Below are 55,076 nucleotides of genomic sequence, written 5' to 3'. Positions count from 1 at the left end.
GAGCGGCCGCCGCGGGCGGCCGCGAGGAGCGCGTGCGAGGGAGTCGCTGGGGGCCGAAGTGGAGCGAGGCCGGCAGCGACGAGGCTGGGGAGGCGCGAGGCCGCGGTTGCGGTACGGGTCGAGAATCGGTTGGGGCTTCGACGGCCTTCGTCGCCGACCAGCCACCGATAATCGATAGATAAGCGACCGTCTCGTCAGGGCGCGTTCACGCCGGGTCCCGGTAGTCTCGGTCCTCGTCGGCGTGCGCGCGGACCCACAGCTCCCCGATCCGCGAGAGGCTCGTCCGGTAGGACTTCCCGTGCTCCTCGCGCTCGATGTACCCCTTCCCGCCGGGGCCGAGCCGGTCGACGTTGTAGATCACCTTCGAGCGGAACGACTCCGTGTACTCCTCGTTGAGCTCGGCCGCGAGCGTCTCCGCCAGCTCCGAGACCGACTCGAACTCGCCGTGCTCGCCGAGCGTGAACAGCACCAGCTCCTCGAACGGCTTGACGTTCTGGAAGGAGGCGACCGGCAGCTCGATCACGTGGCGGTCGCCGATGCGCTTTGCGCCGATGGTGGTGCCGCGCTCGTCGAACTCCGCGAGGAGATCGGTGGTGCTCGCCAGGCGGTCGGCGACGCGGTCGGGGTCGACGCCCGCCTCCGTCGGCGCCTCGCTCCCGGCGTCAAGGTCCCGCAGGAGCTCCCGCGTCTCGCGCAGCTCCTCCGCCAGCTCGGTCTCTAAGTACTTCTCGGGGGCCGTGTAGTAGGTGTGGATGCGGTCGCGGTCCGCCTGCCGCTCGACCATGATCGAGTGCGCGGCGGTCGCGAACGCGAACGAGACCGGCCGAGGCATCGAACAGAGGTTCACCCACACCTCGCGGTCGCCGGCGGGCGGGTCGTCCGCGTCCCCCACGTCCTCTGCGCCCGCCTCGTCGCCCGCCGCGTCGCCGCCGTCGTCGCGGTCCAGCTCCGCGTTGATCAGGTCGAAGGCGCGCTCGAAGGCGGCGTCGTAGTCGTACACGTCGTCCAACCGCTCGCGGACGGTCTCGGCGCCGAGGAGGTTCCGGAAGTCCTGTTCGAGCTTGCGCGCGATGTTCCGCGAGTACTCGACGTTGGCCTCGCTGCCGACGGCGCCCTCCAAGAGGATCACGCGGTCGACGTCGAACTGGTCCCGGATGAGGGGGGCGATCATCCGGTCGTAGTCGAACCCGACGGGCACGACGTGGGTCTGCATACCCTGACCGTGGGTGTGGGATTTATAAAAACCACCAGATCACTCCGCGACGCCAACGCTCGCGGACGGAGCCGACCCCGCCGCCGGCGCCCGCCCCGACACCGGCGCGCTACCCGTCGCCTCCCGTCCGGAACGACAGGTCGAGCGCCGGCGCGGAGTGCGTGAGCCCGCCCATCGAGATCACGTCGACGCCGGTCGCGGCGTAGTCCGGGACGACCTCCACCGTGATACCGCCTGACGCCTCGGTCAGCGCGTCGCCGTCCGCGGCGGCCACGCGCTCGACCGCGGCCGCCGTTTCCGCGGGCGTCATGTTGTCGAGCAGGACCACGTCGGCGCCGGCCGCGGCGGCGCGCGCGGCTGCGTCGGGCCCCTCGACCTCGACCTCGACGTTCGTCGCGAAGGAGGCGCGCTCGCGGAAGCGCTCGATCGCCTCCGTCAGCCCCAGCTCCGCGACGTGGTTGTCCTTGACCATGACCATGTGCGAGAGGCCGAGCCGATGGGTGTCGCCGCCGCCGGCCGCGACCGCGCGCTTCTCTACTCCCCGGAGCCCGGGCGTCGTCTTGCGCGTGGCGGCGACCCGGACGTCCGGATCGACTTCGCGGGCGGCCTCAACCGCGGCGTCGGTCCGCGTCGCCACTCCCGAGGCGTGGGCCGCGACGTTCACGGCGACGCGCTCGCCGCGGAGGACCGCCCTCGCCGGGCCCGCGACCCGCAGCAGCGCGTCGCCCGGGTCGACGGCGGTCCCGTCCGCGACGCGCTCGGTCACAGTCGCGTCGAGGTAGTCGAACACGGCGCTCGCGGCGTCGACGCCGGCCGCGACGCCGGGCTCTTTCGCGACGAGCCGGCCGCTCGTCTCGCCCGGCACGTCGTTGGTCACGTCGTGGTGGCCCACGTCCTCGCGGAGCCAGCGCTCCACGTCGGCGTCGGTGAGCATCAGTCGTCCGCCGCCGGCCCGGGCTCGGCGGGCTCGGCGTCGTCCGCGACGTAGTGCGTCCCGACGCTCTCGCCGTTCGCGAGCGCCTGCCGGGTCACGAGCAGCGCCGTCACGGTGGCGTTTCGCAGCTCGTAGAGCGACCGCGACGTCCGAGTCCGGACGTACGCGTCGACCTCCCCCTTCAGGCGCCGGAGCACGCCGAGCGCTCGGCGGAGTTCGGCCGGATCGCGCTCGATCCCGACGTGCTCGCCGAGCACCCTGCGGAGTCGCCGGAACTTCTCGCGGGCGAACGCCGGCGGGAGGTCGGGGTCGCGGTCCAGCAGGTCCGGGGGCGCGACCCGCTCGGGGTCCGCCGGCGTCCCGTCGGACCCGACAGTTCTGGCCGCGTCGGCGCCCGCCCGGAGCCCCCACACGAGCCCTTCGAGGAGGCTCGTGGAGGCGAGGCGGTTCGCGCCGTGGACGCCGGTCCGCGCGCACTCGCCGACCGCGTAGAGCCGGTCGAGGCTCGTCCGCCCCCGGTCGTCGACCGCGACGCCGCCGCAGAGGAAGTGCTCGGCGGGCGCAACGGGGATCCCCTGCGCGGAGTCGACGCCGCGGTCGGCGCACTTCTCGGCGAGGCCGGGGAACGCGCCCGCGAAGTCGAGCGGGCCGACGTCGAGGCGGACCTCGCCCGTGGCGTCGCGCTCGGCGGCCACGGCCCGCGAGACCACGTCCCGCGGCGCCAGCTCGGCGTCGTCGTGGTACCCGGGCATGAACCGCTCGCCGTCGCCGTTGCGCAGTAGCGCGCCCTCGCCGCGGACCGCCTCGCTGACGAGGAACCCCTCCTCGTCCGGGCCCGCGTCGTACGCCGTCGGGTGGAACTGGACGAACTCCATGTCCGTCACGTCGGCGCCCGCGAGCGCGGCCATCGCGACCCCGTCACCGGTGGCCCCGCGGGGGTTCGTCGACCGCGGGAACAGGTCGCCGATCCCGCCGGTCGCGAGCACGGTCGCGTTCGCGTACACCGGCACGCGCCCGTCGGCCGACGCCACGACGGCGCCGTGGACGCGCCCCTCGCTCGCGATCAGGTCGAGCGCGGCCGCGTCGTCGACGATCTCGACGCCGTCGCGTCCGTCGAGGTGGTTCAACAGGGGGACGTGGACGTGCTCGCCCGTCGCCGCGCCGACGTGGAGGATCCGGTCCTCGCTGTGGGCGGCCTCGCGGCCGTAGTCGAACGTCCCGGCGTCCGCCTCGCGGTCGAACTCGACGCCGAGCGTGTCGACGAGCACGTCCCGGACCGCGTCGTCGGCGTTCTCGACGAGCACGTCGACAGCGTCCGGGTCGGCGGTGCCGTCCGAGGCCGCCAGCACGTCCCGCTTGAACCGCACCGGCCGGTCGCGGGCGACTGCGATCCCGCCCTGCGCCCACCACGACGCGGCGTCCGCGGGGCGCGTGGCCTTCGTCGCCACCGTCACCTCGCGGCCCTCGCGCGCGGCGGCGAGCGCGGTCGTCAGCCCGGCGACCCCCGAGCCGACGACGAGCACGTCCGCGGTCTCGTGGCCCGTCATCTCACACCTCCAGCATGCGGTCGAGGGCGACGCGCGCGAGGTCCTTCTCCTCGGGCGCGACCTCGACGACGTTGCGCTCGCGTCCGGCGGCCAACTCTTCGAGCACCCACGCGAGGTAGTTCGGGTCGATCTGGCGCATCGCGTTACAGTCCATACACGCCTCGCCGCACAGCGGGACGACGTCCACCTCCGGGTGCCACCGCTGGAGGTGGCGGGTCAGGTGGACCTCGGTCCCGATGGCCCACGTCTCGCCGGGGTCGGCCTCGGCGACGGTCTCGCGGATCGTCGCGGTGGAGCCGACCACGTCCGCCGCCTCGACGACCTCCCGGCGGCACTCGGGGTGGACGACCACCCGCGCGTCCTCGTGGTCCGCCCGGACCCGCTCGACGTGCGACGGGCTGAACCGCTCGTGGACCTGACAGTAGCCGTCCCAGAGGATCACGTCCTTGTCGACGACCCCTGCCGCGTCGGCCGACGCGGCGTCCCAGGGGTCCCACTCGGCGATCTCGTCTTCGAGCCCGAGCCGGTGAGCGGTGTTCTCCCCGAGGTGCTTGTCGGGGAGGAACAGCACTTTGTCGCCCTCGTCGAGCGCGTACTCGAAGGCGCGGTGGGCGTTCGAGGAGGTACACACCAAGCCGCCGTGCTCGGCGCAGAACGCCTTGAGGTCGGCGTAGCTGTTCATGTAGGTGACCGGCACGACGTCCGCGTCGGTCGCGGCCGTCAGCTCCGCCCACGCCGCGTCGACCTGGAGCGCCTCCGCCATCCCCGCCATCGGGCACGACGCCTCCATGCTCGGGAGAACGACCGTCTGGTCGTCGTCGGTGATGATGTCGGCGGACTCGGCCATGAACGTGACCCCGCCGAAGACGACGTACGCCGCGTCGGCCGCCGCGGCCTCCTTGCTCAGCTGGTAGGAGTCGCCGACGAAGTCGGCGTGCTCGACGATCTCCCGCCGCTGGTAGTTGTGACCGAGGATCACCACGTCGTCGCCGAGCGCGTCCAGCGCCCCCTCGATCCGTCGCGTTCGCTCGCTCTCGTCGAGGTCGCGGTATTCAGACGGAAGCTGTTCGAGATTATCGTATTTGAAGAGACTGAGTTCGGTATCGAACTCGGCGGTTTCCATTGCTGGCATTCTGAGTCTCCGTCGCGTATTCGCTCACAGAACTGTGTCGTGAAAAGATTTTGTCTTCAATAGTTCGGTTTGGCTAGTCGTATGCTCTCCGAGTCCGTTCAGAATCGCGATCTTCGAACGATACGTACGGTCTCGCAGGCGAACTCCGGATCGTGGGTCGGTGACCCCTTTGCGGGGTCGCGGACCGAGGGCCGAAATTCGCGGACTGCGAGCCGGGCGGACCGCGAGCGGGGCGGACCGCGAGCGCGCGGTTGGCTCTCGCCCCGGACGGCCCGTCGAGCGAGCGCGCCTCGTGGTCCTCGGGCTTGGCGGCCCTCGCGGTTCCCGGTCTGAGTGCCGCCTCCCCTACGGTTATGATGTGCCATGCCGTACCACTACACGGTATGGCGCAGACAGAGGTCGAAGAGGAGCTGTACGTCGACCAGTACACGCTCGGGCTCGTCGGGCCCGACCAGGAGTGGGCCGGGACGGTCGCGGACGGCGGGACGGTGACGACGTACACGCCGCCGGGCTGTTGGGGACCGATGGTGACGCCCTCGTTCCGCGGCGGCCACGAGGTGACGCGGCCGATCCGCGTCGAGGGCGCCGAGGTCGGCGACGCCGTCGCGATCCACATCCGCGACGTGGAGGTGACGAGCATGGCCACCAGCACGGGGTCGATGGCGGAACGCGACGAGGCGTTCGGCGACGACCCGTTCGTCGACCACCGCTGCCCGGAGTGCGGGACGACGTGGCCCGAGTCCGTCGTCGAGGGCACCGGCGAGGACGCGATCCGCTGCGCGGAGTGCGGCGCCAACGCCTCCTCGTTCGGGTTCGAGTACGGCTACACCGTCGCCTTCGACCACGAGAACGCGGTCGGGATCACGCTCGACGATGAGGGCGCCCACGCGCTCGCGACCGACGCCGAGCGCGTGATGGACATCCCCGAGAACGCCCGCCAGCACCCGATCCTGCTGTACGAGCCCGACGAGATGCCAGGCACGCTCGGCCGCCTGCTACCGTTCATCGGCAACATCGGCACCACGCCGCCGGTCACCATGCCCGACTCGCACAACGCGGGCGACTTCGGGCAGAACCTCGTCGGCGCCGACCACGACTACGGCGTCGAGACCGAGGCGGACCTGGACCTGCGCACCGACGGCCACATGGACGTGCCCGAGGTCCGCGCGGGCGCGACGCTGGTCTGCCCGGTCGCCGTCGACGGCGGCGGGATCTACGTCGGCGACCTCCACGCGAACCAGGGCGACGGCGAGCTCTCCCTCCACACCACCGACGTGAGCGGGACGGTCACGATGGACGTGGAGGTGATCGAGGACGTGGACCTCGACGGGCCCGTCCTCCTGCCGAACGAGGAGGACCTCCCCTTCATCAGCAAGCCCTACAGCGACGACGAGGTCGCGGCCGGCGAGGGTCTCGGCGCGGAGCACGGCGTCGACGTGGACACCGACGCCGCCCCGATCCAGGTGATCGGCTCCGGCGCGACGGTCAACGACGCCACGCAGAACGCCTTCGACCGCGCCGGGACGCTGCTCGGCATGAGCGAGGGCGAGGTCCGCGCCCGGTGCACGTTCACCGGTGGCGTGCAGATCGGGCGGCTCCCCGGCGTCGTCCAGTTAGACATGCTCGTGCCCGCGGACGTGCTGGCGGAGTCGGGCCTCGACGACGTGACGCGCGAGCAGTACGGGCTGTAAGCCCTCACCGCCACGACGATCCGCGTCCGCTGCTCGCCCGCGACGGCCCCGCCGGGATCCGCCGCGTCGGCCCCTGCGACTCGGCCCGCTCCCGCAGGCGCTCGACCCGCTCGTCGGTCGAGGGGTGCGTCGAGAGCCAGCGCTCTGCGGTCTCGTCGGTCCGTTTCTGCGACGAGAACGGCGCGAGGGGCCACTCCGGGTCGGTCGCGCGCTCGATTCGGCGGAGCGCCCGCGCGAGCGCCGCGGGGTCGCCCGTCACCTCGGCCGCGCGGTCGTCGGCCGCGAACTCGCGCTTGCGCGACCGCGACCGGGCGACGAGCGTCGCGAGGACGAACGCGGCGAACAGGGCGCCGGCGAGCGCGCGGTGAAGCCGCGCGAACGGCCCCGACCGGTCGCCGGGTCGCCCGCGGATCCACGCCGAGGCGGCCGCGAGCCCCGACAGCGCGAGCAGCGCGGGCAGCGCGACCAGGGTGGCGACCCCGACCAGCGAGCGGCCGACCCCGTCCGCCATCGCGATCGCGAACCCGTCGTTGCCCTCTAAGTGCGCCAGCTCGTGCGCGAGGATCGCCTCGATCTCGCGGGCGGACAGTAGCCGGAACAGCGACCGGTCGATCACGAGCGCCCCGCTCCCCGACCCGCCGCCGACGGCGAACGCGTTCGGCGCGCGGGCGTCGGTGACGTACAGCGCCGGCCGCGGCAGGTCCATCCGCGCCGCGAGCGAGTCGATCCGGCGGTGGAGATCCGGCGCCCGCCTCCGCGGGACGCGGTCGCCCTCCAGATTCGCGAGGATCTGGGCGGTGCCGAGCCGGTAGCTGAGGTACGCCGACCCGAGCGCGACCGCGGCAAGCAGCGCGACGAGGACCGGGAGGTCCGGTCGGGCCGCCCAGGCCGCGCGCAGCAGGTCGGCGACGAACAGCGCCGCGGTCAGGTAGCCGACGAGGAGGGCGACGCCGACGGCGGCGGCGGCCGCGCGGAACGCGAGCCGAGGCATGTCCGAGGCTACGCGACGGCGGGGCAAACGCGTTGCGGCCGGGAGGGCCGCGACGGGATCGGTCGCTCCCCCACCCGGCCCGCCGGAAGGAAAAGCGGTAATTCCCCGGCCGCGAAACCGGCTGTCATGGACGCACGCGTACGCGAACACGCGGAGATCATCGCCGACCACTCGACCGGCATCGAGTCGGGCGACGACGTGGTCATCCAGATGCCGAAGGAGGCCGAGGACCTCGCGGTCGCGCTCCACGAGGTCTGCGGCGACCGCGGGGCGAACCCCGTCTACCTCAATTACTCGAAGCGCGCCCAGCGCGCGTTCAAGCGCGCCTCCGAGGACTTCTCCGAGCCGAGCCACCGGCGCGCGCTCTACGAGGAGGCCGACGCCTTCGTCATCGCGCGCGGCGGCGCGAACGCCACCGAGGACGCCGACGTGGACCCCGAGACGAACGCCGCGTACAACCGCGCGATGGAGGAGGTCAAGCGCACGCGGCTCTCGAAGACGTGGTGTCTCACGCAGTACCCGACCGCGAGCCACGCCCAGCTCGCCGGGATGAGCACCGAGGCGTACGAGAACTTCGTGTGGGACGCCGTCTCGCTCGACTGGGACGAACAGCGCGAGTTCCAGGCGGAGATGGTCGAGATCCTCGACGCGGCCGACGAGGTGCGCATCAGGTCCGGCGACGAGACCGACCTCACGCTCGACGTGTCGGGCAACTCCACGCTCAACGACTACGGCGAGGCGAACCTCCCCGGCGGCGAGGTGTTCACGGCGCCGACGCGCGACGGCGTCGACGGCGAGGTCCACTTCGACCTCCCGCTGTACCGCTACGGGCGCGAGATCGACGGGGTCCGGCTCCGGTTCGAGGACGGCGAGGTCGTCTCGCACTCCGCCGAGCGCAACGAGGAGCTGCTCTCCGGCATCCTCGACACCGACGAGGGATCGCGGCGCCTCGGCGAGCTCGGAATCGGCATGAACCGCCAGATCGACCGGTTCACCTACAACATGCTGTTCGACGAGAAGATGGGCGACACCGTCCACATGGCGGTCGGCTCCGCGTATCCGGAGACCGTCGGCGAGGAGAACGCGGTCAACGAGTCCGCCGAGCACGTCGACATGATCGTCGACATGAGCGAGGACTCCGTCATCGAGGTCGACGGCGAGGTCGTCCAGCGGAACGGGACGTTCGTCTTCGAGGACGGGTTCTGAGGGCCTCGCGTCCACTCACTCGCCCGCGCCTCGCGCCGCGGTCCGGCGGGCGAACGCCGCGTACGCGACGAGGAGGACGCCGAACAGCCCGACCGTGCCGATCGCCGCGATCCCCGGGTAGCCGGCGAGCGGCGCGATCTCGCCCGCGGGCGGCGCGACGAGGTCGACGACGCCGGTGCCGACCGACAGCGCGAGCACGGCGAGCCACATCGTCCCCACCGCGTACCCGAGTTCGACGAGGCGGCCGGTGCGCGCCGCGTGGGCGACGACGGCGCCGCCGCCGAGGATCGGGACCGCGGCGAGCGGACTCGTCGGGTCCGGGAGGAGGACGCTCCCGCCGAGCGCGATCGCCGTCCAGTAGACGGCGACGGCGACGACCGTGCGGAGCGAGTCGGGGACGGACACGGGGTGCGGATTCGGTCGGCGAACACAAAACGATCGGGGGCGAGGCCCCGCCGGCGCCGCGTCGGTGTTTATCACTCGTGGGCGCGTACGTCCACGCATGCCAGAAGAAGTCCTGTTCAAGTCTGAGAGCCGTCGGAGCCGCGAGGAAATCGCCGCGTACCTGCGGACGGTCGCGGACTCGCTCGACGCCGGGAACGCGATCACCCTCACGCGCGGCGCCGAGTCGACGACGCTGGAGCCGCCCGCGCGGCCCACCTTCGAAGTGAAGGCGGAGCGCGAGGGGCCGGCCGACGGGCCGGGCGAGCTGAGCGTCGAGTTCGAGTTGGAGTGGGACGAGAACGCCGGCGAGGAGGCGGCGGACGGCGAGCTGACGATCGAGTGACGGTCCGGAGGCGCCCTCCGCCTCGCTACGGTACTTCGCCCGGGACCTCGGCGAACGCGTCCCGCGCCGAGAGGTGGTCGAGCGTGTCGTCGACCTCGACGCGCACGGATTCCATCCGCTCGATGAGCTCCTCGTACTCCTCGGAGTTCGTCGTGCCGGCGGCCTCCAGCGCCGCCTTCTTCGAGGCGAGCGCGAAGAACTCCTGGCTCCGCTCGTCGAACGCGGCGCGGTGGAGGAGCACCTCGACGAGCGTGAGGAGGTCCTCCTTCGTGACCGGCTTCGTCTTGTAGTCGTCGAACGGCATCTCGACGATGTCGACGTCGGGCTCTACCGCGGTCAGCATCGCCACCCGGGCGTCGTACCCCTCGCCGCGGATCGCGTTCAGCACCTCGTGGCCCGACATGTCGGGCATCCGGCGGTCGAGGAGGACCACGTCGACCGTCTCGTCCATCGCGTCGATCGCTTCCTCGCCCCCGGTCGCGATGCGAACGTCGTACTCCGGGTCGAGGTACACCCGGTACAGCTCTGCGAGGTCCGGCTCGTCGTCGACCGCGAGGACGGTCGCGTCCGGAGTGCCGCTCATGGGCGGGCCCTCCCGGTCTCGCGGTTCGCGACCCCCGGACCGGCGCGTCCGCCCGCCGTTCGTACGTCCATACGGCCACGTTGCTCCCCTCCGCGTTAAAACGTTGACACCCGATTATCAGCGATGATTCCGGGGTTGCGGGCGGGGTCGACAGAGGGGTAACCGGAGCCGTGACGCCGGCGTCCTCTCGGCGGATCCAACGGTCTCTCCGTGACCCAAAGGCACATTTACGCCCGCATCTTAGTCGGGCTCAACGAATGTCTCACAGCCCCTCACTGCCCGACCGCCCGCGGTTGGAGCTCGACCCCGAGATGAGCGACGCGGAGCGGTTGGAGGCGATCCGCCAGCACTACCGGCGGATCGTTCAGGTGAACGAGGAACTGGAATCGCGGCTCGCCGACGCCGAGGGGCGCCGCGGCGAGCTGAAGGACGACGTCGAGCAGCTGAAGCGCGAGAACGAGGTGCTGAAGACCACCTCGCTGTACATCGCGTCCGTCGAGGAGATCACCGACGAGGGCGTCGTCATCAAACAGCACGGCAACAACCAGGAGGTGCTCACGCAGGCCGCCTCGCGGCTCGACGAGGACCTCCGCCCCGGCGACCGCGTCGCGATCAACGACTCCTTCGCCGTCCAGCAGGTGCTCGACGACGAGACCGACTCCCGGGCCCAGGCGATGGAGGTCACCGAGTCCCCCGACGTCACGTACGCCGACATCGGCGGCATCGACGACCAGATCCGGGAGGTGCGCGAGGCCGTCGAGGACCCGCTGGAGAACCCCGAGCAGTTCGAGACGGTCGGCGTCGAGCCGCCGAGCGGCGTCCTCCTCCACGGCCCGCCGGGCACCGGGAAGACGATGCTCGCGAAGGCCGTCGCCAACGAGTCCGACGCCACCTTCATCAAGATGGCCGGGTCCGAGCTCGTCCGGAAGTTCATCGGCGAGGGCGCGCGGCTCGTCCGCGACCTGTTCGAGCTGGCCGCCGAGCGCGAGCCGGCCGTCATCTTCATCGACGAGATCGACGCCGTCGCCGCCAAGCGGACGGACTCGAAGACCTCAGGCGACGCCGAGGTCCAGCGCACGATGATGCAGCTCCTCAGCGAGATGGACGGCTTCGACGACCGCGGCGAGGTCCGGATCATGGCCGCGACGAACCGCTTCGACATGCTCGACGAGGCGATCCTCCGCCCCGGTCGCTTCGACCGCCTCATCGAGGTGCCAGAGCCCGGCGCCGAGGGCCGCGAGCGCATCCTGGAGATCCACACCGACGACATGAACGTCGCCGACGGGGTCGACCTCGGCGTCGTCGCCCGCGACCTCGACGGGTACAGCGGCGCCGACATCGCGTCGCTGGCGACCGAGGCCGGGATGTTCGCCATCCGCGACGGCCGCACCGAGGTGACCCAGGAGGACTTCGAGCAGGCCCGCGACAAGCTTCAGGACGCGGACACCGAAGACGAGCGGGTCATCAACTACCAGTACTGAACCCTCGGTCCCCGTCCTCGCCGTGCGCGTTTCGGAGCGGTCAGTTCGTAACCCCTTAGCGCGCCCGCCGCCGACTCGCCCGTAATGAACACCATCCACGTCGCCGGCGGCGTCGGAATCGCCGACACGGCGATGGCCTCCTACGACGCCGCGCTCGCGGACGCGAACCTCCACAACTACAACCTCGTGGCGGTCTCCTCGGTCGTCCCCGCCGAGGCGACCGTCGAGGCGGTCGCGGCGGCGCCCGACCTCGGGCCCGCGGGGAACCGCCTCACCGTCGTCGAGGCGCGCCGGACGGTCGGGCCGGGCGACGAGGTCGACTTCCGCGAGGGCGGTCGCGCGGGCGCCGAGGGCGCCGAGTCGAAGCGCGCGCCTCGCCGTCGCCCCGACGCGGTCGCGGGGCTCGGCTGGGCGACCGGTCCGGGGCCGGGGCTCTTCTACGAGGTGACGGGCGAGGACCCCGACGACGTGCGCGAGCGGATCGAGGCGGGCCTCGACGCCGGCGGCGACCTCCGGAACTGGGAGCTCCCCGACCGGGAGACGCGCGTCGAGACGGTCGCGGCCGAGCCGGACCGGTACGCGACCGCGGTCGTCATCGCCGCGTACGGGGAGTCCGAGCCGATCCTGTAACGGGCCGCGCGGAGAGAGGCCGGGCCGCGCCGGAGCCCCGGTCGCCGTCGCCGACGCCTTTTTGACTCGGCTCCGCGTACGGGTCGTGTCTTCGAATGAACGGCAACAACCCGTACGCCGGGGCGCCGGGTGTGACGGACGCGGGCTCGCCCGCGGCCGTCGACCTCTCTCCGGACCAGGAAAAACAGCTCCGGCGCGCGGTCGCCGGAATCGTATCGCGCACGGAATCGTACCTGCCCGACAGCTACGCCGTCGGCTCCGAGCTGTCCGTCGGCGCGGACGGCCCGCAGGCGACCGTCGCGGTGAACCCCCCGGCCGGCCACCCCGTCTCGGCCGGCTTCACGCCGGACCCGGAGGACTTGGACGCCGGCATCGCCGAGTCCGACACCGACGAGGTCGCCCGCGGGCTCGCCGCCAGCGCGGCGGTCCAGGTGATGGACGCCGTCGGCGACATCACGCCCACCGCGAAGTGACGGTCCCGGCCCGGCCGTAGGCCGTTCGAGCGATCGGTCAGCCCCGTTCTCTCAGTCGTCCCCTTCCTCGTCGCGCGGGTACACCCGCAGGTCGCCCTCCCCCGGCGGCTTCAGCGTGCCCGTGACGCGGCCGTAGATGCCGAAGATGTCGTCGTACCCGTCCTCGCTCGCGAGGATCGGGACCACGCCCGGCTCCTCGACGCGGTGGGTGTACACGTCGTCCTCGGCGAACACCGCGCCCTCCGGGATCGGCTCGAAGTTCCGGAAGTGGACGTGCGGCGTCCCCCCGCCCTTCGGCACCTCCTCGCTGCCCGCGACCACGGTCGTCTCCGAGAACGTCGGCTGCTCGTCCGCGAGCGCGCCGTGGACCCGGAGGAACGCGCGACACGCCTCGTGGCCGAACTCGACGGCCTCCTCGCTGCCCTGCCGGCCCACCTCGATCGAGACGGTGTGCGGGATGGTGGAGTCGAGCGTCGTCGACCGCAGCCCGCTCGCGTCGACGGCGTGGTCGACGGGGAGGCCGGTGACGGTGCGGCGGACCGACTCCGTGAGGTCGCTGAAGATGGCGAACGGCGGCGGCGCGCTGTGCGACGTGTGGAGCGCGAGCACGGCGTCGAACCCCTCCAGTTCCGCGGCGAGCCGCGGCGCCAGCGCCCGCTCGTACTCGTCGCTGTCGGCGTCGCCCGGGAACGCCCGGTTCAGGTCCGCGTCGGTGTAGCGCGTTCCGGCCTCGATCGCCGGCTCGTTGGCGAGTATCAGCCGGACGAGCCCCGCGGACCCCTCCTCGCCGTCGGAGGAGTCGAGGGGCGCGAGCTCCGCTGCGAGCCGCTCTACGATCCGCACGCCGGCGGGCTCGTCGCCGTGGATCCCGCCGACGATCGCGACGCGGGCCGACCCCGCCGACCCGCGGTCGAACGTTTGCATACCGTCAGTACGTCGCGGTCCACCCATAAATCGTCGCGATCCGCCCCCGGCGGGATCAGCGGTCGAACCGGTCGGCGAGCGCGGCCCGGTACCGCCGCGCGACGAAGCGGTCGCGCGGGTCCACGCCGATGAGCCGGAGCGACGACGCGTACGCCACGAGTCCGACCCCGCTTCCCGCGACGACCGCCGGGGCGCCCGCCAGCGTCGCACGGACCGCGTACGTCGAGGCGACGGCGATGGCCTAAATGAATATAATTATCGTTCACAATAGATTTATCACGCTCATCCCGTCCACCTACCCCATGAACGGAGGAGGACTCGCCGGCGACGGCGGCTCGGGGGGATCGCGAGACGAGGCCGACGACGACCGACCGCGGCGGGCCGCGTCCGACGGCGGAGTGGCCGCGGGATCGGCCGGGGCGGACCGATCGGGCGTCTCGGCGGCCGCGCTCGGCCACGACCGCCCGGACGTCGAGGCGTACCGGTCGCTCGCGGCCGACTTACGCGGCGCGGTCGCGGGCGGCGTCGAGTTCGACGAGTACGCGCAGGTGCTGTACGCGACCGACGGGAGCGTCTACCAGGCCCGCCCGGCGGGCGTCGTCTACCCCCGCGGCGTCGACGACGTGCGGGCCGCGACCCGGGTCGCGGCCGACCACGGCGTCCCCGTGCTACCGCGCGGCGCGGGGTCGTCGCTCGCGGGACAGACCGTCGGGCCGGGCTGCGTCGTGCTCGACTGCTCGCGTCACATGGACGCGATCCTGTCGGTCGACCCCGGCGCCCGCCGCGCCACGGTCCAGCCCGGCGTCGTCCAGGACGACCTCGACGACCGGCTCGCAGCGGACGGCCTGAAGTTCGCGCCCGACCCCGCCTCCTCGGCGCGCGCGACCGTGGGCGGCGGCATCGGCAACAACTCCACCGGCGCCCACTCCGTGCGGTACGGGATCACCGACGCCTACACCGAGGAGCTGCGCGTGGTGCTGGCGGACGGCTCGCTCGTTCACACCCGGGAGGTCGTCCTCGACTCCCCCGAGTACGAGGCCATCGTCGCGGGCGAGGCGGCCGGCGAGCGGGAGGCCGCGCTGTACGAGACGGTCCGCGCGCTCGTCGAGGGCAACGCCGACGAGATAGCCGAGCGATACCCGACGCTCAAGCGGTCGGTCTCGGGGTACAACCTCCACAAGGTGATCTACGAGAACGACGACGGCGAGGAGGTGATCAACCTCTCGAAGCTGTTCGTCGGCGCCGAGGGGACCTTGGGCGTCGTCGTCGAGGCCACCCTCTCGCTCGTCACCCGCCCCGAGGCGACCGCGCTGGCGCTGTACTCGTTCGACACGCTCGACGCCGCCATGCGCGCGGTCCCCGAGGCGCTGGCGCTCCCGGTGAGCGCGGTCGAGCTGATGGACGACGCGGTCGTGGAGCTGGCCGCGGGATCGCCGGAGTACGCCGAGTACGCGGAGCCGATCCCGGACCGGGCCGCGGCCGCGCTCATGCTGGAGTGGGACTCCGAGCTGGTCGACGACTTCGAGGCGGCTGTCGCCGACGCGAACGACCGCTTCCGCGGCGACGGCGACCGCGACGCCTTCGACGTCATCGAGGCGTACGACGAGGGCGCGCAGGCGGACCTCTGGAACCTCCGGAAGGCCGCGATACCGCTCCTGATGAGCATGGACGGCGACGCGAAGCCGTACCCGTTCATCGAGGACGCCTCGGTGCCGCCCGCGGAGCTCGCCGACTACGTCGCCGCCTTCGAGGAGGTCCTCGACGACCACGGCACCTCGGCCGCGTACTTCGCGCACGCCGGCGTCGGGACGCTCCACATCCGCCCGATCCTCTCGCTGAAGGAGTCCGAGGGCGTCGAGACGATGCACGCCATCGCCGACGACGTCACCGACCTCGTCCTGGAGCACCACGGCGCCTTCTCCGGCGAGCACGGCGACGGGCTCGCGCGCACCGAGTTCAACCCGAGGATGTACGGCGAGGACCTCTGGGCGGCGTTCCAGGAGCTGAAGTCCGCGTTCGACCCCGAGTGGCGGATGAACCCCGGGAAGGTCGTCTACGTCGACGGCGAGACCGCGGCCGAGCGCGGCTACCCCGAGGCCGCCGCCGACACCGACATGCGCGAGAACCTCCGGTACGGGCCGACGTACCGGTCGATCGAGCCGCAGACGAACCTCGACTTCTCCGACGAGGGCGGCTTCTCGGAGCTCGTCGAGCTGTGTAACGGCTGCGGTACCTGCCGCGAGACCGACTCCGGGACGATGTGTCCCACGTACCGCGCCTCCGGCGAGGAGGTCCAGACGACTCGCGGGCGGGCGAACATGCTCCGGGCCGCGATAAGCGGCGAGCTCGACGACGAGGAGATCCACTCCGACCGGTTCCAGGCGGAGGTGTTAGACCTCTGCGTCGGCTGTAAGGGCTGTCAGAGCGACTGTCCGACCGGGGTCGACCTCGCGAAGCTGAAGGCGGAGGTGAAACACGAGCACCACGAGCGGGAGGGCGCGGGGCTGCGCGAGCGGCTCTTCCGCGACGTCGACCGGCTCTCGGCGCTCGGGAGCCGGCTGGCGCCGCTGTCGAACGCGGCGGCGAGTGTTCCGGGCGCCCGCAGGGCGATGGACGCGCTCGTCGGGATCGCTCCCGAGCGCGCGCTGCCGACCTTCCGGTCCGAGAGCTTCGAGGCGTGGTTCGCGGCCCGCGGCGGCCCCGCGGTCGCCCGCTCCGAGGCGGTCGACACCGTCGTCCTGTTCCCCGACACCTACACCGACTACAGCTACCCGGCGGCCGGGAAGGCGGCGGTGCGCGTGCTGGAGGCCGCGGACGTCCGTGTCGAGGTCCCGGACAGCCTCGCGCCCTCGGGCCGCGCCGCCTTCTCGACCGGCTTCCTCGATACGGCCCGGGAGCGCGCGGCCGAGAACGTCGCGGCGCTCGCGCCCCGCGTCCGCGAGGGGCAGTCGGTCCTCTTCGTCGAGCCCTCCGACGCGGTGATGTTCCAGGACGAGTACCTGGACCTGCTCGACGGCGCGGACGTCGAGGCGGTGTCAGCGGCCGCGGCCGGCGTCTGCGAGTACCTCGACGCGCGCCGGGTCGACGAGCGGCTCTCGTTCCACGCGCCGGCGGAGACGCTCACCTACCACGGGCACTGTAACCAGAAGGCGGCGAACACGGACCACCACGCGGTCGGCGTCCTCCGGCGCGCCGGCTACGGCGTCGACCCGCTCGACTCCTCGTGTTGCGGCATGGCCGGCTCGTTCGGCTACGAGAGCGAGCACTACGACCTCTCGCAGGCGATCGGGCGCATCCTCTTCGGGCAGGTCGCTGACAGCGACGGCGACGCGGCGACGGCGCCCGGCGCCTCCTGCCGGTCGCAGCTCGGCGACCGCGAGGGCGCCGAGACGCCGCCCCATCCGATCGAGAAGCTGGCGGCGGCGCTCGACGAGTGAGGTGACGGGGCGCGCGCCGCGTCCTCACGCCGCTCCGCGTCCCGCTCGCCGGCGCTCGCCCGCCCTCACCAGCGCTGGTGGACGTGCTCGCGGACGTGCTCGTCGTACACCTCGCTCGCGGCGTCGCGCTCGGCGTCGGAGAGCGGGGGCGCCTCGCTCGCGGCCGCGTTCGCCCGGACGTGCTCGGGCGTCGTCGACCCCGGGATCACCGTCGAGACGGCGTCGTGGTCGAGGATCCAGCGCAGCGCGAACTCGGGCAGCGGGCGGTCGTCCGGCAGGCGCTCGCCGAGCGCGTCGACCGCGTCGAGGCCCGCCTCGAAGGGGACGCCCGCGAACGTCTCGCCCACGTCGAAGGCGTCGCCCTCGCGGTTGTAGTTGCGGTGGTCGTCCTCGGGGAACTCGGCGTCGCGCGAGAGCGCGCCCGTGAGCAGCCCGGACGCGAGCGGCACCCGGCAGATGACGCCCACGTCGCGCGCGGCGGCCTCCTCCAAGAACAGCTCGGCCGGCCGCTGCCGGAAGGGATTGAAGATGATCTGGACGGTCTCGACGCCCGGGTACTCGATCGCCTTCAGCCCCTCCTCGACGCGCTCGACGCTGACGCCGTAGCTCGCGATCCGTCCCTCGTCCGCGAGCGCGTCGAGCGCGTCGAACGTCTCCGGCCGGTAGTACACGTCCGTGGGCGGGCAGTGAAGCTGGACCAGATCGAGCGTGTCCATCCCGAGGTTCTCCCGGGAGCGGTCGACGAACCGCCGGAGGTTCGCCTCCGCGTAGCCGTCCGCCTCGTGGGGGTCGAGCCGGCGGCCGGCCTTCGTCGCGACGGTCACGTCGCCCGCGGCGATGTCGTCCGCGAGCGTCTCGCCGACGATCCGCTCCGACCGGCCGTCGCCGTACACGTCGGCGGTGTCGAAGAAGTCGACCCCGGCGTCGCGGGCGGCCTCGACGGCCGCGACCGCCTCCGCCTCCGTGACCTCGCCCCAGTCGCCGCCGATCTGCCAGGCGCCGTAGCCGACCTCGCTGACCGCGCCGACATCGCCGAGTTCGCGGTGGTTCATGTCGCCCGAACGTTCCTCGGCCGGACGCAAGGGCGTTCCGGAGGCGGGTGATCGCCGTCATCGCCGGACGTCACCCGTTGTAACGTGGAACCGAAACGACTCGGGCGTGCCATGAAGCGGCTCGGACTGGCGGTGAACGCGGCCGGTCTGCCGATCAGCGCGGCCGGCACCCTCGTGCGTTACGCACACGTGACCGACAGGTACCACTCGCAGATAGCTGATATCGGCTCCGTCGCGGTCGGATACCTCGGCGCGATCCTGTTCGGGGTGTCGGTGTCGCTCTCCGGGATCGCGCTGTCGCTGTGGGAACCCCGCGACTGAGCCCCTACTCGCCCGGGAACGGGAGGTGCGCCCGCCCCTCGTCCCACTCGGCGTTCATTACCCGCCAGCGAGGGTTGTCCAGCCACAGCGAGCGCTCGTCGCGCTCCGCGAGCTCGTGGGCCGTCGCCTTGTCGTGACCTGCGGCGCGGTGTTCGATCTCCCTGAGCTCGTGGTAGAGGATGAACCGGTCGTACTTCGCCCACTTCTCGGAGACCCAGATCTCGTTGCGCGGGATTCCGAGGTCGTCGGCCGCGGGCGGATAGATGAGCTCGCCGTCGAGAACGACGCGGTAGCAGGCGTTGTACTTCGCTATCTCTTCGTGGGGAACGTGTTCGACCGTCCAGCCCCGCTCCCGGATCGCCTCGCGTGGCGACGCCATGTGCGGACGCCCCGTCGCGCGACGGTTCAACGTTCCGGCGGCGTGCGACGTGTTCTCACCCCGCGCTCACAGCACCGCGGCGAGCGCGTCCATCGCCTCCTCGACCCGATCGACCCGCGCGTTGTGGCCCATGTGTCCCACGCGGAGGACGTCCTCCGACCCCTCGCCGAGCCCCGTCGCGAGGACCACGTCGTGCTCCTCGCGCAGCCGCTCTCGGAGCGCCTCGGCCCGCCCGGGCACCTCGAAGGCGGTCACCGTCGGAGAGCTGCGCTCGGGGTCCGGCACGGGCGCTAAGCCTAGCTCCGCGCCGCGCTCCCGGCACTGCGCGGCGGCCGCCGCGTGTCGCTCGCGGACGGCGTCGAGCCCCTCGTCGAGCAGGAGTCCGAGCGCGGCGTCGAGCGCGACGACCTCGGTCGTGAGGTGCGTGTACGGGAACCCGTCGCTCACGTCGCGGAACGGGAGGAAGTTCGCGTACAGCGAGTGCGGGTCTCGGGCCTCCATCGCGGCCCAGGCGCGGTCGCTCACCGCGGCGGTCGCCAGCCCCGGCGGCGCGCTGAAACACTTCTGGGACGCGCCGAGGCACACGTCGATCCGGTCGGTCGGGACTTCGACCCCGCCGAGCGAGGAGACGGCGTCGACGACCGTCAGGGCCGCCGGGGCCGCCGCCTCGATCCGGTCGAGCGCGGCCTCGACGTCGTTGAGCGTCCCCGTCGGCGTCTCGCAGTGGACCAGCGTGACGAGGTCGACGTCGGCGTCGTCGGCCGCCAGCGCATCGTCGAGCGCGTCGAGCGGCAGCGGCTCGTCGTGCTCGGCGGCCACGAGCGTCGGGTCGCCGCCGTACGACCCGACGAAGTCGGCGAACCCCTCGCCGTAGAGCCCGTTCGACAGGCACAGGACCTCGGTGCCCGGCTCGACGAGCGACGCGACGGCCGCCTCCAGTCCGAGGATCCCCTCGCCGCCGAGGACGACCACGTCGCGCGACGCGCCGCTCCCGGCGGCGTCGGCCGCGTCGACGCCGTACACGGTCGCGAGCCGCTCCGTGAGGCGGTCGTATATCTCCCGGAACCGCGGGTCCACGTCGGGGTTGATCAGCTCGCGGGACATCGCCTCGCGCACGGGCTCTGGGACCGCGGTCGGCCCCGGCGTCATGAGCATACGCCCCGGTTCGCGCGACGAGGCATAAACGGACCGCGAAACGACGGCTGCGGCGGCCGAAGAGGCCGTCGACGCGGGTGCGGGCCCCCGACCGCCGCGCCGACACGCTCATATGTTTCTGTCGCCTGCGTTCCGGTACGATGATGCTTCCGACCCACGTGCTGGCGGGGATGCTGCTCGCGGCCCCGCTGGTGCGCGTCGCGCCGGAACTGGCGCCGGTGGGGCTGGTCGCCGGGTTCCTCGGCGGGCTCGTCCCCGACCTCGACATGTACACCGGTCACCGGCGGACCCTCCACTACCCCGTCTACTACTCGGTCCTCTCCGTCCCGGCGCTCGTCGCGGCCGCGGTCGCGCCGTCGGCGCTCACCGTCGCCGTCGCGCTCTTCCTCCTCGGCGCGGCGCTCCACAGCGTCGCCGACATGTACGGCGGCGGCTTGGAGCTCCGCCCGTGGGAGGGGAACTCCGACCGCGCCGTGTACGACCACCACCGCGAGACGTGGGTCGCCCCGCGGCGCGGCGTCCGGTACGACGGGGCCGTCGAGGACCTCGCCCTCTCGGTCGGGCTCTCGGTCCCGCTGCTCGTGCTGGTCGACCCCCCGCTCCGCGCGGTCGTGATCGGGACGCTGGCCGTCGCGGTCGTGTACACCGCGCTCCGCCGGCGGCTCGCAGAGATGGCGGCGGCCGTGATCCCGCTGCTCCCGTCGTCGCTCGACCCGTACCTCCCCGAGCGGTACCGGTGACCCCCCGGCGAACTCCGGGAACCAAGCGCTTACTTTCCCCGCCGCACACCAGTCGATAACAGTCCGCGCCGGCGACCGCCCGTCCCGGCGCGCGGAACCCACCATGCAACAGTACCTCGACCTCGTCGACGACGCGCTCTCGTCCGGCACGTACAAACCGAACCGAACCGGCGTCGACACCATCGCGACGTTCAGCGGGCAGTACACCGTCGACCTCGCGGAGGGGTTCCCGCTCCTGACCACGAAGAAGATGGACGGCTACCGGTGGAACTCGCTCATCCACGAGGTGCTGTGGTACCTCTCGGGCGAGGAGCACATCCGAAACCTCCGCGAGGAGACGAAGATCTGGGACGCGTGGGCCGACGAGGAGGGGACGCTCGACACCGCCTACGGTCGGTTCTGGCGCCGCTATCCGGTCCCGAAGGACGACGCCGCGCTCCCGGGCGAGACGTGGCCGGACGACGCGCACCGCTGGGTCACCGTCGAGGAGGACGCCGACGGGACGACCCGACGGACCTTCGACCAGATCCAGTACGTCCTCGACACGCTGGAGGAGAACCCCCACTCGCGCCGGATGGTCGTGAACGCGTGGCACCCGGCGAACGCCGCCGTCTCGACGCTGCCGCCGTGTCACTACACCTTCGTGGTGAACGTCCAGGACGGCCGGCTCAACCTCCATCTCACGCAGCGCTCGGGCGACATCGCGCTCGGCGTCCCGTTCAACATCGCCGCGTACGCGCTGCTCGCGAACGCGCTCGCCCAGCGGACCGGCTTCGAGGTCGGGGAGTTCGGGCACACCGTCGTCGACGCGCACGTCTACTGCGGCCGCGGCGACCGCGGGAAGTGGTACGCGAACAACCTCAGGTACGTCCAAGAGCGGATCGCGAACGTCGAGAGCAAGGAGGCGTACCTCGACGTGAAAAGCTGGGTCGAGCGGACCGCGCCGGACGAGCCCAACGGCCAGGAGGGGTACGACCACGTCCCGGGCCTCCTCGAACAGCTCTCGCGGACGCCGCGCGACCGACCGCGGATCGAGATCGCGGACAAGCCCCTCGACGAGCTCACCTACGAGGACGTCTCGGTGGTCGACTACGACTCCGCGGACGGCATCTCGTTCGCGGTCGCGGAGTGATGGGGGACGCCGACGCGCCCGGGTCGGAGCGCGACGCCGACGCGCCCGAATCGGAGAGCGACGCCGATCCGGACGTGGTACTCGTCGCCGCCGTCGCGGACAACGGCGTGATCGGCGACGGCGGCGGGATGCCGTGGCACTACCCCGCCGACCTCGCGCACTTCAAGCGGCTCACGACCGGGCACCCGGTGATCGTCGGCCGGAAGACGTACGAGCGCATCGCCGAGCGGATCGGCGGGCCGCTCCTCGACCGGACGAACGTCGTGCTGACGACGCGGTCGATCGGCGACGCCGACCTCGCCGACGGCGCGGTCGTCGCGCACGACGTCGAGTCCGCGCTCTCGCGAGCGACCGCCGACGCCGCCGAGCGCGGGGTCGACGCCGTCTACGTCATCGGGGGCGCGACCGTCTACGCGGCCTACCTCGACCGCGCCGACCGGATGGTCATCACGGAGATCCCGGAGCGACCGGCGGGCGACACCCGCTTCCCGGAGTGGGACGCCGACGCGTGGGCCGAGCGCGACCGCGAGACCGACGGCGACCTCGCGTTCGTCACCTACGAGCGGTGCGACGCGGAGTGACGGGCGCCGGGACGTGGCTTTTCGATCGCCCTCGGACCGCCGCTCACTCTAAGAACCGCGACTCGGCGTCGCCCGGGGGCATCATACACCGGTCCTTCTTCCCGAACCAGCGGTACCGGTTGTCGGCGACGAAGTCGTACGCGCGGTCCCGGACCGCTCGCGGTACGAACCGGAACGGGGAAAGCAGCCGGTAGGCCCCGCCGAGCCCCGTCGCGATCCGGATGATCGCCGCCGACTTCACGTAGCTCTCGCCGTCCTCGATCAGGACGACCGAGTCCAGCTCGTCGGTCGCGAGGTCGTGTTCCGCCAGCAGCGACCGTCCCACGTCGGACTGGAGCGAGGCGAACCGGTACTTCCCCTCCGGGTCGCGGGGGAGGACGAACTGTACGAACCCGCTACAGAGGTTACAGACGCCGTCGAAGAGCACGACGGCGGCGTCGTCCGGGATGTCCTCGTCCATTGCCTGACGGACGTACGCGGCCGTCGCAGTTCAGGATTCCGGTGGAGGCGGCGCGAGGCGACGACGGTGCCGTCGCACGGAAAACTTATACGCGTTCCTCGTCGTCACCAACAAGTTGGAACGCAAGACTATGGCTGGAACCCCCTCCGACTCGACCGCCCGGTCGCGGCTCTCGGCGGCCGTCCGACGCCTTGGAGACGCCGTCGCCGCGCGCGTCTCGGTCGACCGCCGCGCGCTGGCCGCGTTCCGGATCGGGCTCGGAACCCTGTTGATCGTCGACCTGCTCCTCCGCTCGCGCTCGTTCACCGCCTTCTACACCGACGCCGGCGTCTTGCCGCTCCGAGCGTTCGCCTCCGACTACGCGACGAACAACTCGCTCCACGCGCTCTCCGGCGAGCCGTGGGCCGTCGCCCTGCTGTTCGCGCTCGCGAGCGCCCTCGCCCTCTCGCTGGCCGTCGGGTACCGGACGCGGCTCGCGACGATCGCCTCGTGGCTGCTGCTGGTCTCGCTCCACGCCCGCAACCCGATGGTGTTGAACTCGGGCGACACCCTGCTCCGCATGCTGCTGTTCTGGAGCGTCTTCCTTCCGCTCGGCGCGCGCTGGTCGGTCGACGCCGTCAGGCGCGCCGACCGCGAGGGCGGCGGCGACGGCGATTCGCCGTCACCGAGTTCGGGCGGGACCGCCGTTGCGAGCGTCGCCACGATGGCGGTGCTGCTACAGATCCTCGTGATGTACCTGACGAACGCCGTCCACAAGTTCGCGAGCGAGCCCTGGATGAGCGGAGAGGCGGTCGCGTACGTCATGCAGGCCGACCAGTTCACCTACCTGCTCGGCGCGTACCTCGCCGATTTCACCGGCCTCCTGCGCGTGTTCACGGTCCTGTGGGTCGCGCTGCTGTTCGCGTCGCCGCTGTTGCTCCTGTTGACCGGGCTCCCGCGCGCCGGCCTCGCCTCGCTGTTCGTCGGCATGCACCTCGGGATGGCGGTCACGATACGGGTCGGCCTCTTCCCGATAATCGTCGTCGTCGGCTTCATCCCGTTCCTCCAGACGCCCGTCTGGGACGCCCTCAAACGGGTAGCCGACCGCCTGAACCTGTCGGCGCCGCTCGCGCGCTGGAAGGCCCGCTCCGAGTCCCTCGCGCGGACCGCGCTCTCCGCCGGCCCGTCGCTCCCCCGCCCGGCCGCGTCTGAACGCCTCGATTCCGTCCGCGGCAGCGACCTCGGCGCGGGCCTCGCCCGCGGGCGCGTCCTCTTCACGACGGTCCTGCCGTACGTCTTCCTCGTGTTGATCCTCTTATCGAGCGCGGCGTCGGTCGGCTACGCCGAGGTGCCGGAGCCCGCCGACGAGGCCCTAGACGCCGCCGAGATGGACCAGTCGTGGCAGATGTTCGCCCCCGACCCGATACACACGACGCGCTGGTACGTCGCGGCGGGCACGCTCGAGGACGGGAGCGAGCGGGACGTGTTCCGCGACGCCCCGGTCACCTTCGACAGACCGGCGCGCGCCGAGACCACCTATCCGACCTCGCGCTGGCGGAAGTACCTGAAGAACGTCTACGGCGCCGACAACGAGAACCACCGCTCGTACCTCGCGAACTACCTCTGCGGGGAGTGGAACCGCACCCACGAGACGGCCGTGGAGAACGTGACTATCTACCAGTCGTACGAGCGAACCAACCCCTACAACGGGACGGTGGAGGCCGCGAACCGGTTCGAGCTGATCGAGTACGACTGCTCGGGCCCGTTCGTTCAGCGCGACTGAGCCGCGCCGACGGCGGTGTTCGGCCCCGCGTCCGGCCTGTCCCTGCCCCGCACGAGCGTCAGGAGCCGTCGCTCGCGGCGTCCACGGGCTCGACCTCGATGAGACGCGCTATCTCCTCGGGGAGGCTCTGGTCGTCCGTCGGCGTCTCGACGGTCACCATCCCGAACGGCGCCACGTCGACGACGGCGAGCTCGACCCCCGGGCGGACGCCGGCGTCGGAGAGGTAGCGCAGCTCGGCGTCGCCCTGGTGGCGGATCCGGCGGACGACGACGCGGTCGCCCTCGGCGGCGTCGACCAGTCGGACGGTGTCGTCCGCCGTCGGCAGCGAGAGGTCGGCGTCGGGGATGGGGTCGCCGTGCGGGTCGACCGGCGGGTTGCCGAGCGCCTCGGCGATGCGGTCGCTCAGCTTCTCGGAGACGTGGTGTTCGAGCCTGTCGGCCTCGTCGTGGACGTCGACCCAGCTGTAGTCGAGCTGCTCGGTCAGGAACGCCTCCAAGAGCCGGTGGTGCCGGAGGATCTCTAACGCGACGACCTCGCCCTCCTCGGTGAGCGTCACGCCCTTGTACTCCTCGCGGTCGACGAGCCCCCGCTCTTCGAGCTTCTTCACCATCGAGGAGACGGTCGGCGCGGTGACCTCGAGGTAGTCGGCGAGGGCCGAGGTCGACACCCGCTCGCCTGTGTCGCGCTCGATGGCGTAGATCGATTTGATGTAGTCCTCCATCACCGCGCTGATGACGTCCGACGACGCCCTCGGTCCGGGCCCGTCGTCGGCGTCGGTCTCGGGGCTTCCGCCCGCTCCGTTCCCGTCGCCCGCGTCGACGCCGTTTTCGTCGCCCGCCACGGTCAGTCACCCCCCGCTCCGGCGTCCGGGGCCGCGTCGTCGGTCTCGATGCTCTCCATCTCGGGGACTTCCCGCCCGCCGCGGGCGGACTGGACCTTCCCGACGGCGACCGCGCAGACGTAGATGCCCACGGCGACGAGCACGATCACCCCGCCGGCGGTGACGCCGCCGTAGTAGGCGACGCCGATGCCGAGGAGGACCGCGAGCTCCGCTAAGACGACCGAGACGACGAGCGACTCGGTGAAGCTGCGGGACACCTGCGTCGCGCCCGCGACGGGCACGACGAGCATCGCCGCCACGAGGATGACGCCCATGATCTGCATCGCGCCGACGACGACCATCGCCGTCAGCATCACCATCACGCGGTTGTACCAGTTGACGGAGATGCCGGAGACGGCGGCCGCGGTCTCGTCGAAGGTCACGTACAGGAGCTGGTTGCGGGTCACCGCGACCGTGCCGACGATGACGACGAACAGGACGAGCAGGATCCCGGCGCTCTGGGGTGACACCGTCGAGAGGCTCCCGAAGAGGAACTGGTTCACGCCGACCGCGAGCCCGCCGGCGTTGAGGCTGATGAGCGTCGTCCCCAGCGCGAACCCCGTCGAGAGGACGATCGCCATCGAGACGTCGTTGTACGCGTCCGTCGTCTCGGAGATGAGCTCGATGAACAGCGCGGCGATCATCGCCACGACGACCGCGGTGAGGTACGGCGACACCCCGAGGTCGATGACGGCGTTGAGGAAGAGGCCGACCGCGACCCCGGCGAACGCCGTGTGCGCCAGTGCGTCCCCGATCAGCGCGAGCTGGCGGTGGACGAGGAAGGTGCCGATGAGCGGCGCCATCACGCCCACGCAGAGCCCGACGAGCACCGCCCGGTGCATGTACCGGTAGCGCGGGTTCAGCATCTCCAGGCCGGAGAGGTAGTACGCCCAGTCCATCAGCCAGTACCACTGGGCCAACACCCAGCGGAGGGCGGCGAAGAGGGCCTCCCCGACGCCGGCGAGGCCGCCCTGTAACGCGAGCGCCGCCGGCTGCGAGCCCGCGGCGAGGGGCAGCGACTGGTCGGCCGCGGCGAGGAGCCACGCGGCGAGCGCGGCGGTCAGCGGGTCGCTCATTCGGCACCCCCGGCGAGGAAGCGCGCCTCGGTCCCGAACGCCCGCGCCAGGGCGTCGCTCTCGACGAACTCCTCGGTCGGGCCGTCGAAGTAGACCTCGCGGTTGAGACAGACGACGCGGTCGGCGTGCTCGACGACCGCGCCGAGGTCGTGCTCGATGAGGACCACGGTGATCCCCGCGTCGTTGAGCGCGTCGAGCAGGTCGTAGAACGCGTCGACGGACTCGGCGTCGACGCCGACGGTCGGCTCGTCTAACACGAGCAGGTCGGCCTCGCCCGCCAGCGCCCGGGCGATGAACACCCGCTGGCGCTGGCCGCCGGAGAGCCGCCCGACGCGCCGGTCGGCGAACGCGCCCATCCCGACGGTCGCGAGCGCGTCGTCGACGACCGCCCAGTCGGCGGCCGTGAGCCGGCCCGAGACGACGTTCGCGGCCCACCGCGCCGTGCGGACGGGGTCGTCGGACAGCCCGTCGGCGAGCGCGCCGTCGGCCAGCCGGTCGAGCCCGAGGTACGGGAACCGGCCCATCTTCACCACCTCGCGGACGGTGATCGGCATGTCCCGGGCGGCGCTGGCCTGCTGGGCGACGTAGCCGATCCGCTCGCCGTCGTCGAACCCCGCCGCGTCCTCGCCGAACAGCCGGGCCGTCCCCGCGTCGGGCCCGAGCAGCCCGAGCATGAGCCGCATCAGCGTCGACTTGCCGGAGCCGTTCGGCCCCACGACGGCGACGTACTCGCCGGAATCGACCGTCAGCGACACGTCCTCGACGACCGGCGTCGCCGTGTAGCCGAACGTCACGCCGGCGAGGTCGATCACCGGCTCCGCCGCGCCGGCGGCGCCGGCCTCGGCCGAGCGGTCGGCGCGCTCGACGACCGCCCCCCGGTCAGCGTCGTCCGCGCTCATACCGGCTCGAAGTTCCGCCACTGTTCGACCCACCCGTCCGTCGGCGCCGCGGCCTCGGGCGTCTCGTTCCTTAAGACGATCTCGAACGTCGGCATGTTGATGTTGTACGCGATCTCCTCGTACCCCCAGTCCTCCGCGAGCCACTCCTCGCGGATCCCGGCGTACGGCGTGACCGGGAAGTACGCCTCGACGGCGGTCTCGCGGACGAGCTGCTGGGCCGGGCGCTGCGACTCGAAGACGCCGTTCGCGATGTACCGGATGTCGTTCTCGCGGATCACTCGCGTCGCCTCGCGGATGTCCGCGGGCTTGACGTCGCCGCTCGCCGCGAGGCTCGTGACGAGCGGGCGCATCCGGACGCCGTACCGCACGCCGATGTACTGGAAGGCGTTGTGCGCGGCCAACTGGACCACGTCGCGGTCCGACCGCTCGAACATCGCCTCGTAGTCGGCGTCGATGCGGTCGAGCACCTCGCTTTTGTACCGGGCCGCGTTCTCGCGGATCGTCTCGGCGTGGTCCGGGACGAGGTCCACGAACGCCTCGGCGATGTTGTCGACCGACCGCTTCGCGCGGAGCGGGTCCAACCAGAAGTGCGGGTCCTTCCCGCGCTGGGCGCCGACGCCCTCCTCGTCGCGGTCGAGCGACGCCGCGAGGTCCACCAGGTCGATGCCCTCGCGGGCGTTTATCAGCGCGGTGTCCGTCCCGTCGGCCTCGACCGTCCGGATGGCGCGGTCCGCCCACGGCTGGAAGTCCTCGCCGACGTGGACGAACGCGTCCGCCTCGACGATCCGCCGCGTGATGCTCGCGTTCGGCTCCCAGCCGTGGCCGTGGAGCCCCGTCGGAACGAGGTTCTCGACGGTCAGCGGGGTCCCCTCGGCGACCTTTCGCCCGAAGTCGTAGAAGCTGAAGAAGGAGGCGACGGCGACCGGCCCGCCGTCGTCGCGCTCGGCGCGTCCCGACCCGACCGGCGCGCTCGGGAGCGCCGTACACCCGGCCGCCCCGGCCAGGGCCGTCGCGCCGCCGATGCGAAGCGCGTCGCGCCGCGTCACCGACCGTCCGTCGTCCGCGTCGGATATCATATCACTTACCACATCCAATTATTAGACTCATCTAAACCTAGCTTTCTGCATATATACCCCTTTCGGTGACGATGGCGGGCGTCGGCGTACCGGAGTGTCGGCGAAGCGGTCGGCGGGCGCCGCTCCGCACCGTCTCATCCCCAGTCAGCCGTCGAGGAAGGTTGTGCCGCGTCCGATCCGGGTCTGGTACGCGCGCGCTTCGATACCGGCGCCGGCGAAGCCGTCGAGCATCGCGGCCGCGACGTCCCGGCGGTCGCGCTCGCGGCAGGCGGCGATCACGGCGGGGCCGGCGCCGCTGACGGTGACGCCGGTCGCGCCGGCGCCGAAGGCGCGCTCGCGGACGTCGTCGTAGCCGGTGATGAGGCGGGCGCGCTCGGGCGTGACCACGGGGTCGCTCATGCCGGCCCCGACGAGGGCCGGGTCCGAGCGGCACATGCCGACCGCGAGCGTCGCCGCGTTGCCGACGGTCTCCACGAGGTCCTCCATCGAGGCGCTCTCGGGGACGACCCGGCGCGCGTCGCGGGTCGAGACCGCCACGTCGGGGAGACAGACGACGAGGGGGATCGCCGCGTCCACCGAGCTGGTCCCCTCGGCGGTCGTCACGGTGAACCCGCCGAGGATCGAGGGGGCGACGTTGTCCGCGTGCGCGACCCCGGAGACGACCGCCTCGCCCTCCGCCGCGATCGGGACGAGATCCTTCCGGGAGCGCCCGCGGTCGTACAGCCGGTTGAGCGCCACCGCCGCGCCGGCCGCGCTCGCGGCCGAGGAGCCGAGCCCCGAGGCCGGGCGCACGCCCTTGTCGATGTGGATCCGCGCGGGCGCGTCGAGCGCCTCGACGACGGCGCCGACGGTGTTCTTCTCGGGGTCCTCCGGAATGTACTGCGCGCCGACGCCCGTGACCTCGATCGTCGTCTCGGCCGCCTTCTCGACCGTGACGACGTCCGCCGGTCGCGAGAGGGCCGCCCCGAACACGTCGAAGCCGCTCCCGAGGTTCGCGCTCGTCGCGGGGGCCCGTACCGTTACCATGGCGGGGAGTGTCCCCCCCGGAGCAAAAAGGAGCGGGATCGAACAGATACTGAGACGGGGACCGAATCGGTCGCGGTCGGGCGGAGAGAGACGGGAGAAAGCGGCGTCGCGGGCGGTTCGAGCGGGCGGCGCGGTCGGCGGTCGGTCAGCGGCGTTACCGGGCCATCGTCCACAGCAGCGCGCCGACGAGGACGAGCGGGACGCCGAGGAGGATGAATGTCGGCGGCATCGTCGTGTACGGCGCCATCAGGAAGACGACCCCGAAGACGGCCAGGATCGACGCGATGACCTTCTGTGACTTCAGCGGCGCAGCCCCCAGGAGCGACACGAGGAGCCCGAACAGGATGATGTGCCCGAGGTGGTAGTCGAGCAGGAACGTGTCGATGACCAGCGGCGAGAGCATTCTTGGCCGAAGGTCCGAGCGATTCGCGCATTAAAGTTCCGTTTCTCGTGGCCCGGGGCGCTCGCCGCGTGCCGATAGTATAAGGGTCGCCGGTGCGACCGGGGACCGTGCGACTCGTTCAGGTCATGATTCCGGCGGGCAAGCGGGCGGCGGTCGTCCGCGCGCTCGACGACGAGGGGGTCGACTACGTCGTCACCGACGAGACGAGCGGCCGGGAGTACACCGCGGTCGCGACGTTCCCGCTGCCGACCGCCGCCGTCGAGCCGGTCCTCGACCGACTCCGGGAGGCCGGGATCGACGAGAGCACCTACACCGTCATCGTCGCGGCCGAGACGGTTATCTCGCGGCGGTTCGAGGCGCTCGAGGAGCAGTACGAAGAAGACGCCGACCGCGGCGGCGACCGGATCTCCCGCGAGGAGCTTCAGGCGAAGGCGGACGACCTCGCGTCCGGGCTCGGGACCTACGTGCTGATGACCGTCATCTCGGCGGTGATCGCCACGGCGGGGCTCCTGCTCGACTCCCCCGCGACCGTGGTCGGATCGATGGTGATCGCGCCGCTCATCGGGCCGGCGATGTCGGCCGCGATCGGCACCGTGGTCGACGACGAGGCGCTGTTCCGGCAGGGCGTGCGGATGCAGGTCGTCGGCGTCGCGGTCGCGGTCCTCGCGGCGACGCTGTTCGCGCTCGCGCTGCGCTCGCTCGCCTTGGTCCCGCCCGGGCTCGACCCGCTGGAGCTCGCGGAGGTGTCGGAGCGGCTCGCGCCGAACGTCCTCGTGTTGGTCGTCGCGGTCGGCGCCGGGTTCGCGGGCATCGTCTCGCTGATGACCGGCGTCTCGGCGACGCTCGTCGGCGTGATGATCGCGGTGGCGCTCATCCCGCCCGCGGCCGCCGTCGGGATCGGGATCGCCTTCCGGATCCCGCGGCTCGTGCTCGGCGCGGGGGTCATCGTCGCCGTGAACGTCCTCTCGATCAACCTCTCGGCGCTCGTCATGCTGTGGTACGAGGGGTACCGCCCCCAGCGGTGGTTCCGCGAGGACGACGCGCGCTCGGCGTTCCTCAAGCGCGTCGCCGTGCTGGCGGTCGCCATCGCGCTGCTCTCGGTGTTCCTCGGCGGCGTCACCTACGAGTCGTACGTCGCCTCGACCACCGAGGCCGACATCCGCGCGGCCGCCACCGACGAGCTGACCGCGATCGACTCGGAGTTCGAGCTCCTCGAACTGACCGTCGAACGGACCGGAACCGTCCCGCCGCTCGAAACGGACCGGGTGGTGGTCACCGTGGGCGTCCCGCCCGGCAGCACCGTCGCGGGGACCGCGCCCGCGCTCGACGACCGGATCGAGTCGGTCGTCGACCGCGAGGTCGACGTCGAGGTCCGCACGGTGACCGTCGAGCGCGCCTGAGACCGGCGGCGCGCGGCGGGACGCCGCCGCGGTGGGGCGAAGAGGAACTACTTTTTACGGGGGTGCCGTGAGACCCGCCAGTGACCGACTCACAGCAACCCGACGACGATTCCATGCGGGAGGTCGTCGAGCGGTCTCGGAGCGGCGCGCCCGCGGTCGGCGAGGCCGTCAGGGACCGGTTCTCCTCCGACGAGGTGTTCCAGCGGATCATCGCGGCCGCGGACGAGGAGGTGACCTCGGGGAGCCGGGAGCTGTTCTTCAGCGGGCTCGCCGCCGGGCTGGCGATCACGATCACGTTCATGCTGTACGCGTCGCTGACGGCGGCGACCGACTCGCACCCGATCTTGAGCGTCCTCCTGTACCCGCTCGGGTTCATCTACATCATCATCGGCGGCTACCAGCTGTACACCGAGAACACGCTGCCGCCGGTGGCGCTCACGCTCGAACGGCTCGCGAGCCTGCCGACCCTGCTGCGCCACTGGTCTATCGTCTTGGCGGGCAACTTCGTCGGCGGCGCGATCGGGGCGCTCGTCCTCTCGTACGGCGGCGTCTTCACCGGCGAGACCGTCTCCGCGGCGCGGTACATCTCGCAGGGCGGGTTCACGGTCGACTTCGTCCCGCTGTTCTTCAAGGCCGCGATGGCCGGGCTCATCGTCGCCGGCGTCGTCTGGGTCGGCTTCGCGTCCACCGACTCCGTGAGCCGGATGCTCGTCGTCTACCTCGCGTTCCTCGCGATCCCGCTCGGCGACCTCTTCCACGTGGTCGTCTCCTTCACCGAGGTCCTCTTCCTGTTCTTCGAGGACGGCATCCCGCTGTACGGCGCCGAGATCAGCCTCTACACCGGTATCGTCGGCTTCGTGATCCCCGTGCTGCTCGGGAACACGATCGGCGGGGTCGTGCTGGTCACGCTCGTCAACTACTTCCAGACCAGCGAGGAGCGCCTCGAGGAGGCGCGCTTCGAGGGGATGAGCCGCCGCCTCACCGTTCCCGAGTGGGTGTTCGGCCGCGCGGCCGGGCGCTCGTACGTCCCCATCCTGGACGCCACCGAGGCGACGCTGTTCGCGGGCGAGGGCTACCGGATCATGGTGCCGATCACGAACCCCCGGACCGACGGCCCCATCGTCGAGCTCGCGGCGCGGCTCGCGAGCAGCCACGAGGACGGCGTGGTCCACATCGTCCACGTCGTCCAGGCGCCCGAGCGCATGTCGCTGTCTTCCGGCGACGCCGGGCGTCGCATCGCGGACGTCTCCGCGGAGGGGATGGGGAACCTCCGGTCGACCGCGGCCGACTACGACGTGGACGTGTCGACCTCGACGGTCGTCTCGCACCGCTCGTTCGAGGAGATGTTCAACATGGCGCGCCGGACCCGCCCCGACGCCGTGCTGATGGGCTGGGGCGACGACCAGCTGTGGAGCGCCGCCCGCGCCGAGCGGCCGATCGACGAGCTCACCAACCAGCTCCCCTGCGACTTCCTCATCCTCAACGAGCACGAGCTGGACACCTCGCGGATCCTCATCCCGACCTCCGGGGGCCCCGACTCGGCGCTCAGCGCCGAGGTGGCGCGGGTGCTCGCCGAGACGACCGGCGCCGAGGTGACGCTGCTCCACGTCGTCGACGACCCGAGCGACAGGGCGCGCGGCGAGGCGTTCCTCGCGGGCTGGGCCGACGAACACGGGCTCGACGACGCCGAACTCGTCGTCGACGACGGCGGCGACGTGGAGGACGGGATCTGCCGGGCCGCCGCCGACAAGACGCTCGTCATCATCGGCGCCACGGAGAAGGGGCTGCTCTCGCGGCTCGTCTCGAACTCCCTCCACCTCGACGTGATCCACGACGTCGACGCCTCGGTGCTGCTCACCGAGCGGCCGAGCAGCCGGTCGCTGCGCGAGCGCCTGTTCGGCTCCGGTCGCCGGGCCACCGACCTGTCTCCCGGGGTCGAGCGCGACCCGGAGCGGTCGGCGGGGACCGACGTGCGGTCGATCGAGGACCACGAGGCGGACGCCGGCGACCACGCGGACGCGACCGGGAACGGCGAGGCGGACGGCGCCCTCGCCGATGTCGGCGGGGCGTCCGCCGACGCCGACGGGGCGTCCGCCGACGCCGACGGGGCGCCCGCCGCAGACGACGACGGCCCGGAGGACGAGCAGCCGCACCTCGACGACACGTTCGTCGCGGACCACGACGCGGCGGACGAGGAGGCCGCGGAGGAGGCGGACGCCGAGCGCGACGGCGACCGATAGGCAAAACGGCTCTTTGCGTTATCTGCGGTTTATACGTCGTCCGGGCGCGAACGGTCGCGTATGAACAGGCGACTGACGGCACTCATCGGCATCGCGGCGCTCGTCGCGCTGGCCGGCTGTGCGGGGTTCGCGGGCACCGCCACCCCGACCGGCGGCGACGACGCGCAACTGGAGCGGAGCATCGAGGTGACGGCCACCGGCGAGGCGGCGTCCGCCCCGGACCGCGCCACCCTCCGGGTCGCGGTCACCGCGACCGGCGGCGACGCCGAGGCGGTCCGCGACGAGCTGGCCGCCGGCGAGGCCGACCTCCGCGCGGCCCTGACCGACTGGGGGCTCGACGAGGAGGCGATCCGCACGGAGCGCTACGACGTGCGGGAGGCCTACGAGACCCGGGACGACCCGAACCGGACGCGCTACGAGGGCGTCCACCAGTACGCGATCGAACTCGGCGACGTCGACGCCGTCGGCGAGGTCGTCGACGTCGCCATCGACGCCGGCGCCGACCAGGTCCAGCGGATCCGGTTCGGCCTGAGCGAGGAGCGCGAGCGCGAGCTCCGCGAGGAGGCGATCACGGCGGCGATGGCGAACGCCGACGACGACGCCGCCGTCCTCGCGAACGCGAGCGACCTCGAAGTGGTCGGCGTGTACGACGTCTCCACGGCGCAGTCCGGCTCGACGCCGTTCGTCGCGGAGCGCTACGCGGCCGCCGGCGGCGACGCCGGAGGCGCGTCCACGAGCGTCCAGACCGGCGACGTGACCGTGCGCGTCTCGGTGAACGTCGTCTACGAGGCCGTCCCGGCCTGACCGGCGGCGACCGCTCTCTTTCCGTCCGACCCGGCTCGGTTACTCCCCGTCGCGCGTGGGGAGGTCTGGCTCGAAGCCGACCGCCTCGACGGCCATGTCGAGGACGGCCTCGACGTTCTCATCCTCGGTGACGCTCATCGTCGCGTCGACGGACTCCGCCTTCACCGCCTCGAAGCGGTCGTGTTTGTTCGCCACCGTGAGCAGCGGCACGTCGGCGCCGAACAGCTCGCGGACCTCCTCGCGCAGCTCGATCTGGACGTCGAGGGGGTAGCCGCAGTCCCCGGAGGGGTCGATGACGAAAACGACGGCGTCGGCGAGGTGTTCGAGGGCGCTCACCGCCTGCCGCTCGATGTCGTTGCGCTCGTCTTCGGGGCGGTCGAGCAGGCCGGGCGTGTCGACGATCTGGTACCGGACGTGGTTCCGGTCGAAGTGGCCGATCTGGACGCCCTTCGTGGTGAACGGGTACTCCGCGATCTGGTTCGACGCGCGGGTGACGCGGTTGACGAACGACGACTTCCCGACGTTCGGGTAGCCGGCGACGACGATGGCGGGCTCGTCGGGCCTGACGTCGGGGAGGACCTTCAGCTGGTCCCGCGAGTCGCCGATGTAGCGCAGGTCGTCTTCGATCTGGTCCATTACGTCGGCCATGCGAGCGAACGCCTGCTTCCGGTGTTTCCGCGCGGTGTCGACGTCGGCGTCCCGGATCTTCGTCGTGTACTCGTCGCGGAGGTCCTCGATCTGGCGGCTGGCCCACATCACCTGCGAGAGCGCCTGCCGGAGGCGGTCCACGTCGACGATGGCGTCGGCGAGCTCGTAGTAGAACGGGTCCACGTCGAAGCCGAAGTCGGGCCACGAGGTGACGACGTTCTCCAAGTTGTCGGAGAGCACGTTGCCGGCGGTCCGTAGCATCGACTCCTGCGCCTCGTGGCCGCGCTTCGCGCGCCCGGCCCGCGACGCCCGCGAGAACGCCTTGTCGACGAGTTCCTCCGCGCGCGGAGTCGTCGGGAGGCCCTCAAATATCATTGTTACCCGCGTTTCACCGCCGACGCGTATAAGAGCGTCCGTTCGCGGACCGCCGCGACACGGCGGCACACGGGCGGACGCGGGGTCTGTGGGGACAGCGGGAGCGGCCGGCGCCGAGGGACCGCGTCTGTGATGAACGATAGTCATCTTCTACGCTCATATTTCGAGATATATTTATGCTTCAGAGAAATACAACCGCTCATGGCACGCTCGTTCACGCCGACGTCGTACGAGGACCTCGACCCCGACCGTCGCCCGAGCCTGGCGGCGGCGCTGGTCCCGGTCCTCGCCGTCGTGGCGTTCCTCGGAATCGGCTCGGCCCTCCTCGGCCTTGACCCGCACCCGCCGCTCATCTGGAGTATCGCCTTCGTCGGCGCCTTCGGCCTCTGGCTCGGCTACGACTGGGAGGACCTCTTCGACGGCATCGCCAACGGCCTCGTGATGGGCCTCCAGGCGCTGCTCATCATCTTCACCATCTACGGGCTGATCGCCACGTGGGTCAGCGCCGGCACGATCCCCAGCCTGATGTACTACGGGTTGGAGTTCCTCTCGCCGACGATATTCCTCCCCGCGGCCGCGGTGCTCGCCGCGGTCGTCGCGTTCGCGATCGGCTCCTCGTGGACCACGGTCGGGACGCTCGGCGTCGCCTTCGTCGGGATCGGCGCGGGGCTCGGCGTTCCCGCGCCGATGACGGTCGGCGCCGTCCTCTCGGGCGCGTACGCCGGCGACAAGCAGTCGCCCCTCTCCGACACGACGAACCTCGCGGCCGGCGTCACGAACACCGACCTGTACGCGCACATCCGCCGGATGCGGACCGGCACCGCGATCGCCTTCGGCCTCGCGGTCGTCGGCTTCGCCGCCCTCGGCCTCCGCACGAGCGGCGACATACCGACGGGCGAGATCGCGGCGATTCAGGGCGGACTCACGGAGGCGTACGCGATCACCGTCCTCGCGTTCGTCCCCCTCGTCGTCACCTTCGGGCTGGCGCTGCGCGGCTACGCCGCCCTCCCGACCCTCGTCGCCGGCGTGTTCGCCGGTGCGTTCACGACGATGCTCCTCCAGGGAACCGGCTTCGTCGCCGCGTGGGAGATATTCATGTACGGGACCGCGCCGGAGTCCGGGTCCCAGACGGTGAACGACCTCCTCGCCACCGGCGGGCTCACCGGCTCCGCGTGGACGATCACGGTCGTCGTCGCCGCCCTCTCGCTCGGCGGAATCTTAGAGCGGACCGGGGTCCTCGCGGTGATCGCCCACGCGTTCGTCTCCGGCGTGCGGAGCCCGGGCCTGCTCGTCGGGGGGACGGGCGTCTCCGCGATCTTCATCAACGCGCTCACCTCCCAGCAGTACATGAGCATCGTCCTCCCGGGCGTCACGCTCCGAAACGCGTACGACGAGTTCGGGCTCGACACCGACCAGCTCTCCCGCGCGGTCGAGGCCGCCGGCACGCCGACCGGCGCGCTGTTCCCGTGGCACGCCGGCGCCGTCTTCATGGCGAGCGCCACTGGCGTGCCGACGCTGGCGTACGCGCCGTACTACCTGTTCGCGTTCCTCTCGCCGCTCGTGCTGTTCGTCATGGCCGCGACGGGCTACACGCTCGACGCGAGCCCGGCCTCGGCCGACCCCGCCGCGACCGACGCGGCCGCCGCGCCGGGCAGCGACGACTGACTGACGCGCGCACCGACCGGCCCCGCGTTCGACACGTTTACGCGGCCGCCGCGCCGTCCGTCTCACATGAGCCTGGAGGTCGCCGTCGCCGCCCCGTTCAAAACCCGGGCACAGGACCGGCTCGGCCAGGGGGAGTTCGTCGTCGCGCTGTCCTTGGAGCGGGAGTGGTTCTCGCCCGACCAGGCGAAGCGGCTCGTCGACGTCGCCGTCGGTCGGGGGCTGCTGGCGTCCGAGGACGGCGACCTCGTCCCGCAGTTCGACCCGGCGGAGGTAACCGTCCCGGAGGGGTTCGTCCCCGACGAGTCCGTCCTCCGCGAGCAGTCCACCTTCGAGAGCGCGCTCGACGCCATCGTCGCCGCCGGCGTCGAGAAGCAGCGCGCGGTCGCCGCGATCAACGAGCGCCAGCGGGCGCTCGCGGTCACCATCGAGGCCGCCGCGGTCCTCTACGCCCGCGAGCAGGGCGCCGCGGTCGACCGGCTCGCGGCCGACGTGCGCGAGGCGCTCGCCGCCGACGCGGGCGACGACGGGACCGCGGAGCCGACCGACGCCGACGACCCGGAGGTCGCGTGAGATGGTCGCCGACCGCCTCGACGACGGCGTCCGGATCGCGCAGCTGCTCGCCTCCGAGGTGACCGGCAACGAGAGCGGGCTCCGCGGGCTGACCGTCGCCGACGCCGACCGCGACGTCGAGCCGACGCCGGACGGCGCGCTGGCGTACCGGATCGCCCGCGAGGCCGGCGACCCCGTCGCCGAGGTGTACGTCCAGCCGGACCGCGCGCGGATCGAGGCGCTCGCGGCCCCGGACGCGGTCGCCGACGCCGCGGCGGCCGCGGGCCTCCGGGTCCGACCGAAGGCGGTCCGCCCGCCGCGGACGCTGGTGTTCGTCGAGGACGGCGCGGCCGTGAAGCGATCGCTCGCGGTCCTCGAAGCGCTTCGAACCGGGCCCGACGCCGAGTGATCCGCGCCGGGTGAGAAATTGTCGCCGACGGGCGGGGGAGCCCGTCTCGGGGGTCGCTACTCGGGCTGTCCGCCGTCGCCGACCGCGACGCTCGGGCCGGGCGCGGCGCCGGGGTCGGCCCCCTCGCCGGAGACGTCGAACTCGCGGACGAGCGCGCCGAGCCGCTCGGCCTGCTCCGCGAGCGACCCCGCCTCGCTCGTCGCCTCGCTCATCGCGCTCAGCTGTTCGTCCGCGGCCTCGGCGACCGCGTCGGCCTCGTCGGCCGTCGACCCGCTGATGTCGGCGACCTCCTCGGCCATCGAGACGGTCTCCTCCGTGCTGGCCGCTTGATCGTCGGTGGCGCGGCTGATCTCGCGGATCCCCTCGCCGGCCTCCGCGGCGTTGTCCGACACTCGCGCGAACGCGTCCGCGGCGTCGTCGACGGCGTCGGCGCCGGCGGCGATGTTCTCCTCGGCGCTCCGGACCGCCTCGACGGTCCCCTCGGTCTGCGACTGCGTGGCGCCGATCAGCTCCTCGATCTCCGTGGCCGCGTCCTGCGTCTCCTCGGCGAGCTGTTTCACCTCGTCGGCGACGACCGCGAAGCCGTCGCTCCCGCCCCCGCCGCCGCCGGCGCGGGCCGCCTCGATGTTCGCGTTCAGGGCGAGCAGGTTCGTCTGCTCGGCGATGTCGCCGATGAGGTCGACGATCTCGCCGATGTCCTCCATCCGCTCGTCGAGCTGCTGGACGGTGTCGGCCGCGCTGTCCAGCGCCTCGCGGGACTCCTCGACGCGCTCGATGGCGGCCTCGGCGGTCTCCTCGCCGTCGTCGGCGATGTCGGCCGTCTGCTCGGCGACGTCCACGACGGTCTCGGTCGAGGAGGCGACCTCCTCGATCGTCGCCGAGAGGTCGTTCATCTCGTCGGACACCTGCCGGAGCATCTCGCGCTGCTCGTCGGCGCCCTCGGCGATCTCCGTGACCGACTGGCTGACGACCTCGCTGCGGTCGGCCGCGGTCTCGACGCCGTCGACCGTGTTCGCGCTCGCGGTCGACACCTCCCCGGCGAACGAGCGGACCTCGCCCATCGCCTCGTCGATGTCGTCCATCATGCCGTTGAACGCCTCGCCGATCTGGGCCATCGCCTCGCTCTCGCTGTCCGCGTCGAGCCGGACGGTCAGGTTGCCGTCGGCCGCCCGGTCCATCGCGGCGCTGTACGCGTCGGCCTTCGTCTCCAGGTGGCTGTTCAGGCGTTCGACCTCCTCGCGGCGCTTCTCGACCTCGGCCTTCGCGGCCTCGACGTCCTGGATCTCGGACTGCTTCTGCTCCGCGAGTTCGAGCTGCTCTCGGGCCGCCTCGCGCGACTTCTCGATCGAGTACCAGTTGACCATCAGCGCGCCGACCAGCCCGAGCACGAAGAAGGCGTGAATGCCCCCCCAGATCACCGGGTTCTCGATCGCCGCGGTGTGGTTGTAGACGAGGCTCGAATCGATGAGGCTGAACGCGCCGTGGCCGACCGCCACGTACAGGACGCCGACGGCGAACGGGAGCCAGTCCTCGTACAGCGCGAGCACGCCGACGAACACGAAGAAGCTGAAGTGCGCCTCGATGTACCCGCCCGACAGCTTCACCATCGCCATCGAGACGGTCATCAGGCTGAACGCCGTGAGCACCGTCCGCTGGCGGCGGCCGAGCCCCGACCAGGCCGCGAGCCCGGCGGTGCCGAGGATGACGGCGACGAACCCGCCGAGCATCCACGGCGGCGTCGCGGGGATCTGCGCCCCGGTGATCGATTCGGTCCCGCTGTACAGCCCCATCGCGACCAGGAACGGCACCTGGATAACGGTGGCTATCAGGATGTTCCGGTGTCGTGGCTTCCACATCTCCGTCGGCATCGAAGTGCCGTCCGGGACGTAGCGGAGCACCTCGCGCACCTTCTCCGTCAGCCCGCCCGATTCCCCCGCGTCGACCCCCGTCGCAGTCTCTGCCATATCCGTCGGTTGTCGTATATCATAAAAGCACATCGCCTCCAACTATTATCGCTGATATCGTCGTTTAGGCTCTGAGGGGCCGGAAATTAAGACAATTGGTGGTGTCTAGTTGACACCAGATACCGGTCGCTATTGCTCCTTCTTCGGCGATAGTCGAACGTGTTCGCGGACGCGAGCGGTGTCGCCCCGGTCGCCTCGTCGCCCTCGGCCGGGCGACGCCGCCGCCGGCGCGGCCGACGGGTTTTACCTTCGGCCGGTCCGCGGTACGGTCGTGACGCTCGATCCGATCCACGTCGAGAACATCGCCCGGCTCGCGTACGGCATCGGCGGCGACGTGGACGCGACGGACCACGACGACCTCGCGGAGCGCGTGTGGCGCGAGTGGCTCCCGGAGCTCCGCGCCGACGGCCGGGTCGTCGTCGAGGCGCTCGGCGACCACGAGCGCCGGCGCGCCGCCATCGACGACGTGGCGCTCGCGGCGCGCCCGTACGAGACGGTCCACGGCCTCGACTCGGGGACGATCAACCCCACGACGTTCAAGAACGGGCTCGTCGTCGACGTCGCGCACGCGGCGATGGCGAGCTCGCCGACCGACCTGGACCTCCACCGCGACCGCACCATCGTCGCCACCGTCCACGCCGGCGACTCGACCGCCGGCTTCGACAGCGAGTGGACCCGCCGCGACGAGGGCCACACCCGCCAGCGCGTGTTTCACGTCCCGCGGGTGAACCGCTACGCGGAGCGGGTCGTCCACGCGCTGGCCCTGTACCTCGCCGAGGGGACCCACGCGCTCGACCACGCCGACGAGGTCGACGAGCTCCTCGTCCTCGACGGCCCCGTCTACCCGAAGGAGCTGTTCACCTGGGCCGACCGCGACCCGGAACTGGGCGCGCTCGCCCGCGAGGCGAAACCCCGCGCGGTGGTCGAGAAGTACGTCCGCCTCGTCGAGCGGTTCGTCGAGCGGGACGTGCCGCTGGCCGGCTTCGTCAAGAACCCCGCGAGCACCACCGCGGTCCGGGCGCTCGCGCGCGCCGGCGTCGAGTCGCCGTGGCCCGACGACACCGCGCTGTTCACCCGCCTGCTGGAGCGGCGCGAGCCGGACGGGGACGGCGTCGGCGGCGCGGGCGCCGCGGGCGACCGCGACGCGGACCGCGGCGCCCGCCTCGACGACGACCTCACCTTCACCACGTGGTTCCGCAGCCGCGGCGGCGCGGACGCGCCGATGGCCGCCGACGGCGACGCGCTCGGCGTCGAGCGCGAGCTCGACCCGGCGCTGTACGAGCCGACGTTCATGGTCGTCTACGACCCCCGGACCGACGTGACGTACAAGCTGGAGGCGCCGTACGCGTTCGCGCGCGATCCGGCGACCCGCGAGCGGCTGACCCGACAGGTGGTCGCGGAGGTGGCCGCGACGCGCGGCCCGCCGGAGCCGGTCGCGAAGGCCGACGAGCTGGCCCGGATCTCGGCCACCGAGAAGGCGGCGCTCCGCCGGAAGTTCGAGGAGCGGCTCGGCAGCGACCAGCAGGCGACCTACGACGACCTGCGCTGGGGGACGGACGGGTACTGAGACGCGGTCGACTTCGTGTAACGAGCTGACTCCGTGACGACGGCGAGACCTCCAAATCCCCAGCCGCGAGGCCGCCGCACACTCGCTGTGCTCCTCGCTCGTTCGCTTCGCTCACTCACTGCGGTGCTTGCGTCGTCTGCGACGGCCTCGCGGCTGCCCCTCTGAGTCCCGCCCCGCACTGCGCCGCACGGCGCCTCACGCCTCCCCAGCCTCGTCGCTGGCGGCGACCGCCGCCAGCGACTCCCTCGCGCGTGCTCCTCGCGGCCGCCGGTGGCGGCCGCTCGCAGGCACGCGCCACCGCGAAGGTGATAGGTGTCCGTAGAAACGTCGCTCCGGCCCTCAGAGCGCCTGCGCGAGCAGCACCACGTAGATGGCGGCGTTGTACACGCCGTGCGCTAACCCCGGGACCACGACGTTGTCCGTCCACTCGTAGAGCGCGCCGAGGACGGACCCGAGCACGACGACGACGCCCACGTACGCCCACCGCTCGGCCGGGGTGCCGGAGACCGAGGGGAGGTGGATCAGGCCGAACGCGAGGCTCGCGATGAGCACCGCGGGGACGGCGTCGAACGCGCGCCGGACGCCCCCTTGGACGACGCCGCGGAACAGCAGCTCCTCGACCGGGCCGACCACCGCGAGCGACACCGCGATCATCGCGAGGTAGTAGGTGACCGGGTCGCCCGCGGGGACGACCGCCTGGTTCTGTCCGGTCGAGAGCCCGACCTGATCGAGCGCGAACAGCGCGCCGTACTGGAACGCGAAGAGGACGGCCCCGCCGCCGACGACGATCGCCGCCTGGCGCGCGTCGGGCCGGGACGCGCGGGCGAGCTCCCACTCGCCCGTGATCGCGAGGTACCCGGCGACCGCGACCGCGAACCCGCCGAACTGGAGCACCGTCCGGAGCAGTTGGTAGCCGGTCGACCCCTCCGCGACCAGCCCGATCGAGACCGCCAACTCCGCCGCCGGGACCGTGATCGCGCTCGCGACGAGGAGGGCGAACACGATCGCGAACAGCGCGCTCGCGACCCGGAGCACTCGCTCGGCGACCGCCGAGCCGGGTGCGTCGTCGCTCATTGGAGGGCGTACGGCGCCCCGAGGCTTAGACGCACCGGATGTCGCTCGGCGGTCGCCGCGCGTCTGACTCGGGAGCGGGCGCGGAAGTCACTCGATCCGCAGTTCGCGCTTCTCGTCGACCGCCTCGGCCTCCGCGAAGTCGCCGCCGCCGAGGAGCCCCCGGGCCGCCTTCTTGCCCCACTCGACCGCGGGCTGCGTGAACGTCGAGACGCTCGCGAGCTCGCCGTACAGCACGCAGGCCGCCTCCATCCCGAACAGCAGCTCGCCGAGCGCGCGCTCGTCGACGCGGTCGACCTCGACGCGCACGTTTGGGACGCCGGCGGCCGCGAGGCTCGCCTCGGTCGCCTCGAACTCCGCGTCGAGCAGGTCGCCGAGCGACGAGCCGCCGAGGTACGCGAGCCCGTCGAGGTCGGTCTCCGGGATCGGCGCGTCGGCGCGCTCGGTCGGGCGCACGAGCGTCACCAGCTTGTCCGGCGGGCCGGCGCGGTACAGCTGGAGCTGGGAGTGCTGGTCGGTCGCGCCGAGCGCGCGGGCGGGCGTCTGCCCGAGCCCGTCCTTCCCGAGGCTCTCGGCCCACAGCTGGGCGAACCACTCCGCGAACGTCTCCAGCGACTCGGCGTACGGCATCACGGCGTTGGTGAGCGCGCCCCGCTCCGCGAGCGCGTACGTCGCCGCCCCGTAGGCGTAGGCGGGCGACTCGTACAGCGACCCCGCGAGCGCGTCCATCCCGTCGCGGCCGCCAGCGAGGACGGCCTCCACGTCGTGGCCCTGGAGCGCGGCGACCGCGAGCCCGACCGTCGACAGCGCCGAGAACCGCCCGGGGACCCCGTCGGGGACCGGCAGCGAAGGCAGGTCGTGGCGGTCGGCCAGCTCTCGGAGGTTCCCCGTCTCGCCCGTGGTGACGAGGGTGCGCTCGGTCCAGTCGACGCCCGCGTCGGCCATCGCCTCGCGGACGACGAGGAAGTTCGCGAGCGTCTCCGCGGTCGTCCCCGACTTCGAGACCACGTTGACGACGGTGTCGTCCAGCGGGAGGTCGGCGAGCAGGCGCCGGGCGTCGTCGGGGTCGACGTTGTCGAGGACGTAGGCGTCCACGTCGCTCGCGAGGGCGTTCGACAGCGTCGCCGCGCCGAGCGCGCTCCCGCCGATGCCGACCGTCAGCACCGCCTCGGGCCGGTCGAACCCGTCGACCGCGGCGTAGATCGCGTCCGGGTCCGCTGTCTCGGGGAGGGTCAGGGCGGCGTACCCGAACTCGTCGTCGGCCATCCCGGTCGCGATCCGCTCGTGCGCGGCCGCGACGCGGTCGTCGAGCCTGTCCAACGTCTCCGTCGTGAGCCCCGGGGTCGTCTCCAGGGCGTTGCCGAGGTCCACTCGCATACGTGTCTCACCGCGCGAGAGGGACTTAATAACCGCCGGCGGACGGCGGTCGCCCGTCGCCCCGCCGCCGGTCGGCGCGACGCGCGAGCGACGGGGCTCGGTCGGCCCCCGGTCGATCGGCGCTCGATCAGTCGGCGGCCGCGATCGGTTCCTCCTCCTCGCCGAGCGCGGGTCGACCGACCCAGCGGTCGAACGCCAGCGGACCGGAGCCGAGCGTGAACACCGCCGAGGCCATGCCGAACAGCGCCACGTGCGCGAGGACCGGGTCGTCGGGCAGCCCGAACAGCGTCGTCGTGAACAGGGCGAACGAGAGGGCGGCCGCGCCGCGGGTGAAGAAACCCGCGATCAGCGCGAGGCCGACGGCGACCTCGGTCACGCCGGCGCCGACGACCCACAGCCCCGCGTCGACCGGCACGACCGACGTGAGGTCGTACTTCTCGACGACCTGAAGCGCGCTCCCCGGGTCGGCCAGCTTCTGGATCAGCCCGAGGTAGACGAACGAGACGCCCATCCCGACGCGCAGCACGGTCGGCACGTAGCGCCGCAGCGGTCCGGTCGCCTCGTCGAGGAACGACTTCAGGTGGTGAACGGGGTCGACCCGACCGTAGTACGACCCGGGCGTGCTCGCGACCTCCAGGAGCATGTCGTCGGCGCTCGGCCGCCCGCCGCCGAGGATCCCCAGCGCGACGAACACCGGGACGTACTCCACCGCGAGGACGACGAGCGGGTCGACCGCGACGAGCACCCACGCGTACGTCAGCAGGCCGACCGCGGCGGCGATCCGGGTCGCGAGCCCGAAGAGGAGGGCGAAGCCGAGCCCGATGAACAGGAGCCGGAGGAGCGGGCTCGCCGCGGGGTCGAACGACAGCGTCGGCGCGAACAGGTACCCCTGGAAGCCGGCGCCGACGAGGGGGAGCCCGACGGCGAGCCGCAGCATCCACGGGACGAGGTCGCCGTACCCGGCGAGCTTCTCCCGGAGGACGACGACGTCGACGATGGTCGGGCGCACCCGGAGGTACGCGGCCAGCCCGGCGACCGCGACGAGCCCGGACCCGGCGAAGAGGGCCGCGTTGAACGGGTCCGAGAGCACCTCGGCGACGAACGCCGCCGCGTCGAGCGGGTCGCCCGAGTCCTCGGTGACGTAGTCGACGTGGGCGGCGACCGGCCGCGCGACGAGCGTCGCGAGCAGTGCGACCGCGGCGGCAGCGACCGATCGGTGACGAACGGACATGCCCGCGTTACGGGCCGGACGCACCTAACGCTATTTCTTCACGAACGTTCGTCAAAGGGGCTGAGACGGTCGGTTCGTCCCCTCGGCGGCGGGCGTTACGGCGCCCGCGCGACGACGCCGAACGTCTCTGTCCGCGTCGCCGCCGAGGCGACCTCGAAGCCCGCGGCCTCCAGCGCGGCGACCGCGTCGGCGGCGGCGAACCGCTCGTCGACGGGCGGGCCCCGCTCGCCGTCGCCGTCGGCCGACCAGTCGAACGTCGCGACGACGCCGCCCGAGCGCACGACGCGCGCGAGCTCCGCAACCGCCGCGTCGCTCGCGAACTCGTGGTACGTCATCGTCGAGACGGCTCCGTCGAGTTCGCCGTCCGCGAACGGGAGATCCTCCACGTCGCTCGCGACGAGTTCGACGTTCTCCGGCGTCCCCTTCTCGCGGTACCGGTCGTGCATCTCGTGCTGGACGTCGACGCCGTAGACGGTCTCGACGTGCGGCGCCACGTCGTCCGTGTAGAAGCCGGTGCCGCTGCCGAGGTCGGCGACGACCGCGGCGTCGGCCTCGACCAGCGGCCCGACCAGCTCCTCCGCGGACACCCAGCGGTACCGCCCGGGGCGCTCCAGCTGGTCCGCCTGGTCGGCGTCGAACGTGTGGAATCCCATGCGCGGTCTTGTCCGCGGAGTACTAAAACGCGTCCGGTCGCGCGGTGCGGGGCCGCCGGCTTCCGCCGCGACTCACCACTCCGATTCCAGCGCGTCGAGGAGCCGGTCGACCTCCGTCTCCGTCGAGACCGCGTGGACCGACACCCGGACCCCGTTCGGGTGCGGGAGCGAGCGGACGACGACGTCCTCCTCGCCGAGCCGCTCGACGGTCGCATCGGGGTCGTCGACGTCGATCGTGACGAGCCCCGACTCGTAGGCTCGCGGGCTGAGGAGCCGGTCGTCGGGCACGCCCGTCTTCAGTCGGTCGGTGAGCGATTCGATCCGCGACTCGATCGCGTCGAGCCCGACCGCGTCGATCGCGTCGAGCGCCTCGACGAGGCCGACGTGGGCCGCCGCCGTGGTCGTCCCGATCTCGAACCGCCCCGCCGCCGGCTTGAACTCGATCTCGTCGCCGGTCGGGTCCGCGACGCTCCGGTAGCCGACGGCGCGGGGCGCGAGGTCGGTCGCCGCGTCGCGGTCGACGTAGAGGAACCCGGCGCCCCACGGGCCGAGCGTCCACTTGTGGCCGGCGGCCGCGACCGCGTCGGCGCCCCACTCGTGTACGTCCATGCGCATCTGCCCGGGCGACTGGACCGCGTCGACGAGGGTGAACGCGCCGGCGTCGTTCGCGACCTCGACGAGGTCGGCGACCGGGAGTCGGGTGCCGTGCGTCCACGTGATCGCGCTGAAGCAGACGAGGCGGGCGTCCGCGACGGCCGCGGCGTACTCGTCGCGGTCGAGGCGACCGTCCTCCGTCTCCAGGACGCGCACCTCGACGCCCTCGCGTTCGAGACGCCGCCACGGGAGGACGCCGGCGGGGTGTTCGAGGTCGGTCCGGACGACCACGTCGCCCGGCTCCCAGTCGATCGCGCCGGCGACGCGGTTGATCCCGTCGGTCGTGCTTTCGGTGAGCGCTATCTCTTCGGGGTCGGCGCCGACGAACGCGGCGATCCGTTCGCGCACCCGGTCGTACGTTTCGAACGCGCGCTCGTAGGGGTCGGTCGTCGCGGAGCCGTACTCGTGGTCCTCGACGAACGAGGCCGCCGCCTCGACGACGTACTCCGGGCTCGGGCCGTGCGCGCCGAAGTTGAAGTACGCCGCGTCGCCGAGGGCCGGGACGTCCGCGCGGAGCTCTCTGGGGGTCATACCGTCGTCGTCGAGTCGAATCGTTCTCATGGTGTCGGTTTCGGCGACTCGGGCCGCGGCGGATCGGCCGCCGACCGCGCCCCGGCTGCTTCGGCGTGCTGCGCGTTCGGGACGGCTCAGGCGGCGTGCTTCTCGATCGCGTCGGTCAGGGCCTGCTCGGACTGCGCGCCGACCATCCGGTCGACGAGTTCGCCGTCCGCGAACACGAGCAGGGTCGGGATGCCCTGGACCCCGTACTCGCCGGCCAACGCCTGGTGGACGTCGACGTCGACCTTCAGCACCGCCGCGTCGGTGTCCGCCGCGACCGCCTCGACGGCCGGTTCCATCATCTGACACGGGCCGCACCAGTCGGCGTAGAAGTCCACGAGGACGACATCGTTATCGGCGACGTGCGCCTCGAACGCGTCCGCGTCGGTCAGCTGGATCGGTTCCGCAGGGGCCGCTTCTGTCGAACTCATACCCACGCCTACGCGCCTCGACGTGATAATGGTTTTGGATAGAACTCACAATACTACGAGACACGACCCGCGTCGTCACTCCGGCCGGGTCGCGGTACGAGCCGGCCCGGCCGCTGTCGGAGCCGGAAACGACGCTGACCGGGCGACCGCCCGAACGCGGCGCGTCGGAGTGCTGAGAGAGACTGAGAAATGCCGGTCGGCGGCGACGCGGCACGCGCTTCGATTACTGGATGTGGCCTTCGCGGCGCAGCTGGTCGGCGTCCTCGTCCTCGTACCGCCACTCGACGTTCGCCTTCTCGTCCTGCCAGTCCCACGGCTCGGCGAGGACCACGTCGCCCTCGCTGATCCACGTGCGGTACTTCATGCGGCCGGGGATCCGACCGAGGCGCTCCACGCCGTCGGCGCAGCGCAGCTGAACGTGGTTGCCGCCGAGGTGTTCCGTCACCACGGCGAACACTTCGTCGTCGTTGGGCATGCGGAGGTTCCTCCGCCCGGATTCTTCGCTCATACCACCCGTAGTGCGCTCGCCCGTATAAGTGATGGGAGACGCGTGTGTACCCCCGTCATGCGGTCTGTTCACACGATTGCCGCGTCGCGGGCGGGGCCCTCACTCCGCGTCGGTGACCGCGGCCGAGCGGTCGTCGCCGGCGGCGGAGGCCTCCTCGCTCGGCGCGTCCTCGCCGGGCGCGCGGCCGCCGAACGCGGCGTCGACCTGCGCGAACGTCTCCGCCTGCGTCCCGGAGTTGTCGACGACCACGTGGTCGGTCGCGATCTCGTCGAACAGCTCCTTGAACCGGAGGTGGATGTCGAAGTCCGCGTCGCTGATCCCGTCGCGCCGCTCGATCCGTCGCTCGACGACGGCCTCGTCGCAGGCGACCTCGACCAGGTCGAACTCGGCGGCGGCCGCGGCGGCGGTCTCGCGGGCGTCCGCGCGGAACCGCGCGTCAGCGAACGTCGCGTCGAGGACGACGGCGTCGCCGGCGTCGACGTCGTCGCGGGCGCGCGAGAGGAGTTCGGCGTAGACGGCCGCGGTCTCCGCGTCGGTGTACTCGGGGTCGTCGAACAGCTCCTTGCGGATCACGTCGGTGCGGCGGATCCGGCCGTCGACGCGGTCGGCGACCCGCTCGGCGACGGTCGTCTTGCCGACGCCGGGGAGCCCGCAGACGACGACCAGCCGCCCGGACGGCGACCCGTCGTCGGTAACCGAAGCGGCCGCGGTCGACGCCTCCGAAGCGAGAGAATCGGACGCGTCACGCTTCGAAGTCGGCGATTCGCCCCGGTCCGGTCGTCGGCCGCCTCCGTCGCTCATCTACCCGTACCCTCCGGGGTGACGCTAAAGAAACTTCGCATCGCCCGCCCCCGCGAGCCCCGCCGCGCTCCGCTTCCGGTCCGTGCGGCGCGGCGCGCGCCGACCGCCCGAGCGGTCAGGCGTCCTCGTCGGACGGCGGCCGCTCCGAGAGCCGGTCGAACCGGTCCTGCGCCGCCTCCGAGCGCGCCTCCGTCCGCTCGGGATCGTAGGCGGCGGACTCGATGCGCTCGCCGTCGAGAGTCACCGAGAGGACGGCGTCGGCGCGTCGCCCGTCCGGCGGGAGCCGCGCGGCGTCCACCACCGCGTCTCCCACCTCCTCCCCGTCCCGCTCGAAGAACACGGTCGCGAGCCCGTCCTCGACGGCGTCGACGACCGCGGTGTACTCGCCGTCCGGGAGGTCGACGTCGCTCACTCGTAGCTCACCTCCAGCACGCGGTCCCCCTCGGCGTTCGAGAGTATCACGGTGTCGCCGGCGTTGTTCCAGACCGGCGACCCCGCCCCCCAGTATAGGTCCCTCTCTGTGTCCGCGCCGCTCCCGGTCCGCAGCGTGACCGTCTCCCCGGCGTCGAGCGCGAACCCCTCCGGGAACTCGTAGCTGTGGCCCGCCTCGTCCGCGACGGTCCACCCGGACAGGTCGATCGGCTCCCCGCCCGTGTTCTCGAAGACCACGTACTCGTCGTTGAGGTTCTCCCCGTCGGCGCCCTCGGCGTCCGCGTTGATCGCGGCGACCGCCAGCGCGTCCGCGCCGGTCGCCGTCCCGTCGTCCCCGTCGTCGCCCCCGGTCTCGCCGTCGGTCCCGCCCGCGACCGGGTCGCCACCGAGGCGAGCGCGCTCGACGACCTCGCCCCCCGCGCCGGGGTCGATCGGTTCGGCGTCGCGGAGCGCGAGCGGGCCGGTGGGGGCGTCGCGCTGCGTCCGCACGGAGACGCCGCTCCCGTCGCTCACGAGGACGACGTTCCCGTGCGTCGCGGTCCAGTACGTCGGGATCGACCGCTCCGCGAACCGCCGGAGCACCTCCTCGGTCGGGTGCCCGTACTGCGAGTCGTACGCGCTCGACACCACGACCGCCCGCGGCGCCACCGCGTCGACGAACGGGCCGCTCGACGAGCTCGACGAGCCGTGGTGGCCGGCCTTCAGCACGGTCGACCGCAACTCCGCGCCGTACGTGTCGATCAGGTACGCTTCCTGGTCGTCTTCGGCGTCGCCGGAGAGCAGGAAGCTCGTCTCGCCGTGCGTGAGCTTCAGCACGATGCTGTTCTCGTTGCGCGCTTCGCCTTCGAGGTACGGCTCGGGCGGCCCGAGTACGTCGACGTCGACCGCGCCGAACGAGATCGCGTCGCCCTCGCGCGTCTCGTACAGCGTCACGTCGTGTTCCTCGACGGTGTCGAGGTACTCCGCGTACGTCTGCGTGCTCGCGGCGATCCCGGGGTCGTAGACGGCTCCGATCCCCTCGGCTTCCGTCTCGTAGTACTCGATGATCGCCGCGTTGCCGCCGATGTGGTCCGCGTCGTTGTGCGAGGTGACGAGGTGGTCGATCCGCGTGACGTCGTGTCGCCGGAGGTACTCCAGCACGTACTCCCCGTCGTCGTTGTAATGTCCCGTGTCGACGAGCATCGTCTCGCCCCGCGGCCCGCGGATCAGCGTACTGACCGACTGTCCGACGTTGATGTAGTGGACCTCGACGGTCCCGTTCCCCGTCTCGGCCGCGGTCTCGTCGCCCGTGTCCGGCCCCGTCGGCGCCTGATCGCCGGGCGCCGCGCCGGCACAGCCCGCGAGGACGACGATCCCCACGACCAGGAGGACTTCGAGCGCACCCCCTGTTCGTTTCATATCTCCTTACTGCGCTACACAGGGAAAGAGGTACGTGTCCGGTACCGGTCCTGACCGGCCGGTCGACGGAGTCGGCGGTGCCGCCTTTCCGACAGTCTACTCGATCGACGGTTCGTGGATTTCATCGGTCGGTGGTCGATCAGCGGTCGGTCGGCGGTCACCCCAGCGGTGCCCGTCGCCATCTGAGAACACAGTAATCCGAGTTCCTTCGACGGCACACACGTCTCTCGCCGTCGTGCGGTTTTCGGGTATAAGGAAGTGGGTTGGGGCAGATTTGAACTGCCGGCCTCCTCCATGTCAAGGAGGTGTCATAACCGGACTAGACTACCAACCCGCAGGGGCTTGCTGACGCATCTCTTCGTTTCCGAGGGACGTAATTGAACCTTTCGTTTCCGCCCGCCCGCCGACGCGGATCCAAGCGCCCGATCAGGAGACGGCGCGGCGACGATTTCGGGTTCGGCCGGGGTCATCCGGCGTCGTCTCGGGCCGTCCGGGGTCGAGCCCCACCGACCTCGCGCGGCGACCTCTCGGCCGCCGGCGCGGTTCCGACCGGTTTTACCCGTTCGGCGAGAGTCCGTGGGTATGGTCGACCTTGCCGCCCGCACGGAGAGGCTCGACGCGTACCTCGCCGAGCGCGGGCTCGAAGCGGTCTGGTTCGCGCGCCCGAACGGGTTCGCGTGGCTCACCGGCGGCGACAACGTCGTCGACGACGACGCGACGACTGGCGTCGCGGCCGCCGGTTACGACGGCGAGCTCCGCGTAATCTCCGACAACATCGAGGCGGAGCGGCTCGCCGCGGAGGAGCTTCCGGACGCGTTCGCGGTCGAGTCGTTCCCGTGGCACGCCGACTCCCTCCCGGAGGCGGTCGCCGAGCGCTCCCCCGCGCCCGCGGCCGCCGACTTCGACGTGCCGGGCTTCGAGGCCGTCGACGGGAGCCGGCTCAGACAGCCCCTCACCGACGACGACGTCGAGCGGTACCGCGAGCTCGGCCGCGAGGTCGCGGCCGCCGTCGAGACGGTCTGCCGGAACCTCGAACCCGAGGACCCCGAGTACGAGGTCGCGGCCGGCATCGACATCTCGCTCGCCTCCCGCGACGTGGACACGCCGGTCGTCCTCGTCGGCGGCGCGGAGCGGGCGCAGTCGTTCCGCCACTACACGCCGACGGACGCGGCGCTCGGCGACTACGCGCTCGTGTCCGTCACCGCCGAACGCGCCGGCCTGTACGCCTCGATGACGCGAACCGTCGCCTTCGACGCCCCGGACCGGTTCGAGGAGCGCCACCGCGCCGCGGCGCGCGTCGCGGCGACCGCGGTCCGCGCTACCGAGGCCGCGGCGGCCGGTGCCCTCTCCGGAGGCGACGAGGCTCCCGACACCGCCGGCGACGTCTTCGGCGTCATCCGGGACGCGTACGACGCGGTCGGCTTCGGCGACGAGTGGGAGAACCACCACCAGGGCGGCGCGGCCGGCTTCGCGGGCCGGGAGTGGTTCGCGACGCCCGGCGGCGACGAGCCGGTCCGGTGGCCGATGGGCTACGCGTGGAACCCGACGGTTCAGGGGACGAAAAGCGAGGACACGCACCTCGTCGCGCCGGAGCTGACCGAGCGGCTCACGAAGACCGGTCGGTGGCCGACCCACGAGGTCGAGCCGGTCGACGTCGGAGGACTCGACGGCGAGCCCGTCGAACTGGCGGCGCCGGTCATCCGATAACGGCGCCTCCAGCGAGGCGCTGGCTCTGGGTATCCCGCTCCGGACCGGGGTGCGCGCCGCGGGTCAGTAGACGTACTCGCTCTCGTCGATGCCGACGTAGTCGCCCTTCACCCGGCGCTTGTTCCACTTGTAGCCGAGCATCAGCTTCAGCGACTCCCAGCCGGACCGGTACGGCTGCGAGAGGAGGTTCCCGCCGGCCTCGGCGGCGAGCATCGCGTCGGCCGCCCCGATGACGCGGTTCCAGTCGTCCGGGCCGTAGTCGCCGACCATGTCGGCCATCGTCACGTTGCGGACGACCTCGTCGCCGATCGCCTCCTTCCAGCGGCGGTTGTAGGCGGCCAGGTCGCCCTCGGCGGCGAGTTCGCCCGCGATGGCGCCGGTGCGGACCGCCACGTGGTCGCCGCCCTCGTGGAACGCCGAGGTCGTCCCCATCGCGCCGCCCGCGACCGCGATGCCGGCGTCTACGGGCGAGTCGATCGGTCGCGTCGACGAGATCGGGTACGTCTCCGTCCCGTTCCGCTTTCCCGCCTCCTCGACCAGCGGGAAGTCCTCCTCGACGTCGTACTCGTCGCCGTACTGCCACTCCAGGAGGCGGCGGACGTACTCGCCGCCCTGCGGGATCGACTCGTCGTCCTCGCGGAGGAGGGCGTACTCCGAGGCGTCCACCTCGTCGATGTCGAGGCCGATCGGCATCGTCAGGCCGACGCGGCAGACCCGGTCCGCGTTCGGGAAGATCCACGGGTACGCGGTCTCTCCGGGCATCACGCCCCACCAGAAGACGATGGCGTCGTTCACCTCCTCGAACACCTCCTCGGGGACGCGCCGGTACTCCTGGTAGGCGATGTGGTTCGCCGTGCGGGAGGCCAACCGCTCGGAGGCCTGCGCGTCCGCCGGCAGGTACTCGTCGAGGACGCGGTTCGTCACCGTCCGCTGCGGGCCGTCGGCGAGGACGACGAAGTCGGCGCCGACGCTCCCCCCGTCCGCGAGGTCGAGCACGTGGCGCGGGCCGTCGTCGACGGGCGCGACCGAGAGGTCGGTGTCGACCCCGCGGACCGAGGTGCCGACGCGGTACTCGGCGCCCGCGTCCTCGGCGCGGTCGCGGAGCCAGTCGTCGAAGCGGGCGCGCTGGAAGGTGTAGCCGAACATGTCGTACGAGGACTCGATACCGGTCGAGGTCAGCGTCGCCGCCTCGTCGGGCCCGCGGAACTCCGCGCGGCTCAGCTCGCGCTGAACGACCCCGTCGTCGAACTCGTCGGGGTGGATCCCCATGATGTCCACCCAGTAGTCCAGGATGCCGGCCGCGTCGGTCGAGTCCGGACCGAGACGGTCGCGGTCGGCCCGTGGGACCCCCTTCTCGATGACCAGGGCGTCCGCGCCGCCGGTCGCGGCCGCGTGCGCCGCGGACGACCCGGCCGGCCCACCGCCCACGATCGCGACGTCTACGCGTTCCATACACCGAGAGGTTCCCGTCCGGCTATTAAATTCACGGTCCCCGGCGCGGCGCGAACCGGCTCGCCGTTCCTGCGCGGCCGCGCGGCGCCGTCCCCCCTCCGCCGACGCCGGTGACCGATTGATCATGTTCGATTATCGGTAGTAAGAGCGCCGGAGAGACACGTTTTTACGGGGGACGGGGATTCATCCGGCACACAAATGGCACGCGAGACGTGGGCGACGCGAGCGGGCTTCATCCTCGCCGCGGTCGGCAGCGCGGTCGGGTTGGGGAACGTCTGGCGGTTCCCGTTCATCACCGGCCAGTACGGCGGATCGTCGTTTCTGATCACCTACTTGGCGTTCGTCGCGCTGATCGGGTTCCCGGCGATCCTCGTGGAGTTCGTCATCGGGCGCCGGACCGACCGGAACCCGGTCGGCGCGCTGCGGGAACTCGGCAGCGGCGTCTGGGGGTCCGCCGGGTGGCTGTTCGTCGTCACCGGGTTCATCATCCTCTCGTACTACAGCGTCGTCGCCGGCTGGTTCCTGCGCTACACGCTCATCGGGATCACCGAGGGGTACACGCTGACCGACCCGGCCGAGGCCGAGGCGCTGTACCAGACGGTCTCGACGGGGCTCGACACGCTCGTCTTCCACGCCCTGTTCATGCTGCTCGTCGTCGGCATCATCGCCGCCGGCGTCAGGCGCGGGATCGAACTGAGCGTGAAGGTGATGATCCCCGCCATCCTCGTGCTCCTCGTCGGCCTGGCCGGATACGGGTTCACGCTCGACGGCGCGAGCGCGGCGTACGCCTACTACCTCTCGCCGGACTTCGGCACGATCGCCGCGAACTGGACGGAGATACTCCCCGCCGCGGCCGGACAGGCGTTCTTCACGCTCTCGCTCGGGATGGGCGTGATGATCACCTACGCCTCCTACCTCGGCGAGGACCGGAACCTCGCTGCCGACGCCGGGATCATCGCGACGATCGACACGCTCGTCGCCGTCCTCGTCGGCTTCGTCGTCTTCCCCGTCCTCTTCACGGTCGGGATCGAACCGGGCTCCGGCGGACCCGGCGCGATCTTCGTCAGTCTCACGGCCGCGTTCGCCGGGATCCCCGGCGGCCGGATCCTCGGGATCGTCTTCTTCGGCATGGTCGGGATCGCCGCGCTCTCGTCGGCGATCAGCATCCTCGAAGTGCTCGTCTCCTACCTCATCGACGAGGTCGGCGTCGC

General features: G+C 71.9%; 52 protein-coding genes and 1 tRNA gene (1 of these 53 only partly in view). 21 read left to right on the top strand and 32 right to left on the bottom strand.

The window, feature by feature from the left end:
- Nucleotides 1-205 precede the first annotated feature (205 nt).
- The 4 genes from EXE48_RS10060 to nadA form a co-directional block, all read right to left on the bottom strand.
- Nucleotides 206-1,213: an HFX_2341 family transcriptional regulator gene (locus tag EXE48_RS10060; RefSeq protein ID WP_053770938.1), complete on the bottom strand. Its 1,008-nt coding sequence runs from the start codon at nt 1,211-1,213 to the stop codon at nt 206-208.
- Nucleotides 1,214-1,322: 109 nt separating this feature from the next.
- The gene (gene nadC, locus EXE48_RS10055; RefSeq protein ID WP_053770939.1) at nt 1,323-2,147 is read right to left on the bottom strand and encodes a carboxylating nicotinate-nucleotide diphosphorylase; all 825 of its coding nucleotides are present in this window, start codon (nt 2,145-2,147) and stop codon (nt 1,323-1,325) included.
- Complete coding sequence (locus tag EXE48_RS10050; RefSeq protein ID WP_053770940.1) at nt 2,147-3,694, bottom strand: L-aspartate oxidase; 1,548 nt, start codon at nt 3,692-3,694, stop codon at nt 2,147-2,149. Before EXE48_RS10050 ends, nadC begins: the two co-directional genes overlap by 1 nt.
- A gap of 1 nt (nt 3,695) precedes the next feature.
- Nucleotides 3,696-4,826 carry a quinolinate synthase NadA gene (gene nadA, locus EXE48_RS10045; protein WP_053770941.1) on the bottom strand — a complete coding sequence of 377 codons (1,131 nt, stop codon included), beginning with the start codon at nt 4,824-4,826 and terminating at the stop codon, nt 3,696-3,698.
- A 383-nt stretch (nt 4,827-5,209) separates the two neighbouring features.
- Between nadA and EXE48_RS10040 the strand changes: the two genes are divergently transcribed.
- The gene (locus EXE48_RS10040) at nt 5,210-6,517 is read left to right on the top strand and encodes an acetamidase/formamidase family protein (protein ID WP_137704522.1); all 1,308 of its coding nucleotides are present in this window, start codon (nt 5,210-5,212) and stop codon (nt 6,515-6,517) included.
- A 4-nt stretch (nt 6,518-6,521) separates the two neighbouring features.
- Here the strand turns inward: EXE48_RS10040 and EXE48_RS10035 are convergent, their stop codons facing one another.
- Complete coding sequence (locus EXE48_RS10035; protein WP_053770943.1) at nt 6,522-7,508, bottom strand: M48 family metallopeptidase; 987 nt, start codon at nt 7,506-7,508, stop codon at nt 6,522-6,524.
- 126 nt (nt 7,509-7,634) lie between these two features.
- Here EXE48_RS10035 and EXE48_RS10030 point away from each other — a divergent pair, with 126 nt between their 5' ends.
- Nucleotides 7,635-8,714: an aminopeptidase gene (locus EXE48_RS10030; protein ID WP_053770944.1), complete on the top strand. Its 1,080-nt coding sequence runs from the start codon at nt 7,635-7,637 to the stop codon at nt 8,712-8,714.
- 15 nt (nt 8,715-8,729) lie between these two features.
- On the opposite strand, the gene EXE48_RS10025 is transcribed toward EXE48_RS10030, so the two are convergent.
- Nucleotides 8,730-9,119: a hypothetical protein gene (locus EXE48_RS10025; RefSeq protein ID WP_053770945.1), complete on the bottom strand. Its 390-nt coding sequence runs from the start codon at nt 9,117-9,119 to the stop codon at nt 8,730-8,732.
- A gap of 97 nt (nt 9,120-9,216) precedes the next feature.
- Here EXE48_RS10025 and EXE48_RS10020 point away from each other — a divergent pair, with 97 nt between their 5' ends.
- Entirely contained in the window at nt 9,217-9,501 is a 285-nt protein-coding gene (locus tag EXE48_RS10020; RefSeq protein ID WP_053770946.1) for an amphi-Trp domain-containing protein, read from the top strand.
- Between the two features lie 25 nt (nt 9,502-9,526).
- Here the strand turns inward: EXE48_RS10020 and EXE48_RS10015 are convergent, their stop codons facing one another.
- A complete protein-coding gene (locus tag EXE48_RS10015; RefSeq protein WP_053770947.1) occupies nt 9,527-10,084 on the bottom strand; it encodes a response regulator in 558 nt (185 codons plus the stop codon).
- A 257-nt stretch (nt 10,085-10,341) separates the two neighbouring features.
- Between EXE48_RS10015 and pan2 the strand changes: the two genes are divergently transcribed.
- The 3 genes from pan2 (at nt 10,342) to EXE48_RS10000 (ending at nt 12,668) form a co-directional block, all read left to right on the top strand.
- Nucleotides 10,342-11,565 carry a proteasome-activating nucleotidase Pan2 gene (pan2, locus tag EXE48_RS10010; RefSeq protein ID WP_053770948.1) on the top strand — a complete coding sequence of 408 codons (1,224 nt, stop codon included), beginning with the start codon at nt 10,342-10,344 and terminating at the stop codon, nt 11,563-11,565.
- Nucleotides 11,566-11,649: 84 nt separating this feature from the next.
- On the top strand, nt 11,650-12,195 hold the full coding sequence (locus EXE48_RS10005; RefSeq protein WP_137704521.1) for a pyruvoyl-dependent arginine decarboxylase: 546 nt from the start codon (nt 11,650-11,652) through the stop codon (nt 12,193-12,195).
- Nucleotides 12,196-12,290: 95 nt separating this feature from the next.
- On the top strand, nt 12,291-12,668 hold the full coding sequence (locus EXE48_RS10000) for a DUF5811 family protein (protein ID WP_053770950.1): 378 nt from the start codon (nt 12,291-12,293) through the stop codon (nt 12,666-12,668).
- A 51-nt stretch (nt 12,669-12,719) separates the two neighbouring features.
- Here EXE48_RS10000 and EXE48_RS09995 read toward each other — a convergent pair whose 3' ends face one another.
- Nucleotides 12,720-13,592, bottom strand: coding sequence for a M14 family metallopeptidase (locus tag EXE48_RS09995; protein ID WP_137711328.1), 873 nt, complete (start codon nt 13,590-13,592; stop codon nt 12,720-12,722).
- Between the two features lie 302 nt (nt 13,593-13,894).
- On the opposite strand from EXE48_RS09995, the gene EXE48_RS09985 reads away from it, so the two are divergent.
- Nucleotides 13,895-17,029: an FAD-binding and (Fe-S)-binding domain-containing protein gene (locus EXE48_RS09985; protein WP_137711327.1), complete on the top strand. Its 3,135-nt coding sequence runs from the start codon at nt 13,895-13,897 to the stop codon at nt 17,027-17,029.
- A gap of 65 nt (nt 17,030-17,094) precedes the next feature.
- On the opposite strand, the gene EXE48_RS09980 is transcribed toward EXE48_RS09985, so the two are convergent.
- Nucleotides 17,095-18,081 (bottom strand): aldo/keto reductase, encoded by a 987-nt coding sequence (locus EXE48_RS09980; RefSeq protein WP_137711326.1) that lies wholly within the window; start codon nt 18,079-18,081, stop codon nt 17,095-17,097.
- Between the two features lie 111 nt (nt 18,082-18,192).
- Here EXE48_RS09980 and EXE48_RS09975 point away from each other — a divergent pair, with 111 nt between their 5' ends.
- Nucleotides 18,193-18,402, top strand: a complete 210-nt coding sequence (locus tag EXE48_RS09975) for a hypothetical protein (RefSeq protein ID WP_137704517.1) — start codon at nt 18,193-18,195, stop codon at nt 18,400-18,402.
- A gap of 4 nt (nt 18,403-18,406) precedes the next feature.
- Here the strand turns inward: EXE48_RS09975 and EXE48_RS09970 are convergent, their stop codons facing one another.
- Together EXE48_RS09970 and EXE48_RS09965 are read right to left on the bottom strand one after the other, a co-directional pair.
- Nucleotides 18,407-18,781, bottom strand: a complete 375-nt coding sequence (locus EXE48_RS09970) for a hypothetical protein (RefSeq protein WP_053770954.1) — start codon at nt 18,779-18,781, stop codon at nt 18,407-18,409.
- Between the two features lie 66 nt (nt 18,782-18,847).
- Nucleotides 18,848-19,936: a pyridoxal-phosphate-dependent aminotransferase family protein gene (locus EXE48_RS09965; RefSeq protein ID WP_137711325.1), complete on the bottom strand. Its 1,089-nt coding sequence runs from the start codon at nt 19,934-19,936 to the stop codon at nt 18,848-18,850.
- Between the two features lie 143 nt (nt 19,937-20,079).
- Here EXE48_RS09965 and EXE48_RS09960 point away from each other — a divergent pair, with 143 nt between their 5' ends.
- The 3 genes from EXE48_RS09960 to EXE48_RS09950 all read left to right on the top strand — a co-directional run bounded on the left by EXE48_RS09960 (nt 20,080) and on the right by EXE48_RS09950 (nt 22,389).
- Entirely contained in the window at nt 20,080-20,676 is a 597-nt protein-coding gene (locus EXE48_RS09960; protein WP_199236373.1) for a metal-dependent hydrolase, read from the top strand.
- Nucleotides 20,677-20,779: 103 nt separating this feature from the next.
- The gene (gene thyA, locus EXE48_RS09955) at nt 20,780-21,808 is read left to right on the top strand and encodes a thymidylate synthase (RefSeq protein WP_137704514.1); all 1,029 of its coding nucleotides are present in this window, start codon (nt 20,780-20,782) and stop codon (nt 21,806-21,808) included.
- Nucleotides 21,808-22,389, top strand: coding sequence for a dihydrofolate reductase (locus EXE48_RS09950; protein WP_137711324.1), 582 nt, complete (start codon nt 21,808-21,810; stop codon nt 22,387-22,389). The genes thyA and EXE48_RS09950 overlap by 1 nt, the downstream gene beginning before the upstream one ends.
- A gap of 43 nt (nt 22,390-22,432) precedes the next feature.
- Here EXE48_RS09950 and EXE48_RS09945 read toward each other — a convergent pair whose 3' ends face one another.
- Complete coding sequence (locus EXE48_RS09945; protein WP_053771002.1) at nt 22,433-22,849, bottom strand: thiol-disulfide oxidoreductase DCC family protein; 417 nt, start codon at nt 22,847-22,849, stop codon at nt 22,433-22,435.
- A 130-nt stretch (nt 22,850-22,979) separates the two neighbouring features.
- Between EXE48_RS09945 and EXE48_RS09940 the strand changes: the two genes are divergently transcribed.
- Nucleotides 22,980-24,611 (top strand): HTTM domain-containing protein, encoded by a 1,632-nt coding sequence (locus EXE48_RS09940; protein WP_137711347.1) that lies wholly within the window; start codon nt 22,980-22,982, stop codon nt 24,609-24,611.
- A 58-nt stretch (nt 24,612-24,669) separates the two neighbouring features.
- Here EXE48_RS09940 and EXE48_RS09935 read toward each other — a convergent pair whose 3' ends face one another.
- From EXE48_RS09935 to EXE48_RS09910, 6 genes are all read right to left on the bottom strand, one after another.
- Nucleotides 24,670-25,332, bottom strand: coding sequence for a metal-dependent transcriptional regulator (locus EXE48_RS09935; RefSeq protein WP_053771483.1), 663 nt, complete (start codon nt 25,330-25,332; stop codon nt 24,670-24,672).
- 122 nt (nt 25,333-25,454) lie between these two features.
- On the bottom strand, nt 25,455-26,567 hold the full coding sequence (locus EXE48_RS09930; protein WP_053771004.1) for a metal ABC transporter permease: 1,113 nt from the start codon (nt 26,565-26,567) through the stop codon (nt 25,455-25,457).
- Nucleotides 26,564-27,466 (bottom strand): metal ABC transporter ATP-binding protein, encoded by a 903-nt coding sequence (locus EXE48_RS09925; protein WP_121599753.1) that lies wholly within the window; start codon nt 27,464-27,466, stop codon nt 26,564-26,566. The genes EXE48_RS09930 and EXE48_RS09925 overlap by 4 nt, the downstream gene beginning before the upstream one ends.
- Complete coding sequence (locus EXE48_RS09920; RefSeq protein ID WP_137711346.1) at nt 27,463-28,512, bottom strand: metal ABC transporter substrate-binding protein; 1,050 nt, start codon at nt 28,510-28,512, stop codon at nt 27,463-27,465. Before EXE48_RS09920 ends, EXE48_RS09925 begins: the two co-directional genes overlap by 4 nt.
- 174 nt (nt 28,513-28,686) lie before the next feature.
- Nucleotides 28,687-29,568, bottom strand: coding sequence for a homoserine kinase (locus EXE48_RS09915; protein ID WP_137711323.1), 882 nt, complete (start codon nt 29,566-29,568; stop codon nt 28,687-28,689).
- A 154-nt stretch (nt 29,569-29,722) separates the two neighbouring features.
- A complete protein-coding gene (locus EXE48_RS09910) occupies nt 29,723-29,971 on the bottom strand; it encodes a DUF8006 family protein (RefSeq protein ID WP_053771008.1) in 249 nt (82 codons plus the stop codon).
- A 107-nt stretch (nt 29,972-30,078) separates the two neighbouring features.
- Between EXE48_RS09910 and EXE48_RS09905 the strand changes: the two genes are divergently transcribed.
- The 3 genes from EXE48_RS09905 (at nt 30,079) to EXE48_RS09895 (ending at nt 34,415) form a co-directional block, all read left to right on the top strand.
- Entirely contained in the window at nt 30,079-31,371 is a 1,293-nt protein-coding gene (locus EXE48_RS09905) for a TIGR00341 family protein (protein ID WP_514111747.1), read from the top strand.
- Nucleotides 31,372-31,451: 80 nt separating this feature from the next.
- Nucleotides 31,452-33,611 carry a formate/nitrite transporter family protein gene (locus tag EXE48_RS09900; RefSeq protein ID WP_137711322.1) on the top strand — a complete coding sequence of 720 codons (2,160 nt, stop codon included), beginning with the start codon at nt 31,452-31,454 and terminating at the stop codon, nt 33,609-33,611.
- A gap of 60 nt (nt 33,612-33,671) precedes the next feature.
- On the top strand, nt 33,672-34,415 hold the full coding sequence (locus EXE48_RS09895) for an SIMPL domain-containing protein (RefSeq protein ID WP_053771010.1): 744 nt from the start codon (nt 33,672-33,674) through the stop codon (nt 34,413-34,415).
- 39 nt (nt 34,416-34,454) lie between these two features.
- Here EXE48_RS09895 and EXE48_RS09890 read toward each other — a convergent pair whose 3' ends face one another.
- Nucleotides 34,455-35,438: an NOG1 family protein gene (locus EXE48_RS09890; protein ID WP_137711321.1), complete on the bottom strand. Its 984-nt coding sequence runs from the start codon at nt 35,436-35,438 to the stop codon at nt 34,455-34,457.
- Between the two features lie 201 nt (nt 35,439-35,639).
- Between EXE48_RS09890 and arcD the strand changes: the two genes are divergently transcribed.
- The 3 genes from arcD (at nt 35,640) to EXE48_RS09875 (ending at nt 38,061) form a co-directional block, all read left to right on the top strand.
- The gene (arcD, locus tag EXE48_RS09885) at nt 35,640-37,103 is read left to right on the top strand and encodes an arginine/ornithine antiporter ArcD (protein ID WP_053771012.1); all 1,464 of its coding nucleotides are present in this window, start codon (nt 35,640-35,642) and stop codon (nt 37,101-37,103) included.
- A gap of 66 nt (nt 37,104-37,169) precedes the next feature.
- The gene (locus tag EXE48_RS09880; protein ID WP_199236369.1) at nt 37,170-37,673 is read left to right on the top strand and encodes a DUF2240 family protein; all 504 of its coding nucleotides are present in this window, start codon (nt 37,170-37,172) and stop codon (nt 37,671-37,673) included.
- Nucleotide 37,674: 1 nt separating this feature from the next.
- A complete protein-coding gene (locus EXE48_RS09875; RefSeq protein WP_121599748.1) occupies nt 37,675-38,061 on the top strand; it encodes a DUF7993 family protein in 387 nt (128 codons plus the stop codon).
- A 56-nt stretch (nt 38,062-38,117) separates the two neighbouring features.
- Here EXE48_RS09875 and EXE48_RS09870 read toward each other — a convergent pair whose 3' ends face one another.
- The gene (locus tag EXE48_RS09870; RefSeq protein ID WP_137711320.1) at nt 38,118-40,025 is read right to left on the bottom strand and encodes a methyl-accepting chemotaxis protein; all 1,908 of its coding nucleotides are present in this window, start codon (nt 40,023-40,025) and stop codon (nt 38,118-38,120) included.
- Nucleotides 40,026-40,296: 271 nt separating this feature from the next.
- Between EXE48_RS09870 and EXE48_RS09865 the strand changes: the two genes are divergently transcribed.
- Nucleotides 40,297-41,592 (top strand): DNA double-strand break repair nuclease NurA, encoded by a 1,296-nt coding sequence (locus tag EXE48_RS09865; protein WP_053771015.1) that lies wholly within the window; start codon nt 40,297-40,299, stop codon nt 41,590-41,592.
- A gap of 339 nt (nt 41,593-41,931) precedes the next feature.
- On the opposite strand, the gene EXE48_RS09860 is transcribed toward EXE48_RS09865, so the two are convergent.
- From EXE48_RS09860 to EXE48_RS09810, 11 genes are all read right to left on the bottom strand, one after another.
- Entirely contained in the window at nt 41,932-42,666 is a 735-nt protein-coding gene (locus EXE48_RS09860; RefSeq protein ID WP_121599745.1) for a CPBP family intramembrane glutamic endopeptidase, read from the bottom strand.
- An 87-nt stretch (nt 42,667-42,753) separates the two neighbouring features.
- Nucleotides 42,754-44,040 (bottom strand): phosphoglucose isomerase-related protein, encoded by a 1,287-nt coding sequence (locus tag EXE48_RS09855; RefSeq protein WP_137711319.1) that lies wholly within the window; start codon nt 44,038-44,040, stop codon nt 42,754-42,756.
- A 127-nt stretch (nt 44,041-44,167) separates the two neighbouring features.
- A complete protein-coding gene (locus EXE48_RS09850) occupies nt 44,168-45,271 on the bottom strand; it encodes a DoxX family protein (protein WP_053771018.1) in 1,104 nt (367 codons plus the stop codon).
- Between the two features lie 95 nt (nt 45,272-45,366).
- Nucleotides 45,367-45,924 carry a class I SAM-dependent methyltransferase gene (locus tag EXE48_RS09845; protein WP_137711318.1) on the bottom strand — a complete coding sequence of 186 codons (558 nt, stop codon included), beginning with the start codon at nt 45,922-45,924 and terminating at the stop codon, nt 45,367-45,369.
- Between the two features lie 72 nt (nt 45,925-45,996).
- Complete coding sequence (locus tag EXE48_RS09840; protein ID WP_137711317.1) at nt 45,997-47,139, bottom strand: aminotransferase class V-fold PLP-dependent enzyme; 1,143 nt, start codon at nt 47,137-47,139, stop codon at nt 45,997-45,999.
- A gap of 86 nt (nt 47,140-47,225) precedes the next feature.
- A complete protein-coding gene (gene trxA / locus EXE48_RS09835; protein WP_053771021.1) occupies nt 47,226-47,567 on the bottom strand; it encodes a thioredoxin in 342 nt (113 codons plus the stop codon).
- A 223-nt stretch (nt 47,568-47,790) separates the two neighbouring features.
- Nucleotides 47,791-48,075 (bottom strand): translation initiation factor eIF-1A, encoded by a 285-nt coding sequence (locus EXE48_RS09830; RefSeq protein ID WP_137711316.1) that lies wholly within the window; start codon nt 48,073-48,075, stop codon nt 47,791-47,793.
- Nucleotides 48,076-48,174: 99 nt separating this feature from the next.
- The gene (locus tag EXE48_RS09825) at nt 48,175-48,876 is read right to left on the bottom strand and encodes a P-loop nucleotide/nucleoside kinase family protein (protein ID WP_121599740.1); all 702 of its coding nucleotides are present in this window, start codon (nt 48,874-48,876) and stop codon (nt 48,175-48,177) included.
- Between the two features lie 115 nt (nt 48,877-48,991).
- Nucleotides 48,992-49,288, bottom strand: coding sequence for a DUF3006 family protein (locus tag EXE48_RS09820; RefSeq protein WP_121599739.1), 297 nt, complete (start codon nt 49,286-49,288; stop codon nt 48,992-48,994).
- Nucleotides 49,285-50,706, bottom strand: coding sequence for a lamin tail domain-containing protein (locus EXE48_RS09815; RefSeq protein ID WP_199236368.1), 1,422 nt, complete (start codon nt 50,704-50,706; stop codon nt 49,285-49,287). The genes EXE48_RS09820 and EXE48_RS09815 overlap by 4 nt, the downstream gene beginning before the upstream one ends.
- Nucleotides 50,707-50,965: 259 nt before the next feature.
- A tRNA-Val gene (locus EXE48_RS09810) sits at nt 50,966-51,040 on the bottom strand.
- A gap of 248 nt (nt 51,041-51,288) precedes the next feature.
- Between EXE48_RS09810 and EXE48_RS09805 the strand changes: the two genes are divergently transcribed.
- Nucleotides 51,289-52,413: a M24 family metallopeptidase gene (locus EXE48_RS09805; RefSeq protein ID WP_137711315.1), complete on the top strand. Its 1,125-nt coding sequence runs from the start codon at nt 51,289-51,291 to the stop codon at nt 52,411-52,413.
- A gap of 63 nt (nt 52,414-52,476) precedes the next feature.
- Here the strand turns inward: EXE48_RS09805 and EXE48_RS09800 are convergent, their stop codons facing one another.
- Nucleotides 52,477-53,865: an NAD(P)/FAD-dependent oxidoreductase gene (locus EXE48_RS09800; protein ID WP_137711314.1), complete on the bottom strand. Its 1,389-nt coding sequence runs from the start codon at nt 53,863-53,865 to the stop codon at nt 52,477-52,479.
- Between the two features lie 198 nt (nt 53,866-54,063).
- On the opposite strand from EXE48_RS09800, the gene EXE48_RS09795 reads away from it, so the two are divergent.
- A protein-coding gene (locus EXE48_RS09795; RefSeq protein WP_121599736.1) for a sodium-dependent transporter crosses the window boundary here: on the top strand, nt 54,064-55,076 show its 5' portion. Its footprint extends 343 nt past the window's final position; the window shows 1,013 of its 1,356 coding nt (coding positions 1-1,013); its start codon is at nt 54,064-54,066; its stop codon lies beyond the right edge, outside the window.

Source organism: Halorubrum sp. ASP1, assembly GCF_005435135.1.
GTDB lineage: Archaea > Halobacteriota > Halobacteria > Halobacteriales > Haloferacaceae > Halorubrum > Halorubrum tropicale.
Note: the sequence above shows the minus strand (reverse complement) of the source record. Positions and strands in the feature narration are given on the sequence as shown.

What these genes read in the sequence shown, in the direction of transcription:
- EXE48_RS10005 (WP_137704521.1), top strand. Translation starts at nt 11,650, where the DNA reads ATGAACACCATCCACGTCGCCGGCGGCGTCGGAATCGCCGACACGGCG.
- EXE48_RS09890 (WP_137711321.1), bottom strand. Translation starts at nt 35,438, where the DNA reads ATGATATTTGAGGGCCTCCCGACGACTCCGCGCGCGGAGGAACTCGTC.
- EXE48_RS09850 (WP_053771018.1), bottom strand. Translation starts at nt 45,271, where the DNA reads ATGTCCGTTCGTCACCGATCGGTCGCTGCCGCCGCGGTCGCACTGCTC.
- EXE48_RS09875 (WP_121599748.1), top strand. Translation starts at nt 37,675, where the DNA reads ATGGTCGCCGACCGCCTCGACGACGGCGTCCGGATCGCGCAGCTGCTC.
- EXE48_RS09930 (WP_053771004.1), bottom strand. Translation starts at nt 26,567, where the DNA reads ATGAGCGACCCGCTGACCGCCGCGCTCGCCGCGTGGCTCCTCGCCGCG.
- EXE48_RS10015 (WP_053770947.1), bottom strand. Translation starts at nt 10,084, where the DNA reads ATGAGCGGCACTCCGGACGCGACCGTCCTCGCGGTCGACGACGAGCCG.
- EXE48_RS09855 (WP_137711319.1), bottom strand. Translation starts at nt 44,040, where the DNA reads ATGCGAGTGGACCTCGGCAACGCCCTGGAGACGACCCCGGGGCTCACG.
- EXE48_RS09910 (WP_053771008.1), bottom strand. Translation starts at nt 29,971, where the DNA reads ATGCTCTCGCCGCTGGTCATCGACACGTTCCTGCTCGACTACCACCTC.
- EXE48_RS09800 (WP_137711314.1), bottom strand. Translation starts at nt 53,865, where the DNA reads ATGGAACGCGTAGACGTCGCGATCGTGGGCGGTGGGCCGGCCGGGTCG.
- EXE48_RS09915 (WP_137711323.1), bottom strand. Translation starts at nt 29,568, where the DNA reads ATGGTAACGGTACGGGCCCCCGCGACGAGCGCGAACCTCGGGAGCGGC.
- trxA (WP_053771021.1), bottom strand. Translation starts at nt 47,567, where the DNA reads ATGAGTTCGACAGAAGCGGCCCCTGCGGAACCGATCCAGCTGACCGAC.
- thyA (WP_137704514.1), top strand. Translation starts at nt 20,780, where the DNA reads ATGCAACAGTACCTCGACCTCGTCGACGACGCGCTCTCGTCCGGCACG.
- EXE48_RS09860 (WP_121599745.1), bottom strand. Translation starts at nt 42,666, where the DNA reads ATGAGCGACGACGCACCCGGCTCGGCGGTCGCCGAGCGAGTGCTCCGG.
- EXE48_RS09960 (WP_199236373.1), top strand. Translation starts at nt 20,080, where the DNA reads ATGCTTCCGACCCACGTGCTGGCGGGGATGCTGCTCGCGGCCCCGCTG.
- EXE48_RS09845 (WP_137711318.1), bottom strand. Translation starts at nt 45,924, where the DNA reads ATGGGATTCCACACGTTCGACGCCGACCAGGCGGACCAGCTGGAGCGC.
- EXE48_RS10000 (WP_053770950.1), top strand. Translation starts at nt 12,291, where the DNA reads ATGAACGGCAACAACCCGTACGCCGGGGCGCCGGGTGTGACGGACGCG.
- EXE48_RS09975 (WP_137704517.1), top strand. Translation starts at nt 18,193, where the DNA reads ATGAAGCGGCTCGGACTGGCGGTGAACGCGGCCGGTCTGCCGATCAGC.
- EXE48_RS09970 (WP_053770954.1), bottom strand. Translation starts at nt 18,781, where the DNA reads ATGGCGTCGCCACGCGAGGCGATCCGGGAGCGGGGCTGGACGGTCGAA.
- EXE48_RS10050 (WP_053770940.1), bottom strand. Translation starts at nt 3,694, where the DNA reads ATGACGGGCCACGAGACCGCGGACGTGCTCGTCGTCGGCTCGGGGGTC.
- EXE48_RS10030 (WP_053770944.1), top strand. Translation starts at nt 7,635, where the DNA reads ATGGACGCACGCGTACGCGAACACGCGGAGATCATCGCCGACCACTCG.
- EXE48_RS10035 (WP_053770943.1), bottom strand. Translation starts at nt 7,508, where the DNA reads ATGCCTCGGCTCGCGTTCCGCGCGGCCGCCGCCGCCGTCGGCGTCGCC.
- EXE48_RS09940 (WP_137711347.1), top strand. Translation starts at nt 22,980, where the DNA reads ATGGCTGGAACCCCCTCCGACTCGACCGCCCGGTCGCGGCTCTCGGCG.
- EXE48_RS09870 (WP_137711320.1), bottom strand. Translation starts at nt 40,025, where the DNA reads ATGGCAGAGACTGCGACGGGGGTCGACGCGGGGGAATCGGGCGGGCTG.
- EXE48_RS09840 (WP_137711317.1), bottom strand. Translation starts at nt 47,139, where the DNA reads ATGAGAACGATTCGACTCGACGACGACGGTATGACCCCCAGAGAGCTC.
- EXE48_RS09965 (WP_137711325.1), bottom strand. Translation starts at nt 19,936, where the DNA reads ATGCTCATGACGCCGGGGCCGACCGCGGTCCCAGAGCCCGTGCGCGAG.
- EXE48_RS09880 (WP_199236369.1), top strand. Translation starts at nt 37,170, where the DNA reads ATGAGCCTGGAGGTCGCCGTCGCCGCCCCGTTCAAAACCCGGGCACAG.
- arcD (WP_053771012.1), top strand. Translation starts at nt 35,640, where the DNA reads ATGGCACGCTCGTTCACGCCGACGTCGTACGAGGACCTCGACCCCGAC.
- EXE48_RS09895 (WP_053771010.1), top strand. Translation starts at nt 33,672, where the DNA reads ATGAACAGGCGACTGACGGCACTCATCGGCATCGCGGCGCTCGTCGCG.
- EXE48_RS09980 (WP_137711326.1), bottom strand. Translation starts at nt 18,081, where the DNA reads ATGAACCACCGCGAACTCGGCGATGTCGGCGCGGTCAGCGAGGTCGGC.
- EXE48_RS10020 (WP_053770946.1), top strand. Translation starts at nt 9,217, where the DNA reads ATGCCAGAAGAAGTCCTGTTCAAGTCTGAGAGCCGTCGGAGCCGCGAG.
- EXE48_RS09815 (WP_199236368.1), bottom strand. Translation starts at nt 50,706, where the DNA reads ATGAAACGAACAGGGGGTGCGCTCGAAGTCCTCCTGGTCGTGGGGATC.
- nadA (WP_053770941.1), bottom strand. Translation starts at nt 4,826, where the DNA reads ATGCCAGCAATGGAAACCGCCGAGTTCGATACCGAACTCAGTCTCTTC.
- EXE48_RS09805 (WP_137711315.1), top strand. Translation starts at nt 51,289, where the DNA reads ATGGTCGACCTTGCCGCCCGCACGGAGAGGCTCGACGCGTACCTCGCC.
- EXE48_RS09985 (WP_137711327.1), top strand. Translation starts at nt 13,895, where the DNA reads ATGAACGGAGGAGGACTCGCCGGCGACGGCGGCTCGGGGGGATCGCGA.
- EXE48_RS09925 (WP_121599753.1), bottom strand. Translation starts at nt 27,466, where the DNA reads ATGAGCGCGGACGACGCTGACCGGGGGGCGGTCGTCGAGCGCGCCGAC.
- EXE48_RS10040 (WP_137704522.1), top strand. Translation starts at nt 5,210, where the DNA reads ATGGCGCAGACAGAGGTCGAAGAGGAGCTGTACGTCGACCAGTACACG.
- EXE48_RS10060 (WP_053770938.1), bottom strand. Translation starts at nt 1,213, where the DNA reads ATGCAGACCCACGTCGTGCCCGTCGGGTTCGACTACGACCGGATGATC.
- nadC (WP_053770939.1), bottom strand. Translation starts at nt 2,147, where the DNA reads ATGCTCACCGACGCCGACGTGGAGCGCTGGCTCCGCGAGGACGTGGGC.
- EXE48_RS09950 (WP_137711324.1), top strand. Translation starts at nt 21,808, where the DNA reads ATGGGGGACGCCGACGCGCCCGGGTCGGAGCGCGACGCCGACGCGCCC.
- pan2 (WP_053770948.1), top strand. Translation starts at nt 10,342, where the DNA reads ATGTCTCACAGCCCCTCACTGCCCGACCGCCCGCGGTTGGAGCTCGAC.
- EXE48_RS09830 (WP_137711316.1), bottom strand. Translation starts at nt 48,075, where the DNA reads ATGAGCGAAGAATCCGGGCGGAGGAACCTCCGCATGCCCAACGACGAC.
- EXE48_RS09825 (WP_121599740.1), bottom strand. Translation starts at nt 48,876, where the DNA reads ATGAGCGACGGAGGCGGCCGACGACCGGACCGGGGCGAATCGCCGACT.
- EXE48_RS09945 (WP_053771002.1), bottom strand. Translation starts at nt 22,849, where the DNA reads ATGGACGAGGACATCCCGGACGACGCCGCCGTCGTGCTCTTCGACGGC.
- EXE48_RS09995 (WP_137711328.1), bottom strand. Translation starts at nt 13,592, where the DNA reads ATGCAAACGTTCGACCGCGGGTCGGCGGGGTCGGCCCGCGTCGCGATC.
- EXE48_RS09935 (WP_053771483.1), bottom strand. Translation starts at nt 25,332, where the DNA reads ATGGAGGACTACATCAAATCGATCTACGCCATCGAGCGCGACACAGGC.